A 57,671-nucleotide genomic window follows, 5' to 3' on the forward strand; every position below is an offset into this window, starting at 1 on the left:
AAGGCCAGCGGTGAGCGATACCCACCGCAAGTACAGGCCGGATATACGGCAGCAACCTGTCCCTGTCAGCCCTGACGTCTGAGCCTTGCAAACGGGGAGGAGACCATATACGAATAAATTCGACCCTACAGAGGGCAACATACCCGGCTAAATGGGGTCAGACCCCTTTTTCGCTTTTTTGCCCCCACTCGCCGTTCATGCGACCAAATCGGGCGAAAAAAGACGGCTAAATGGGGTCAGACCCCTTTTTCGTCTCCGCCACATGGGGCTATATGGGCTATATGGGCTATATGGGCTATATGGGGTCAGACCCCTTTTTCGCTTTTTTGCCCCCACTCGCCGCTCACGCGACCAAATCGGGTGAAAAAAGACCACCGCCGCCCAAATATCAGCCATTTATTTGCCGTTGTACGTCGCTTAGGCGAAAATAGCGCCCCATTTTTCAGCCCCCACTCCCTTACCCTGGAGACTCCAATGCCGTCCCGCACTGATCTCGCCAATGCCATTCGCGCCCTGAGCATGGACGCCGTCCAGCGTGCCAAAAGCGGCCACCCGGGCGCGCCCATGGGCATGGCGGATATCGCCGAAGTCCTGTGGAACGACTTCCTGCAGCACAACCCCGCCAACCCCGATTGGCCCAACCGCGACCGTTTCGTGCTGTCCAACGGCCACGGCTCCATGCTGATTTACTCGCTGCTGCACCTGAGCGGCTACGACCTGCCCATGGAGCAGCTGAAGAACTTCCGCCAGCTGCACAGCGCCACCCCGGGTCACCCGGAATACGGCTACGCCCCCGGGGTGGAGACCACCACCGGCCCCCTGGGCCAGGGTATCAGTAACGGCGTGGGCATGGCCCTGGCGGAGAAGGTGCTGGGGGCCCAGTTCAACCGCCCCGGCCACGAGGTTGTCGATCACTTTACCTACGTGTTCCTCGGTGATGGCTGCCTGATGGAGGGTATTTCCCATGAGGTCTGTTCCCTGGCGGGGACCCTGGGACTGGGCAAGCTGATTGCTTTCTACGACGACAACGGCATCTCCATCGACGGTGAAGTCGAGGGCTGGTTCACCGACGACACCCCGCGCCGTTTCGAGGCCTACAACTGGCAGGTGATACCCGCGGTGGACGGTCACGACCCCGAGGCGGTACAAGCCGCGATCGAGGCGGCCCGGGCCGAAACCGGCAAGCCCACGCTGATTTGCTGCCGTACGGTGATCGGCAAGGGCGCGCCCAACAAGGCCGGCACCGAGAGCTGCCACGGCGCGCCCCTGGGGGACGACGAGGTGGCGGCGACCCGCGAGGCCATCGGCTGGGCCCATGCGCCCTTTACCGTGCCCGAGGATATCTACGCCGGCTGGGACGCCACCAGCGCCGGCGCCGCGCGCGAGCAGGCCTGGGAGCAGGCCATGACGGCCTATGCCGGGGAACACCCGGAGCTGGCGGCGGAGTTGCGCCGCCGCCTGGCGGGCGAGCTGCCCGCGGATTTTGCCGCCGAGGCCGAGGCCTATATCGCCCGCTGCCAGGCCGAGGGGGAGAGCATCGCCTCCCGCAAGGCCTCGCAGAACTGCCTCAACGCCTACGGGCCGTTGCTGCCGGAACTGCTGGGCGGTTCCGCCGACCTGGCCGGCTCCAACCTCACCATCTGGAGCGACTCCAAGGGTGTCAGCGCCGACGACGCGGCCGGCAACTACATATACTACGGGGTGCGTGAGTTCGGCATGTCGGCGATCATGAACGGCGTCGCCCTGCACGGCGGCTTCGTGCCCTACGGCGCCACCTTCCTGATGTTCATGGAGTACGCCCGCAACGCGGTGCGCATGGCGGCGCTGATGAAGCAGCGCAGCCTGTTCGTCTATACCCACGACTCCATTGGCCTGGGCGAGGACGGCCCCACCCACCAGCCGGTGGAGCAGCTCACCGCCCTGCGCGCCACGCCCAACCTGCACACCTGGCGACCCTGCGACACCGTGGAATCCGCGGTGGCCTGGAAGGCCGCCATCGAGCGCAGCGACGGTCCCGCGGCGCTGGTGTTCTCGCGCCAGGGCCTGCCGCACCAGCAGCGCGACGAGGCGCAGGTCGCGGCCATCGCCCGCGGCGGCTACATCTTGCGCGACTGTGAGGGCCAGCCCGACGCGATCCTCATCGCCACCGGCTCCGAGGTGGGCCTGGCGATGGACGCGGCCGGCCAACTGGCGCAAAACGGCAGGGCGGTGCGCGTGGTGTCCATGCCCAGCGCCGAGGTTTTCTGCGCCCAGGACGCCGCCTACCGGGAGTCGGTGCTGCCCTCGGATGTCCTCGCCCGAGTGGCGGTGGAAGCCGGCCACGTGGACTACTGGCACAAATTCGTCGGTCTCGACGGCCGCGTGGTGGGCATGTCCACCTTCGGCGAATCGGCCCCCGCCGGGGACCTGATGAAGGAATTCGGCTTCACCGTGGACAACGTGGTGGCCGCGGTGGAAGACGTCCTCCTGGAGGACTGATTGCCGGGAGGGCGTGTGTTGAGGCTGGCAATCAATGGCTATGGCCGCATTGGCCGCGGCGTCCTCAGGGCGCTGTACGAAAGCCCCCTGAGGGAGCGTTTGCAGGTGGTGGCGATCAATGAGATCGCCGACGCCCGCACGGTGCTGCACCTGTCGCGCTACGACTCCACCCACGGGCGTTTTCCCCTGCCCCTGGAGGGGGGCGAGGACGGCCTGGTCGTCGATGGCGACCGCATCGCGCTGCTGCGGGAGGCGAGCATCGACCGCCTGCCCTGGGGCGAGCTGGGGGTGGATGTGGTGCTGGAGTGCACCGGCGCCTTCACCGACCGGGCCACCGCCGAGCGCCACCTGGCGCAGGGCGCACAGCGGGTGCTGTTCTCCCAGCCGGCGCAGCCGGACGTGGACGCCACCGTGGTCTACGGCATCAACCAGGACTGCCTGGCGGCGGGGCACCGCATCGTCTCGGCCGCCTCCTGCACCACCAACGGCATCGTGCCGGTGATCAAGGCCCTGGACGACGCCGTGGGTATCGACAGCGGCACCATCACCACCATCCATTCGGCGATGAACGACCAGCCGGTGCTGGACGCCTATCACCACACCGACCTGCGCAAGACGCGGGCGGCCTCGCAGTCGATCATACCGGTGGATACCGCCCTGGCCCTGGGGGTCGAGCGCATCCTGCCGGAGATGGCCGGGCGCTTTACCGCCCAGGCCTTGCGGGTGCCCACGCTCAACGTGTCGGCCATGGACCTGACCGTGCAAACCACCCGCGACACCGATGTCGAGGCCGTCAACGCCGCGCTGCGCGCGGCGGCCGCCGACCGCTTCGACGGGGTGCTGGGTTTTACCACCGAGCCCCTGGCGTCCTGCGATTTCAACCACGACCCCCGCTCCAGCATCGTCGACGCCAACCAGACCCGGGTCAGCGGCCGGCGACTGGTCAAGGTGCTGACCTGGTTCGACAACGAGTGGGGCTACGCCAACCGGATGCTGGATGTGGCGGCGCACTGGGCGGGCGCTCTTAATAGCAATTGAACAGGTCATCCTGACCTGTCCAATTGTCGCCAGAGAAATGCAGGCGCAGATGTGCGAATCTGCTGGCATTTCTCTGGCTCGCGCCGGCTTTGGCCGGCGGAGCGGCAGGGTCTGCCCCGTGAGCGCAGCGAGCGCTTTGGGCACTTCCATGTGCCGCGGTATTATTTTTCTTGCTTAAGGAGTGTTGAATGAGCCTGCAAGTAACACAGATGCGCGACCTGGACCTGGCGGGCAAGCGGGTGCTGATCCGCGAGGACCTGAACGTGCCCCTCAAGGACGGCCGGGTAAGCAGCGACGCCCGCATCCGCGCGGCCCTGCCCACGATACAGACGGCCCTGGAGGCCGGGGCAAAAGTGCTGCTGATGTCGCACCTGGGCCGGCCCACCGAGGGCGAGTTCGACGCGGCGTTTTCCCTGGCGCCGGTGGCCGAGCACCTGGCGGGCCTGCTCGGCCGGCCGGTAAGGCTGGTGGAGGACTGGCGCGGTGGTGTCGATCTCGCCGGGGGCGAGGTGGCGTTGCTGGAAAACGTGCGCTTCAACCCGGGCGAGAAAAAAGACGACGAGACCTTGGCCAAAGCCTACGCCGCGCTGTGCGACGTGTTTGTGATGGACGCCTTCGGCACCGCTCACCGGGCCCAGGCCTCCACCCACGGGGTGGCGAAATTCGCCCCCGTGGCCTGCGCCGGTCCCTTGCTGGCGGGGGAGCTGGACGCCCTGGAAAAAGCCCTGTCCAACCCGGCGCGGCCGATGGTTGCCATTGTCGGCGGCTCCAAGGTGTCCACCAAGCTCACGGTGCTGGAAACCCTGGCCACCAAGGTGGACCAGCTGGTGGTCGGTGGCGGCATCGCCAATACCTTCCTCGCCGCCAGCGGCAAGCCGGTGGGCAAGTCGCTGTGCGAGCACGACCTGATCCCCGCCGCCCGCGAGCTGATGGCCAAGACCGAGATTCCCCTGCCCGCCGATGTGGTTACCGGCAAGGAGTTCTCCGAATCCGCCACGGCTGAACACAAGGCCGCGGAAGACGTGGCCGACGACGACATGATTTTCGACATCGGCCCCCAGGCCTCGGCGGCCATCGCCGACATCCTCAAGGCCGCCGGCACTATTTTGTGGAACGGTCCGGTGGGGGTGTTCGAATTCGACCAGTTCGCCGGCGGGACCCGGGCCCTGTCCGAGGCCATCGCCGACAGCCCCGCTTTCTCCCTGGCGGGGGGCGGCGATACCCTGGCGGCGATTGACAAATTCGGCATCGCCGATAAGGTCTCCTATATTTCCACCGGCGGTGGCGCCTTCCTGGAATACGTGGAAGGCAAAACCCTGCCGGCCGTGGCCGTGCTTGAACAGCGTGCGCGCGAGCAGTCCAATTCACAGTAAGAGGTAATACCATGGCACTCATCAGCATGCGGCAATTGCTGGACCACGCCGCGGAACACGGTTACGGCGTACCGGCGTTCAACGTCAACAACCTGGAGCAGACCCGGGCCATCATGGAGGCCGCCGACGAGACCAACTCGCCGGTGATCATGCAAGCCAGCGCCGGCGCCCGCAAATACGCCGGGGCGCCCTTTTTGCGCCACCTGATCCTGGCCGCCATCGAGGAGTTCCCGCACATTCCGGTGGTCATGCACCAGGATCACGGGGTGTCGCCGGCGGTGTGCCAGCGCTCCATCCAGCTCGGTTTTTCCTCGGTGATGATGGACGGTTCCCTGGGTACCGACGGCAAGACGCCGATGGATTACGACTACAACGTCAATGTCACCCGCCAGGCGGTGGAGATAGCCCATGCCTGCGGCGTGTCGGTGGAGGGTGAGCTGGGTTGCCTGGGCTCGCTGGAGACCGGCCAGGCCGGCGAGGAAGACGGTATCGGCGCCGAGGGCATCCTCAGCCACGACCAGCTGCTGACCGACCCCGAGGAGGCCGCCGAGTTCGTCAAGGCCACCGGTGTGGACGCCCTGGCCATCGCCTGCGGCACCAGCCACGGCGCCTACAAGTTCACCCGTCCGCCCACCGGCGATATCCTGGCCATCGATCGCATCAAGGAAATCCACGCCCGCATTCCCAATACCCACCTGGTGATGCACGGCTCCTCCTCGGTGCCCCAGGAGTGGCTGGCGATCATCAATGAATTCGGCGGCGAGATGCCCGAGACCTACGGCGTGCCGGTGGAGCAGATCCAGGAGGGCATCCGCCACGGGGTGCGCAAGGTGAATATCGATACCGACCTGCGCCTGGCTTCCACCGGCGCGGTACGCCGCTTCCTGGCGGAAAACCCCAGTGAATTCGACCCGCGCAAGTTCCTCATCCCCACCATCAAGGCGATGAAGGATATCTGCGTGGCGCGCTACGAGGCCTTTGGCACCGCCGGCAACGCCGACAAGATCAAGGTGCGTTCGCTGGCGGCGATGCAGGAAGCCTACGACGCGGGCGAGCTGACACCGAAGGTCAACTGAGGCCGCGGCCCGGGCGCAATGGATTGCTTCCCGGTCGCTAGAATACCCCGGTTATAGAGGGGCAGGCCCTCGACCCTGCAGGGGTGGGAAAATCTCCCTGTAGGGCGCACAGCGGGCTCCTCTTTTCGGGTCATTTATTGCGCCATGGTCGAATGAATTCGACCCTACACCGTGCTGGAGCCGCAATTGAATGGGCTCGCCGAATGGGCTCGCCCAGAATGTACATCCACAATGGTGAAACGCGCCCTGACACCTGATTCACTACAGCAACTTCGCGAGAGCCTGCCGCCCTTCCAGCAATGCGCGCCACTGCCGGCGCAGTTGGATGACTACCTGCGCTTCTACCAGCTCGACTTCGGCGGAGACAGCGGCCTGGAGCATCGCATCGGCACGGTGTCTTCCGGCGATTTCACCCTGGCCGTGCAGCGCTGGCTGCGCCCCGGCGCCAGCCACAACCTGTTGCTGGTGCACGGCTATTTCGACCACGTCGGGCTGTTCGGCAAGCTGGTCGACTACGGTTTGTCGCGCGGCTGCAACGTGCTGGCCTTCGACCTGCCCGGTCACGGCCTGTCCAGCGGCGCCCCGGCGGCCATCGAGGACTTCGCCCACTACGGTGACAGTGTCGCCGCGGTACTGGCGGCGGCGGACCTGCCGGGCCTGCCCACCTGGGTGATGGCCCAGAGCACCGGCGCCTCGGCGGTGATCGATTTCGCCCGGCGCCACAGTTGGCCCTTCAGCGACACGGTGCTGCTGGCGCCCCTGCTGCGGCCGGTGCACTGGCGCCAGGTACGGGCGGCGCACTTGTTGCTGCGGCCTTTCCTGGAATCGGTCCCGCGACGCTTCGCGGTCAACTCCTCCGATGCCCGGTTCCTCGATTTTTTACAGCGCGATCCACTGCAGCCCAGGCGAATACCGGTGAGTTGGGTGGGAGCCCTGCGGCGCTGGCTTGCGGAGCTGGCGTTGGCGGATCTTGGCGTGGGGCCGGCCCTGGTTGTGCAGGGCAATGCCGATGGCACCGTCGACTGGCGCTATAACCTGCCGCAGATGGGCAAATTGTTCCCCGGCTGTCACATTGCGATGATTCCGGATGCGGGACACCACCTGGCCAATGAAGCGGAAGCCCTGCGGCAGCGTTACCTGGCAGAGGTGGATCGCTATATCGGGCTGGTTCCGCGGTAGTGTCTGGCGATCGCGCCCGCGCCTTGGTTGAATGAATGACCCGAAAAGAGGGGCCTGCTGTCGACGCTACAGCGGGGCTGTCCGCCCCTGTAGGGCGGAATTCATTCCGCCGCTTTGGATCATTCGTTGCGCGGGCGGCGCGGTCGAATGCATTCGACCTTAATGCATCCGACCGTACAGGTACCTGTCCTCTGGCCGTCAGGCGGGAATATGCAAAAACTCCCGCACCCCGTCGAAGAACATCTGCACCGCGATGATCACCAGGATCATCCCCATCAGCCGCTCCATCGCAATCAGGCCGCGGTTGCCCAGTGCCCGCAACAGCAGCGGCGATAGCATCAGCAGCGCCGCCGACACCGCCCAGGCGCCCACCAGGGCGAGGGTCCAGTCGAACATCCGGTCCGGATCGGTGTTCACCATCAGCATGGCGATCGCCAGGGAGGAGGGGCCGGCCACCATGGGAATGGCCAGGGGCACGATAAAGGGTTCGCCCTCGGGGGTGTCGCCCATCATGCCGTAGGGCGAGGGAAAGATCATGCGCACCGCGATCAGGAACAGGATGATGGCCCCGGCGATGCGGATCGACTCCTGCTGCAGCCCCAGCAGGTCGAGCAAACTGGAACCCGCGAACAGGAAGATCAGCAACACCACCAGGGCAATCAGCAGCTCGCGAAAGATCACCCACTGGCGTCGTTTGGCGTCGACATCCTTGAGCACCGACAGGAATACCGGCACGTTGCCCACCGGATCCATGACCAGTAGCAGCGTGACGAAAGCCGAAATTGTGTCCATGTTGCCCCTGGTGTTTGTGGTGAAAGCGTGCCTGCGCGCAGTATAAAGAGTTTGCCGGCGGGGGCCCAGCGGGGGCGCCCCGTGGGCACTGCACTGCCGGATCAATGGTGCTAAACTCAAACAAGGCCATACGATAATGAGTAGTAGAGAGGCCACCGATGATGACCGGCAATGTTTCGCGCGCACTGCTTGTGCTGCTGCTGACTCCGCTCCTGTTTGCCTGCGCAACGCACCCACCGGTGGAGCGCAGTATCGGCGTATCGGAAGCGCAACTCCTCGACGGCGCGCGGCTGGGTGTCGGTCCGGACCAGCACGTCGAGTCGGTGTCCCTGATCGCGGTCAACGACGATATGCGCGCCTTCCTGCGCGAACACGTCCCCGACGACGCCGGGGATTTGCGCAAGGTTGAACTGATTCTCGGGGCGATTTTGCAGGACGGCCTGCAATTGTCCTACAACAACTTCAAGACCTACACCGCGCAGGAGGCCTTCTACAGCCGCGAGGGCAACTGCATGTCCTTCACCAGCCTGTTCGTGGCCCTGGCCAGGGAGGCCGGTGTCGACGTGGTGTTCCAGGAGGTGGAGGTACCGCCGACCTGGAGCGAGCGGGGTGAATCCTGGCTTTACAACCTGCACATCAATGCGGTGGTCGATATTCCCGGCGGCCAGCAGGTGGTGGACTTCAGTCTCGAGAACTACAGCAGCGAATACCGGCGCCAGCCACTGGGCGATGCGGAGGCCCTGGCCCGCTACCACAGCAACATGGGCGTGCACTGGATGAGCGAGGGCGATCCCCGGCAGGCCTTTCTGCACCTCAAGCGCTCGCTGGAGCTGAGTGACCAGCGGGGCTTCGTCTGGTCCAACCTGGGCACCCTGTATCGGCGTGGCGGCGACCTGGAGGCCGCGGAGGCCGCCTATCTCAAGGCGGTGGCGCTGGACAACGAGCCTTCCGCCAACAGCAACCTGGCGCGCCTGTACCGGCAGCTCGGGCAAGCGGAGCTCGCGGCCTACTACAAAAACCGGGTACAGATGTTCCGCCGCAAGAATCCCTACTACCTGTTTCACCTTGCGGAAGAGGCCTACGCCCGGGCGGACTACGACGAGGCGGCGACGCTCCTGCGCACCGCGATCCGCCGGGATGGCAAGGAGCACCAATTCCATCGCCTGCTGGGCCTGGTATACACGCGCGAAGGCGACCTGGGTGCCGCCCGGCGCAGTTTCGAAAGGGCTGTCGCGCTGGCGGAGGGCCGGGAGAAGGAAAACTATAACCACAAGCTGGAACTACTGGCTGGCGCGCATTAGCAGTGCACGGCGCCGGCTGGCGTGCAGGCCCCGGTTTACAGGGGCCGCGCGATGACTTTGCCAAGGGGTGAAACACGGTGAGTACCGCGGTAACTCAGTTGCAACAGCAAGGGCTGCAGGCCCTGCGCACCGGTAATGCGGCGGATGCCGAACGCCTGTTTTTACAGGCCATTGACAGCGGGGGCAGTGACGCGGCCCTGTGGTTGGCGCTCGCCTTCGCGCGGGTGAACCAGGGGCACGCCGCGACGGCGCTGGAGGCGGTTGACCAGGCCCTGTCGGTGGAGCCGCGCAATCTGCGCGCCCTGCTGTTCAAGGCCGACCACCTGGATCGGATGGGCGAAAAACGCGCTGCCCTGGGGTACTACCAGGCGGCGCTGAAAGTCGCCGCCGGTGAGGCGCAGGTGCCGCGGGACGTGGCCCAGGCCCTGCGGCGTGCCGCGGAGGTCTGCGGACGTCAGGCGCGGGACTATGAAGACTTCCTGCGGCGGGCTCTCTCGGAACACGGCGCCGATCCCGCGACTTCGCCACGTTTCGCCGAGTCGCTGGAAATCGCCTTCGGCAAGCAGCCGCTGCAGCTTCAGCAGCCCACGCGCTACTGCTTCCCGGGCCTGCCGCAACAGGCTTTTTACCCGCGAGAACAGTTTTCCTGGGTCGCTGAACTCGAGGCCCAGACGGACGTGATCCGCGAGGAACTCGAGCGTGTTCTGGAGGATCCGCGGGCCTTCGAGCCCTACCTGCAAACACAGCACAACCAACCGAAACTGAACAACCAGCAAAACCTGGACAGCATGGACTGGAGCGCCTGCTACCTGTGGCGCGAAGGGGCGCTGAATACCGGCATGGCCCAGCGCTGTCCGCGTACCGTCGAGGCCCTGTCCCGCCTGCCCCTGTGCCAGATTCCGGGGCAGATGCCCTCGGTGCTGTTTTCGCGGCTCTCCCCCGGCGCCACCATCGTGCCTCACTATGGCGCCGTGAACACGCGGCTGATCTGCCACCTGCCGTTGATTGTACCCCCCGACTGCGGCGCGCTGCGCGTGGGCAACTACCAGCGGCCCTGGCGCGAGGGTGAGTTGCTGATCTTCGATGACAGCATGGAGCACGAGGCCTGGAACCCGAGCGCGCGGGAGCGGGTCGTGCTGTTGTTCGACATCTGGCGGCCCGAGCTGAACGAAGAGGAACGCCAGTGGGTATCGAGGATGCTGCAGGCGGTGAAAGCCTATGAGGCCGGATAAAAAAAGGCCGGCATGGGCCGGCCTTTGGAATTACTCGCGCTTTGTTGTTGAGGCGAGGCTCACGGTTTACGGCGAGCAACAAACACGTTAACGCTGTGCCACGCTGATGGATATCCTACAACAGCCGATTTGGCTTGGCCACGATTCAGGCTGTTTTTTGTGCGATTTAGGCGCCGGGTTCCGGCGCAGTTTGTTATTATCCGCTTGATTCACAGCCTGCCATTCGCGGCTGGTTGCCAATGCCCTTCGGGGCGATTTCGATAACAACCACCCTGGAGTTTACAACCATGGCAGAGGCAGAGTCCCGGGATGCATCCAGCGCTGCCGATTGGGATGTCTACTGGCGAGGCACCCACGAAAAAGCAGCGCACCAGGCTGGCGGAGCCCAGGACGCGGCCCTGGAAGCCTTCTGGCGGGAGCTGTTCGATCGCCGCCTCGCCACTTGCGAGCAACCCCGGCTCCTCGATCTCGCGAGCGGCAATGGTGCGGTCACTGGCTTCGCCGCGCAATCCTGCCCGGCGACGCTGCTGTATGCGGCGGATGCCTCCGAGTATGCCCTGCGGGCATTGCGCGAACGCTTTTCGGCTTGCCGGTGCACCGTGGCCGATGCGCTGCGACCGCCTTTTGCCGCGGGTAGCTTTGATATCGTGGCCAGTCAGTTCGGGCTCGAGTACGCCGGTATCGACGCGCTGGGCCGGGCCGCGGAACTGGTCGCGCCGGGCGGTTCGCTGGCGGCAGTGCTGCACTTGAAAGGCGGTGCGATCGACCGCGAATGCGCGGTGAACCACCGGGCGATTGTCGCTATCCAGGATAGCCGGCTGCTGCCGCTGGCGCGCGCGGCCTTTACCGCCGGCTTTGCCCTGAACGCGGGTAGCGGCAGTGTGGACGCTTTCAAGTCCGCGGAGCGGGCCTTTACCCCCGCCGTGAGGTCGCTGGAAAAGCTGCTGGCGCAGATGGGCAATGGTGTGGCCGGGGGGCTGGCGCGACAGTTGTACGATGATATCGCGCACATGTACCAAAGGATGTCAGCCTATGCCCCGGGGGATATTCTGGGTTGGGTCGATGGCATGACCGCTGAACTGGAGGCCTACCGCGCGCGCATGGCGTCGATGACCGCGGTGGCCCTGGACGAAGTGACCCTCCGGGCCGCGCTGGATCAGCTGGCCGCGGAGGGTTTCGTCGTGGATAGGTGTGACAAGCTGTTGATGGGCGCGGGAGCCGCGCAGGGCGCCTGGGCGGTGGTGCTACACCGAATTCAGAACTGACCGCCCAACTCAGGTACCGGAACCGGCGTGGGTTTGGGTTTGCGCGCCGCCGCGCTGGACGGCTTCCGCCGCCGCGCGGCTATCGCGCTGTTCCTGCTCCCACTGCTGATTGGTTTTGCAGACCCGGGTGCCGATACGCGTGCCGGTTCTGATGATGGATTTGCAGCTGATGGCGTTGGGGCCGGTTTCCGGCGCGTCGTTGCTGGCCACCTGCTGTTTGGCCACATCGCCGGAGGTGCCGGCGCAGGCGGATAACAGGGCCGTCAAGCCAAGGGACAGTACAGCTGTCGGAAAACGAAGTGCCATGATTATCTCCAATATTGTTGTGCGTGGCGTCCGAATCAGTGTCTGCCTGCAAGGCCGGCAAGTCAAGGCATATGCGGGTTTTTGGCCGCTTATTCGCTGATAATCCAGTGATTTGCGGCAATTTACCGGCCCCTGGATTCGCGAACTCACTGCCTTCCATCACCCGGCTTCTGCCATGCTCTCTGCTATGCTTTAGGAAGGACTTACCGGTTCCTTACGCGGGGGGGTTGCGCTATGCCCTGGAAGCATCTGGTCGTGTGTGGGTGCCTGTTTTGGCCGCCCCTGCCGGCAATCGCCCACCCGAACGATTCCATTGTCCCCGAGCGACCGAAACCGACGCCCTACGGATTCCAGATCAGCCGGGTGAAGGACCTGCAACAACGCAGCGTCGGACCCTGGGATCTTGACGACGGAACAGGCACCGGCCTGCCGGTGGCGGATTATCTGCGGGTGGTACAAGGCCGGGAGCGCGAGGGCGGCGCCTACGATACGCAGCTGGTGGAGCCGCTGCACGACCTGGGTCGCGCCTACCAGGCCGGGGGCCGGCACGACGAGGCGCTGGCAACTTTTCGGCGCGCCCTGCACCTGAACCGTATCAATGGCGGCCTCTACAATTCCGCCCAACTGCCACTCATGAACGACATGATCGACAGCTATCTCGTGCTGGGTGACCTCGACGCCGCCGACCAGCTGTACGATTGGCGCTTTCGGGTCCAGCAACAGGCACATTCGCCCGGACAGCCGGAAATGCAACAGGCGGTGAGCGAGTATGTCGACTGGCAGCGCCAGGCCTACCTACAGGGCATTACCGGTGTCACCGACGAAGGGTTTCGACGGCTGCTCACGATCTACGAGGCGCACAGCGCGCAAATTGAGCAACTGGAAGAGGCGGGCGACCGCGGCGCCGCCTATCGCGAGGCGTTGTACAACCGGCTCGAGGTGGAATACCTGATTTCCCAGTACGACGGTGAAAAGGTGCCTGCAGTGCAGCTCAATATTTCCGGATGGGGCGGGACCACCGACGAACTCGCCACCAGCACCAGTATCGAGGCCGAGCGTTTTCGCCAGCTGCGCGAGTACAACCTGCGCAACGGCATCAATACCGCCCGGCGCATTGTCGATCTTGAAGATAGCGCCGAACAGCCGGACCCGGTGGCGCGCGCCCGGGCTCGCCTGGCCGCGGGAGACTGGTACCAGTGGTGGGGGCTCACCGCCCGGGCCCGGCAGAACTACGAGGAGGCGTGGGCTATTTTTGACGGCGACGAGTCCGAGACAACCGACCCGGACGATTTGTTTTCGCGGCCGGTGGAGTTGCCCGATACCCGTGTCTTTCATCCCGACGGCATCGCGCCCTCCGAGGACGCGCGGGCGCGCGCGGTGGTCTCGTTGCGGGTGTCGCGCGACGGCCGGGCGCGGGAAATCGAAGTGGTGGAACAGGAGCCGCCCGAGGATATGGGCGCGCGGGTGGTGCTGTATCGCCTGCTGCGCGATGTGCGTTTCCGGCCGGTGGTGCGCAACGGCCAGACCCAGTCTGTGGCTGGAGTTGTGCGGGAGTACCGCTACCAGTACTGAAGATAAAGGGGGGCAAAAAAAATGGCCGACGGATGTCGGCCATTTTCGTTGTGCTGGTGGAAGCATCCCGGGGGATGCTTCCCGCGATGAAGTTTAGAACTCCACGCTGACACCCAGGAACATGTAGCGGCCCAGGGCGTCGTACATGCCCGGGAACACGTTGCCGTTACCGTTGAGGCTGGGGCCCGCGGCATCACCCGCGATCGGCGGCTCTTCGTCCAGGACGTTGTTGATACCGGCGCGCAGCGAGGTGTTGTCCAGAACGTCCCAAACCGCGGACACATCGAAATAATCGGTGTCGTCCAGGTCCAGGTTGCCGTTCAGGTCGGTCACGTCGCCGATGTGGCGCCATGCCAGGCTGCCGGTGATGCCCCAGGGAGTGAGCCAGGTGGCGCGGAAGTTGTTGCGGAAGTCCGGTGTCGGATAGCCGCAGTTACCGCCCCAGTTGCCTTTACAGTCGTCAACCGGCGCGCTGGAGGCCTGCTGGGTATCCCAGGTTTCGATGATCGACATGGTGTTGTTGAACATCAGGGTACCCAGGCCGCCAACTTCCAGGGAGTAGTCGAAGATCACGTCGTAACCTTCCACTTCCTCTTTGGCCAGGTTGTCCTGCAGGGCCACGATGTGGCCGCTGCTGTTGACGTCGGAACCGATCCACAGGTCGCCGCGCGGCCCGCGATTGACGCTGGCACACATGGCGTCGTCACCCGCGAGGCACTGGTTCAGGATGAACTCGGGCTCGAGGTCCTCAATGCCCTGCTCGATCTCGATCTGGTACCAGTCGACGCTCATGGTCAGGCCGTCAATGAACTCGGGTGACCAGATGAAGCCGATGGAGTAGGTGTCGGCCTCTTCCGGTGAGAGTTCGGTGTTGCCGCCCTGCAGGTAGTTATACTGCCCGGCGAAGGAATCCGGGTAGTTGTTGTAGGTCTCGGCGGTAATGCCAGAGCGCATGCACTGTTCCAGGGTCGCGGTCGGCGGGTTGCCGTCGGCGCTGGTGGTGCAGGGGTCCTGGGCCATGTCGAACAGGTTGAAGCCCTGGGGCAGGAACAGCTCCTGGATATTGGGTGCCCGTACCGCGCGCTGGTAGCTGGCCCGCAGCTTGAAGCTGTTGTTGAAGGCCCAGCTGCCGCTGATGCCGTAGGTGTCGGTGGTTGTGTCGGTGGAGTAATCGGAGTAGCGATACCCCAGGTCCAGTACCACTTCTTCCGCCAGGGTCTTGCCTTCCACCAGCGGTACGCTGGCTTCCAGGAAGAACTCGTTGACGTCGTATTCACCGTTCACCGGGTTGGTGGCGCCGCCCTGACCCGCGCCCAGGCCGAGGCGGAAGCCTTCGTCCGGGTTGAAGTTCAGGGTTTCCTTGCGGTATTCCGCGCCGAGGATGATCTCTACGCCGCTGTCCGCGGTGGGCAGCTGGATGCCGTAGTCGCCCAGGCTACCGGCCACGTAACCGGAGATCACCTTCTGGGTGGTGGTACCGCGGGCGAACAGGGGCAGGGCCAGGTATTCGGTGGCCGCGCCGCCCGGCTCTACGCCGCCGGTTTGCCAGGGGTTCCAGGGCACACAGTTCGGGTCGCGGCCGTCGAGTACCGAGCGGCAGGTGATGTCGCCGGTTTCGGGGTCGATCACCGCGTCCACGGCGTTGGCCAGCTTGGCGTTGGACAGGTCGTTGTTGTAGGTGTTCTCCATGCTGACTTCGGCATAGAGGCCGTACACGTCGTAACGCCAGGTGTCGTTGATGTCGCCGCGGGCGCCGAATACACCGCGGAAGGTGGTGTGGCGCAGGTCCTGGTTACGCGGGCCGCCCTCCACGTTGCGGCGGCCGATGGTGACTGGCGCGGTGCCGTTGTCATTCAGCAGGGAGGGATCGCCGAACAGGATGTCGCGCTGCTGGTCGGACAGGAAGGGGTTGTCCGGGGACACATTGTAGTCCAGGAAGAACGAACCGGAGGGCGCGATCTGCGCGTTGGTCTGGTTGTCCATGAAGCTCAGTTCGGTGTAGGCCTCGACGTGCTCGTTGATCGAGTAGCGGCCGAAGGCACCGGCGGTGTAGCGCTCGTCGGGGCGCTGGTAGTAGTTCAGCGGGCCGTAGTTGTAGGCCTGGCTACCCGGGATGAACTGGTCGCCATCCACGTAGTAGGTGCCATTGCCGGGAGTCAGGAAGGTACCCTCGGCGCTGGTGCCGGAACCGAAACAGCCGGTGGCGTCGTCGTTCAGGGCGCAGGCGCTGTAGTCGCGCTCGCTCTGCAGGACCCCGTCGATTTCGCGGTAGCTGGCGTAGGCGGTGATGTTACCGCGGCCGTTGTCAAAGTTGCCGCCGAGAACCAGCGAGATGTCCTGGATATCGCCGTCAGTGTTGCTGCCGTCGGGGAAGGGGAAGCCGGCGTCGCCGACGATGCGCTGGAGACGGCTGTTGTCGTTGTCATGCTGGTACTGGCTGTACTGGTAGTCGAGTTTGATGCCCTCGAAGTCGTCAACCATGATGAAGTTGACAACACCAGCCACCGCGTCGGAGCCGTAGGTGGCCGAGGCGCCGCCGGTCAGCACTTCCACGCGCTTGATCAGCGCGCCGGGGATCTGGTTGATGTCGGCGCCGACACCGCCCTGCAGCGGGGAGCCGGCGGGCATGCGGCGGCCGTTGATCAGTACCAGGGTACGTTCGTCGCCCAGGTTGCGCAGGTTCAGCGTCGCGGTGCCGGTGGCGCCGTTGGACTGGCTGGCGTTCTGGTTGGAGTAGACCTGGGGCAGGTTCTTCATCAGGTCTTCAACGCGGGTGGTGCCCTGGAACTTGAACTCGTCGGCGTCCACCTGGGTTACCGGGCTGGAGGTGACCAGGTTGGTCTTCTGGATCCGGGAACCGGTGACAACCACTTCCTCGACCAGGAGTTCTTCTTGGGCGTTTGCCACACTCGGCAGGACCGCCGCGGCGCTCATGCCCAGGGCAGCTGAAACTGCCATGGTAAGACGGTTTTTCTTTAACATATTAATACCCCTGTACTTTATGTTAAGCATGCTTGTCCGGTGGCTTTACGCCACTGGTTACAAACATAAAACGAATTTGGTACGGGTGCCCTCAAAGTTCCCGCGACATTTGTGACATATTCACGAAATGCTGCCGGAATCCGGCAAATTACCATTATTTTTTGCCTGAGGATGTCTACCTAAGCAATTGCCGTGGCAGTAATTATTGATTGACGCGGGACACGCCGACGGAGCGACCCGTGGCCACGTGGGTGAGTTTGAAGTAGCCGAAAAAGTTCTTTTCAATGACGACCCGGCGGTCGTCGCCGTGATAGGCGAAATTGCCGCTGAGGCGCTGGCGCCAAGTTTGACCGTTGTCCAGCGAGAATACCGTGTCGCCGTACCAGCCCTTGAAGGGCCCGTTGACGCTGGCCTCGATGCGAATGCCCTGGTCGGCCTCCTTGACTTCCTCGCTGGTGTGGATCAGCGTCTGGGCGTCGTCCACGGTATAGCCGATCAGCCACTGGTTGAGGGCCTCGCGCTCCGCGGGGCTGAGCTTCTCCAGGCCCGCCGCCTGGAATTCCTCCCGGGTCATCAGTTTTTCAATCCCGGGGAAGTCTTTCTCCTGCGCGTCGACCAGCGGAGTGAAGCTCAGTACCAATGCGAGGAAGGGGGGGCGGAAGCGCATGCGATTTGTCCTGTCGTGGAAATGTGGGCTCGAGTTGTGCCGAGTGTATTGGCTCAAGCTGTCTCAAAAACGCTGACTCAAGCGGGTGTACCAGTAGCGCCCCTTCAGTTCGTGGGTGCGGCCGTCGATGTTATCGTTAAACGCCGAGGCTGCCAAAGGCGCGTCTTCGTCCAGGGCGTTGTCGACCCCCAGGGACAGGCGCAGTCCCTCCAGGACGTCGAAGGTATAGCTGAGCTGCATGTCCATGACCGTCCAGCTGTCGATGGTGCGGGTGCCCCCGGTGCCCGGCAGCTGCTCTTTCATCGACGACACGTGATGCAGGTCGGCGCTGGCGCGCCAGCGGTTGTCGTGCCAGCGCAGGCCCAGCTGCCACTTCCACTGCGGGATGCCGCCGAGCCCCTCGGAGGCCTCGTCGCGGAAGGTGCCGGCAAAGTCGATCTCGGGGGCGGCCGCATCGGTGCGCGCCCGGTAGTCGCCGAGGTAGGTGGCGTTGCCGTTGAGCGAGAACTGGCCCCAGCGGTCCCTGGGGAAGTGGTAGGTCAGGCCCAGGTCCGCGCCGCGGACCAGGCGCTGCCCGACATTGATGTTGGTGGCCCGCACCAGCACCAGGTTGCCCATTTCGTCGCGGGTGACGTCCTCGGCGAAACTGCCGTACAGGGCATTCTGGCGCACGATGAACTGCGCGCTCGAAGACACCACATCCTCCTGTTCCATCTCAAACAGGTCCAGCGACAGGCGCAGGCTCCCGAGCGCGGCCGGGGTCCAGACAAAACCCGCGCTGTAGCCGTGCGAGGTCTCCGGTTCCAGGGCGGGATTGCCGCCCTGGACGGTCAGGAACTGGTTGCGGCTGGGGTCGGCCTGGCCGTTACAGCCCGGCAGCACGGCGGCACTTCCGGGGCGGGTGCAGGGGTCGTCGATGAAGGCCTGCTCCTCGGTTTCGCCCTCGTACAGTTCGTTCAGGCTGGGTGCCCGGAAGCCGCGTGAATAGCTGGCGCGCAGCAGCAGCTCGGAGCCCAGCTGCAGCAGCAGTCCCAGCTTGGGGTTGGTCGAATCGCCAAAGTCGCTGTAATTGGAGTGGCGGATGGCGCCCTCGAGGTGCAGGGTCACCGCTTCCGAGGGGCTGCGCCACACGGGCAGCACCGATTCGGCGTAGAACTCGGTGATTTTGCGCTTGCCGCGGGTGGCCTCGAAATTGGTGGCGCCGAGGGTGGCGGCGCTGGCCAGCAGATCGTCGGGCCGTTTGTCGGTCGATTCCTGGCGGTATTCCACGCCGAAGGCGACATCGCCGCGTCCGGCGGGCAGATGCAGCAGGGCATTGCTGACATTGAAGCTGATGGAAGAGAGTTCCGAGTAGCCACTGACCCTGCCGTCGGCGCGGATGTAGTCGACCTGCTCCGGTGTGATACTGCCGGCGGGGCCCAGCAGGTCGACCGGGGTGCAGCCGTCGATTTCGGCGCCGAGGCAGCCCGCCGCGGGTCCCAGGGCGCGCTGCAGGCGGTCGGCGTTCACCAGGTTGCGGGTGATCTGGCTGGCTTCGGAGCGGCTCCAGGTATAGCCCGCGTCCCAGTTCCAGTCGTCGTAGAGGCCCTCCACCGCCGCCACGAAGCGAATCACCTCCGATTCGTTGAGCTGGCGCCGCTCGGGGAACTCCACCAGCCGCCGCCGCGCGTCGGTGATGTCCTCGCCAAAGGGGTTGTGGATATTGTCCGCCGAGATCGTCAGGTCGGATTGTTCGAAGGCGGTGAACACCGGGGTGGGCGCCAGGGTCGAGGCGGCCTCGGTTTCCAGGTAGGTGAATTCCACCAGGCCGGTGATGCGCTCGGTAAAATCGTAGATGGCGTTACCGTACAGGCTGGTGCGCTCCAGTGGCACCACCGCGGTGGTGTAGGCCTGGTAGTCGAACAGGTCGTCGGGCCCCGCGGGGCGGTAGCCCGCGCCATCGGCGATCAGTGTGCGGCCGTCCGCCAATACCACCCGTGTGTCGGAGGTGGCGCTGGAGCGCAGGTCGGTGCCGCCGAGCGCCCGGGTGTCGGCGCTCGCGGAAACCGCGCGGTCGCGGCTGAAGATCGGTTCCTGCTCGTAGTGGGAGGCGCTGAGAAACAGGGAGCCGTTGGGCAGGCCGGTGCCGTATTGCAGGGTGTTGGTGCGTGTCTCGAGGTCGCCCCGTTCGGTTTCGCCGTAGTAGGTTTCCGCCAGCAGGCCGCGAAAATCCTGCTTCATGATCACGTTCACCACCCCGGCAATGGCGTCGGAGCCGTAGATCGCCGAGGCGCTGTCCTTGAGGATCTCGATGCGCTCCACCGCGGCCGGCGGGATGCTGTTGAGGTCCACCGATTCCCCGGCCAGGCCGTCGTTGGCCACGCGGCGGCCGTTGATCAGGATCAGGGTGTTGCTGGCGGGCAGCCCGCGCAGCGTCACGCTGGCGGTGCCGTCGCCGCCATTGGCGATGGCGGTGCTGGTGGAATTGCCCACCACCGCGGGCACGAACCTGAGCAGCTCGCCGAGGGATTGGGCGCCGGAGAGTTCGATGTCGGGCGAGCGAAACACGTCCACCGGGGCGCTGCCGCTGTAGTCGGTGCGCCGTATGCGAGACCCGGTCAGGCGGCTGCCGTAGACATAGGTTTCCTCGATGCCCGGTTCGTAGACCGGGTTGTTGCTGACAGTGTCCCGGGGGCTGTCGCAGTCCTGGCCGTCGCACTCCTGGCGATAGACCGCGATGATGCGACCGTCGATCAGCTCCCAGTCCAGGCCGGAATCCTCCAGCAGCATGTCGAGGGCGTCCCGGGAACCGTAACCGCCAATCAACGGCGTGGCGGGCAGGTGACGGGTCAGCCGGTCGGAGAACACGATGGGCTGTCCGCTTTGCTGGCTGTACTGGATAAGCGCACCGGACAGCGAGCTGGCGTCGATGGCGAAACGGGTGGACTCGCCGGTGCCGGGTCGTCGATCCGCAACCCGGTTGTCCCCGGCCATCGCCGGGGAGCCGTCCGCACAGGCGATCGCGAGCAGGCCCCACAGGGCGCTGCGCGTCGATCGATGCCATCGCCTGCAATCGGTCAGCATGTAGCCCCCGTGTCCGGAATTAATACGCAAGTTTATGAATTATAGGGGTATTTCCGCGGGCCTGGGGCGGCCCAATAGGGTGTTATAACCTACTGCGAGGCGGGGAGCAACCGTAGCGTGTGCTCATCCAGGCGCGCCACCTGGATGTCCAGGCTGCGCTCGAGGGCGCCGAGCACGGAGGGCAGGTGGTCCAGCTGGAACACCCCCGACACCGGCAGGGTGGCCAGTTGTGGGTCGGTGATCAGGAAGTGCTGGTCGTGGTAGCGCTCGAGTTCCGACGCCAGTTCGACCAGCGGCATTTCCCGGGCCAGCAGCTCGCCCCGGCGCCAGGCCAGGCTGGGCGCGATATCGACCTGGCCGCTGGTGGCGAAGCCCTGCTGGCTGGTTTCCAGGCGTTGGTTGGCGCGCAGGACTTCGGTGGAGGCCGCCCGGGTGGAGGGGGCGTCCCGCTCGCTGACCCTGACCACGCCCTCGGCCACGGTGATGACACTGCGGTGTTCGTCACTGCGACGGATATTGAAGGCGGTGCCGACCACGCTGACCCGCGCCGACCCGGTATCGACCACGAAGGGCCGCGTGGCGTCGGTCGCGACCTCGAAAAAGGCCTCGCCGCGCTCCAGGCTGACGTGGCGCAGGGCTTCGCTGTAGCGGATGGTGAGGGCGCTGTTGGTGTTGAGGTTGATGCGTGAGCCGTCGGCCAGGTCCACCTGGCTGCGCTCGCCGAGGGCCGTGAGGTAGCGCTCGGAGGTCTCCGGGGCATTCCATTGTGGCACCAGTACCAGCGCGGCAACCAGGCTGGCGGCGACCGCCAGTGAGGCGCCAAGCCAGCGGCGGCGGCCCGTGTCGTGGGGGAGGTCGTGTTCCGGCAGGTGCTTGAGAGAGCCCAGGTCGTCCCACAGATCCTGCATCTGGTCCATGGCGCGACCGTGATCCGGATCCGCCTCCAGCCACAGGGCGAAGGCCTGGCGGTCGGCGTCGGCCACGGCGTCGGAACGGAACCTGGCTATCCACGCCAGTGCCGCGTCACAGTCCCGCTCGAATTTTTCGTGGCGCCCTAGGCTCATTATGTTTCCTGGTTGCGGCCCGTCACCCCGGCCCTTGCGGCGGCTGGGTGCGACATTCCCGGCCGCATTGTTGTCGTTGTTGTTAGTGTGACGGATGACCCGACAGTTCCCTCATTGAAAAAAATCAGTTTCCCCGCCCTTCCCCGTCATCGGCGGGGTAGTGCGTCGCGAGCCGCTTGCGGCAGTGTTTCAGTGCCTGCAGGATGTACTTTTCCACGCTGGACACCGACACCGCCATTTCCCTGGCAATATCATTGTAGGACATGCCGTTGCGGCGGTGGAGCAGAAAGGCCTGCTTCACCTTGAATGGCAGTTCGTCCACCGCCGCGTAGATGGCGCGCAGTTTCTCCCGCGCGCCGAGGATCTGCTCCGGGGACACGCCGCTGGCGTTGGTGTCGTTCAGCTCACTATCTTCGGCCAATACCCGCTCGGCTTTAAGCAGGCGGAACTGCAGCCTGCGCCGTCGCAGCTGGTCCACCGCCAGGTTGGTGGCGACCTGGAACAGGAAGGCCCGGGCGTTGTCCAGGCGCTCCGGTTCCTCCAGGCGGTGCAGGCGCAGGAAGGCTTCCTGGGCGACCTCGGCGGCGTCCTCGGGGCTGTCGAGCTTGCGCGCGAGGTATTTTTCCAGTGCGCTTCCGTGCTCGCTTACCAGCTCGGCCAGAAATTGGTCTTTCGCGGTTTCAGGCAAGGCGGTCTCGGTCGGGTGGGTCGGCAACGCCCCGGGGGCCGGCGCGGCCGGCCCCCGGGGCGAAGGGCGAATCAGAATAGTACGCGAGTGCGAATTGTGCCGTCTACGGCGGCCAGTTTGGCCAGGGCGATGTCGGAGTACTCGGCGTCGATGTCGATCACCACGTAGCCCACGTGCTCATTGGTCTGCAGGAACTGGGCGGAGACGTTGATGTCGTTTTCGGAGAACACGGTGTTGATGGCGCTCATCACCCCGGGCACGTTGTGGTGGATGTGCAGCAGGCGGTGGCTGCCCTCGTGCTCGGGCAGGGCCACCTCCGGCAGGTTGACGGAGGAAGTGGAGGTGCCGTTGTCGCTGTAGCGGGCCAGTTTCTCCGCCACTTCCATGCCGATGTTTTCCTGGGCCTCCACCGTGCTGCCGCCGATATGCGGAGTGAGGATGGTGTTGTCGAAGGCCCGCAGCGGCGACTGGAACTCCTCCTCGTTGGAGCGGGGCTCCACCGGGAACACGTCGATGGCCGCGCCGGCCAGTTTGCCGTCCCGCAGGCGGTCCGCCAGGGCGTCGATGTCCACCACCGTGCCCCGGGAGGCGTTGATCAGGATGCCGCCGGGTTTCATCTGGGCCAGTTGTTCCTCGCCCATCATGTTCTGGGTGGCGCCGGTCTCCGGCACGTGCAGGCTGACCACGTCGGATTGGGCCAGCAGCTGGCTGAGGCTGGGCACCTGGCGCGCGTTGCCCAGGGGCAGCTTGTTGACCACGTCGTAAAACAGCACCTGCATGCCCAGGCTCTCGGCGATCACGCCCAGCTGCATGCCGATGTTGCCGTAGCCGATGATGCCCAGCTTCTTGCCGCGGATTTCAAAGGCGTTGGCGGCGGATTTGCGCCACTCGCCGCGGTGGGCGGCGGCGTTCTTGTCCGCCACTCCGCGCAGCAGCAGGATGGCCTCGGCGATGACCAGCTCGGCCACGCTGCGGGTGTTGCTGAAGGGGGCGTTGAATACGGCGATGCCCCGGCGGGTCGCCGCGCCCAGGTCGACCTGGTTGGTGCCGATGCAGAAGCAGCCCACCGCCACCAGTTTCTGCGCCGCCTCGAACACGTCCTCGGTCAGCTGGGTGCGGGAGCGGATGCCCACGAAATGGGCGCCGGCGATGGCCGCCTTGAGTTCCTCGGTGGGCAGGGCCTTCTGGTGCAGCTCGATATTCTCGTAGCCCGCCTGCCGCAGGGTCTCCACGGCGGAGGGGTGCACGCCCTCCAGCAGAAGGAACTTGATTTTGCTCTTTTCCAGCGACTTTTGCGCCATTGCGGGCAGGCTCCATTGTGATCTTGCAGAACCCCGGGGACCCGGGGGGCGCGTATGGTACCATACGCCGCCCTGAATTCAGCGCCGGCCCCGGCGCGCCGTGAAAATTACCCGAGGTCACCTTGTGAGCGAGCCGGCCACCAAGCCATTGAGTCCTGAAATCCTGTCCGCCCTGGGGGCAATCGTGGGGGAGGAGCGCGTGCTCACCGACGCCGAGTCCGCGGCCCGCTACGGCGCCGACTGGACCCGGGTGCACAGTCCCGCGCCCGCGGCGGTGGTGCTGCCCGGCTCTGTCGAGGAGGTGCAGGAGCTGGTGCGCCTGGCGGCCAGGCAGGGGCTGGCCGTGGTGCCCTCCGGCGGCCGCACCGGCCTCAGCGGCGGCGCGGTGGCCTGCCGCGGCGAGCTGGTCCTGGCCCTGGACCGGATGAATGCCATCGACGACTTCAACCCGGTGGAGCGCACCGTGCGCTGTGGCGCCGGCGTGGTCACCGAGCAGTTGCAGCAGTTCGCCGAAGAGCGGGAGTTGTTCTACCCGGTGGACTTTGCCTCCGCCGGCTCCAGCCAGATCGGCGGCAATATCTCCACCAATGCCGGCGGCATCAAGGTGATCCGCCACGGCATGACCCGGGACTGGGTGGCCGGTCTCAAGCTGGTCACCGGCACCGGAGAGCTGCTGGATCTCAACCGCGGCCTGGTGAAGAACAACGCCGGCTACGACCTGCGCCAGCTGGTGATCGGCGCCGAGGGCACCCTGGGCGTGGTGGTGGAGGCCACCATGCGCCTGGCGCGCCCGCCGAAAGACCCGGCGGTGCTGGTGCTGGGGGTGCCCGACATGGCCTCGATCATGGACGTGCTGGCGGCCTACCAGGGCAGGATGGATCTCCAGGCCTTCGAGTTCTTCTCCGAGCTCGCCCTGCAGAAAGTCGTAGAGCACCAGGGCCTGCAGCGGCCCTTCGACACCCCCGCGGCCTACTACGCCCTGCTGGAGTTCGAGCAGGTGAGCGACGCCGACATGGAGCAGGCCATGGCCCTGTTCGAGCACTGCGTGGAGCAGGGTTGGGTGCTGGACGGGGTAATCAGCCAGAGCGTGGCCCAGGCCCTGTCACTTTGGCGGCTGCGCGAGGACATCTCGGAGACGATCTCGCGCTGGACGCCCTACAAGAACGACATCTCGACCACGGTTTCGAAAGTGCCGGCCTTCCTGGCCGAGGTGGAGTCGGTGGTCAATGGCGCCTATCCGGATTTCGAGATCGTGTGGTTCGGCCACATCGGCGACGGCAACGTCCACCTGAACGTACTGAAGCCCGACGCGCTGCCAATGGCCGAATTCCAGCAGCGCTGCGGTGAGGTCAGCCGCTGGGTGTTCGAGATCGTGCAGCGCTACGGCGGCAGCGTCTCCGCCGAGCACGGCGTGGGCCTGCTGAAGAAGGACTACCTCCTCTACAGCCGCTCCGCGCTGGAAGTGGACCTGATGCGCCAGATCAAGCGCGCCTTCGACCCCGAGGGCATCATGAACCCGGGCAAGATCTTCGATTAGCCCGGATCGGATGTTCGCTGTCCCGCACCGCTGTGGTCGAATGAATTCGACCCTACACCGGATGCGACGCACTCGCCCGTAGGCCCGAATTCATTCGCCCCCCCAACACCGGGCACGGCGCCCCCCTGTAGGGTCGAATTCATTCGACCAACACCGGGCACGGCTCCCTGTAGGGCCGAATTCATTCGGCCCCCCAATACCGGGCACGGCGCCCCCCTGTAGGGTCGAATTCATTCGACCAACACCGGGCACGGCTCCCTGTAGGGCTGAATTCATTCGGCCCCCCCAACACCGGGTACGGCGCCCCCCTGTAGGGTCGAATTCATTCGACCAACACCCCAGAAGGCAAACACCGACAAGGAGGTCGGAATGTCCTACGACGCATTAAACCGCGGCCGCTGGTCGCAATCTCACCGGATCTACGCCATAACCACGGTCACCCACCAGCGGTGGCCGGTTTTCCGAACATTGCGACCGGCAAGGTTGCTGATTGGGCAGCTCCGAAACGTGCACGAATCCGGCGCGGTTCATTCACTCGCCTGGGTCGTCATGCCGGATCATCTGCACTGGCTGTTCGAACTGGGTGACCGCCTCAGCCTCCCCGGGGTCGTGAAAACGCTCAAGGCCCGCACGTCCCGTCATATCAATGGCCACCTTGGGCGAACAGGGTCGCTATGGCAACGCGCCTACTTCGACAGGGCGGTTAGGACGCACGAGGACGTAAGGGCCTTGGCACGGTATATCGTGGCCAATCCACTGCGCGCAAAACTGGTTGATCGAATCGGTGATTACCCGCATTGGGACTGCGTGTGGGTGGGGCGTGGGGGGAATGGCACGGCGTTGGATTGAGCTGGGCCGGTGTAGTCAACGCTGCGCGATATCCCCCTGTGGGGCGGAATTCATTCCGCCGCTGTTTGGTCGAATGAATTCGACCCTACACGTTGCGCGATATCCCCCCTGTGGGGCGGTATTCATTCCGCCGCTGTTTGGTCGAATGAATTCGACCCTGCACGTTGCGCGATATCCCCCCGGTGGGGCGGAGTTCATTCCGCCGCTGTTTGGTCGAATGAATTCGACCCTACACGCTGCGCGATATCCCCCTGTGGGGCGGAATTCATTCCGCCGCTTTTGGGGCGAATCAATTCGACCCTGCACGTTGCGCGATATCCCCCCTGTAGGGAGGAATTCATTCCGCCGCTGTTTGGTCGAATGAATTCGACCCTACACGTTGCGCGATATCCCCCCTGTGGGGCGGTATTCATTCCGCCGCTGTTTGGTCGAATGAATTCGACCCTACAGGCTGTGCGATATCCCCCTGTAGGGCGGAATTCATTCCGCCGCTTTTGGGGCGAATCAATTCGACTCTACGCCGCAACGGCGCGGGCTAGAGGGCCTTGAAAAACACCTTCGAATTGCGCTGCAGGTTGTACAGCTGCTGTTTCTGTCCGGGCAGCGCGTCGCGGGAGCGCTCCTCGAAACCCTGCTCGATAAACCAGTGCGCGGTCTGGGTGGTGAGCACGAAGACCCGGTCCAGTCCTTGCTTGCGGGCTTCCTGCTCCAGCTCGCGCAGCAGGCGCTGGCCGCGGTGGCCGCCGCGGTATTCGGGGTGGGAGACAATGCAGGCCAGTTCGCCGCAGCCCTCCTCGGGGAAGGGGTAGAGCGCGGCGCAGGCGAGGATGCGGCCGTCCCGCTCCAGCAGGCGGAAGTGACGGATTTCGGTCTCCAGCAATTCGCGGGAACGCTTCAGCAGCACGCCCTGATGCTCCAGCGGTTCGATCAGCTCCAGGATGCCGCCCACGTCGTCGATGGTCGCGGTGCGAGACTGTTCGTAGTCGTCCTTGGCCACCAGTGTGCCGCTGCCGTCGTGGGTGAACAGTTCCTCCAGCATCGCGCAGTCGTCGCGGTAGCTGATCACCTGGCAGCGCTCCACGCCCGCCAGGCAGGCGCGGCGGGCGGTTTCCGCCAGACGGGCCTGGTCTTCGTCGGCGAAGGCGCGCTGTGTCATGTTGCCCACCGCCAGCTGCCGCAGCAGCTGGCCGCTGTCGTCCTGCAGGCCCTGGGCGGCGCCGAACAGCAGCAGCTTGTCGGCGCCGATGGCGGACGCGCAGTGCACCGCGATGTCCTCCAGGGTGAGGTTGAAGATCTCGCCGGTGGGCGAGTAGCCCAGTGGCGACAGCAGCACGATGGAGCCCGCCGCGAGCTGTTCGCGGATGCCGGCCACGTCCACCCGGCGCACGCGGCCGGTGTGCTGGTAGTCGGTGCCGTTGACCACGCCGATGGGACGTGCGGTGACGAAGTTGCCCGAGCACACCCGGATACTGGCGCCCTGCATCGGCGAGTTGGGCAGTCCCATGGACAGCAGCGCCTCGATTTGCGCGCGCAGGGAGCCGGCGGCATCGGTGACGTGGCCCATGGCCGCGCTGTCGGTAATCCGCATGCCGTCCTGGAAGCGGCTCTCGATACCGGCGGCCCGCAGCCGCTCGCCGATCTGCGGCCGGTTGCCGTGTACCAGCACCAGGCGCACGCCCAGGCTATTCAGCAGCGCGATGTCGTGGATGATGGTGGGGAAGTTGGCGTGCTGCGCGGCCTCGCCCCCCAGCATCAACACGAAGGTCTTGCCCCGGTGCGCGTTGATGTAGGGGGCGGTATTCCTGAACCAGCGAATGTGTTCCCGACTCGGGGTCATGTCCTGTCGTTGTCCGATGCATCGATTAAAGGAGCAAGGTTACCGAATGGCCGGCCGTTGCACTAATGGCAATTTTGCACACCGCGGCATGCCGGCTTGGCGGGGCATTCCTGCAGCCGGGGTCGTGTGCATTCAGGTTTGCGGGTTGGGTGGTTCTGTCGTGGGCGGGTGAATTCGACCCTATGGGGTGGGGGTTGTGGTCGAAGGAGTTCGACACTATGGGGTGAAGGTTATGGTCGAATGAATTCGACCCTACAGGGGGGGGGGATGATTTTCCTGTAGGGCCGAATTCATTCGGCCAATGGGCGGGAGAATCCACCTGTGGGGCCGAATTCATTCGGCCAATGCCCGTGGCCGCGTCACCCGGGCCCGCTACAGGCAATAGTGGGCGATAAACTGCTCCAGCAATCGCACACAGGGTTTGAGCTGATCCAGCTCCAGGTACTCGTCCGGCTGGTGGGCCCGGTCGATGGAGCCCGGCCCCATGACAATGGTCTCCATGCCCAGTTGTTGCAGGAAGGGCGCCTCGGTGGCGAAGGCGACGCTCTCGGCGCGGTGGCCGGTGAGCTGCTCCGCTACCCGTACCAGCTCGCTGTCCGCGCCCTGCTCGAAGGGCGGTACGCTCTTGACCAGCGGGTCCAGTTCGATGGCTACGCCGCGGCGCTCGGCAATGGCCCGCAGGCGCTGGTCCAGTTCCTCGCGCACCGCGCGGTCGTCGCCGTCGGGGGTCATGCGCAGGTCGATGTGCAGCTCGCTGCGTCCGCAAATGCGGTTGGGACTGTCGCCGCCGTGAATGCAGCCGAGATTCAGGGTGGGCACCGCCACCGCGAAGGCGGGGTTGGCATAGCGTTGTCCGAGCAGCTCGCGGTAGCCGATCAGGTCGCCCAGGACCTCGTGCATCGCTTCCAGCGCACTGTTGCCCAGGGCGGGGTTGGAGGAGTGCCCGGACTGCCCGGTGATGCGCACCGCCTCCATCATGATGCCCTTGTGCATGCGCACCGGCACCAGGGAGGTGGGCTCGCCGATGATCGCCGCCCGCGCCCGGGGGCGCCCCGCCGTCGCCAGCGCCCGGGCGCCGTTCATCGAGCTCTCCTCGTCGGCGGTGGCGAGTACGATCAGCGGCTGGCGCAGGGGCTTGTCCAGGAAGCTCCGCGCCGCCGCCAGCACCAGGGGGAAAAAGCCCTTCATGTCGGTGCTGCCCAGGCCGTAGAGCCGCGCGTCGCGCTCGCACAGCGACAGCGGGTCGCTGCGCCAGCGGCCCTCGTCGAAGGGCACGGTGTCGGTGTGGCCCGCCAGCACCAGGCCGCCCGGCCCGCTGCCTAGGGTGGCGACCAGGTTGGCCTTGCGGCCGTCGTCGGTGATGTCGAGGATTTCCGTCGCGAAGCCCAGGTCCGCCAGCCAGCCCTCGAGCAGTTCCACCACTGCGCGGTTGCCCTGGTCCCAGGAGGGGTCGGTGGAGCTGACCGAAGCCGTGCCCACCAGCGCCTGCAGCTGGCGGATGATCTGTTGTTCGGGCAGGGGCATAGGGAGGGGCGCCAGTGGCGGGATTGTTCCCGGGGGTCAGGGCACGTTAGCCCCCGGGAGCGCGGCTCGTCAACTGCGGGGCGTCAGGCGAATATGCCCCGGAACATGAAGAAGAACACGATCGCCAGGCCGGCCCCGGCCGGCAGGGTGATGATCCAGGACATGAAGATCTGGCCGATGGTACGCAGGTTGAGCGCCGCGATGCCGCGGGCGAAGCCCACGCCCAGTACTGCGCCCACCAGGGTGTGGGTGGTGGAGATGGGCAGGCCGGTGGCGGAGGCGACCACCACCGTGGAGGCCGCCCCCAGTTCGGCGGCGAAGCCGCGGCTGGGGGTGAGCTCGGTGATCTTGCGGCCCACGGTGGCAATCACTTTCCAGCCATAGGTGGCCAGGCCGACCACGATGCCGGCGGCCCCCACCAGCAGGATCCACCAGGGCAGCGCGGCCTTGGCGGCGATTTCACCCCCGGACTGGATGGTGCTGGCGATGGCGGCCAGCGGGCCCACCGCGTTGGCCACGTCGTTGGAGCCGTGGGCGAAGGCCATGGAGCAGGCGGTGAACACCATCAGGATGGCGAACACCCGCTCCACGTTGGCGAAGCGGTGTTCCTGGTTGGGCTGTTCCTTGATCCGGGTCAGCAGCCAGGCGCCGAACGCCGCCACCACCAGGCCGGCCGCCGCCGACACCGGGATGGCGTTGGCGAACTTGCTGCCCAGGCCCAGGTCGAATTCGACGCCGAGATGCTTCAGGCCCTTCAGCAGGGTGACCATGGAGATCATGAAGCCGACCATCCACATGTACACGGGGATAAAGCGCTTGGCGCGCTGGAAGGGGTCGTCCGTATCGAGAATCAGGACCTTCACGCTCATGAACAGGCCAAAGGAGATGGTGCCCGCCAGCACCGGCGACACCACCCAGCTGGCGACGATGGTGCCCACCTTGTCCCAGTGGATGGCGTCCACCGAAATACCCACCGAGGCGAAGCCGACGATGGCGCCGACGATGGAGTGGGTGGTGGAGACCGGCCAGCCCTTCAGCGAGGCGATCAGCAGCCAGGTGCCCGCCGCCAGCAGCGCCGAGAGCATGCCAAAGACCATCAGTTCGGGTGAATCCTCCAGGGAGGCGGGGTCGATAATGCCCTTGCGGATGGTGGAGGTGACCTCCCCGCCGGCGAGGTAGGCGCCGAGGAATTCGAAGATCATGGCCACCAGGATGGCCTGCTTGATGGTCAGGGCGCGGGAGCCCACCGAGGTGCCCATGGCGTTGGCGACGTCGTTGGCGCCGATACCCCAGGCCATGAAAAAGCCGAAACAACAGGCGATGATCAGCAGTGTGCTGCCGTGGGCTGCGATGATGTCCATGGGTGCGCCTTCTTACTTTGCCATCAGGATCTGCAGGCGGTGACCGACCCGCTCTGCGGCGTCGGCCAGGGCGGCCAGCAGTTCGATAATCTTGTAGTAGAACATCACGTCCACCGGGGGCAGCTCGCTCTCCATCTTGAACAGCTTGCCGCGCAGCGCCTCCGACTGTTTGTCGGTGCGGCCCTCCAGTTTTTCCAGTTCCTTGATCATGCCCTCGACGCGCTTGACCTCGCGGCCGGTGAAGCCGACTTCGAGCAGCTCGTCCAGCTCGCGGATCGCCAGCAGCGCCTGCCCGGTGGTGTCGGCGCAGGTGCCCACCAGTTCGGTGAGCGGCTGTTGCAGCGCCTCGGGGAACTGCATCTGCCGGCCGAGAATCAGCCCGGAGATGTCCTTGGCGATATTGGCCACGTGATCCTGGATGGTTACCAGCTCCAGCAGGTCGGACCGGGGTACCGGCAGGAACAGGCTCTTGGGAAGGTGACGGCGCACCGAGCGCTTGAGCTTGTCGGCGCTGCGCTCGGCCCTGCCGATATCCTTGAACAGGGACTCGGCCTCGGCCCAGTCGGCTTTGGCGCTGGCCGCAAAGAACAGGGGCAGTAGCTGGGACGCCTCGTGCGCCACCTGCATGTGTTCCTGGATGGGTCCGATGGGCGACCTGCCGAACAGGCTGCCGAGGGGGTTCGATCCCGCCATAGTCATACTCCCGGTCGATTGGCGCGCAGTATAGGGCCTCGCACCGTCGATGCAACAACCGGCGCGTCACTGCCCCGACCCTGTGATAGCATGCAGGCCAGACTTCGGCAACGGCGATGGAACCCCGGGCAATGTCCGCACAGATCGACGCGCAGATGGTGGAAGCGCCACTCACCCTGGCATTTCTGGTCAAGGCCCTGCACTCCGACGGGCGCCTGTCTGCCGCCGAGGCCTCGCGCCTGGGCTCGGCCAGCATCAAGGCGGTGCATCCGCTGGTCTTTCTCGCCGAGCAGAAGCTCGCCGACGGCGCGCGCCCGGGCAAGGTGCTGGAGATGGACAACCTGCTGCACTGGCTGGCGGCGCGCACCGACCAGAGTGTGTACCGCATCGACCCGCTCAAGATCAATGTCACCGCGGTGGCGGAAGTGATGTCGCGGGCCTTCGCCCAGCGCCACCGCATCCTGGCGGTGGAAGTGCATCCGGACGAGGTGGTGATCGCCAGCGCCGAGCCCTACGTGCGGGCCTGGGAAAACAACCTGGAGCATGTGCTGCGCAAGCGGATTCGCCGGGTGCTGGCGGACCCGCGGGACATCGCCCGCCACACCGCCGAGTTCTACACCATGGCCGGCTCGGTGCGCGGCGCCCACGGCGCCAGCCGCCCGGAGGCCGCCCCCGGCATCACCAACCTGGAGCAGATGCTGGACCTGGGGTCCATGAAGGAGGTGGACGCCAACGACCAGCACGTGGTCAGCATCGTGGACTGGCTGCTGCAGTACGCCTTCGAGCAGCGCGCCTCGGATATCCACATCGAGCCGCGGCGCAATGTGGGCAACGTGCGCTTTCGCATCGACGGGGTCCTGCACAGCGTGTATGAGCTGCCGCAGCAGGTGGCGGCGGCGGTCACCAGCCGGATCAAGATCCTGGGGCGCATGGACGTGGCGGAAAAGCGCCGCCCCCAGGACGGTCGCCTGAAGACCCGGACCCCCGCGGGCAACGAGGTGGAGCTGCGCCTGGCGACCCTGCCCACCGCCTTCGGCGAGAAGCTGGTGATGCGCATCTTCGACCCGGACGTGCTGCAGAAATCCTTCGAGCAACTGGGCCTGGCGGACGAGGACCTGCGCCGCTGGAACGCCATGACCGGGGCCGGCAACGGTATCGTGCTGGTCACCGGCCCCACCGGTTCCGGCAAGACCACCACCCTCTATTCCACCCTGCGCAAGCTGGCCACCCCCGAGGTCAATGTGTGCACCATCGAGGACCCGATCGAGATGGTCGAGGGGGCCTTCAACCAGATGCAGGTGAACCACGGCATCGGCCTGGATTTTTCCACCGGCGTGCGCGCCCTGATGCGCCAGGACCCGGATATCATCATGGTGGGCGAGATCCGCGACCTGGAGACCGCCAGCATGGCGGTACAGGCGGCGCTCACCGGCCACCTGGTGCTGTCTACCCTGCACACCAACGACTCCCCCAGTTCCATCTCCCGCCTGCTGGAGCTCGGCGTGCCCGCCTACCTGATCAAGGCCACCGTGCGGGGGGTGATGTCGCAGCGCCTGGTGCGCATCCTGTGCCCGGAGTGCAAGCAGTTCGCGGCCACCGATGTCGAGGCCTGGCAACAGCTGGTGGAGCCTTACACCGTCAGCCCGCCGGAGCGGATCGCCCACCCCGTGGGCTGCCGCGCCTGCCGCGACACCGGTTACATCGGCCGCCAGGGCATCTACGAGGTGCTGGTGAACTCCCCCGCGGTGCAGGAGGAGATCACCCCGCACATGGAGACCGCCCGCATCCGCCGCCTGGCCATGTCCGAGGGCATGCAGACCCTGCGCCTGAGCGGCGCCGGCCGGGTCGCGCGCGGCCAGACCACGATCGAGGAGGTCATGCGCGTGGCCCCGGTACTCGACGCCTGAGGGAGGTGCTAGCGCGATGAACGAGATGCTGTCACAGCCCCTGCCCGGGCCGCTGGCGGAACAGGCCGCCGCGGCCCGGGCCCGCCTGGGCGAGCGCTGCGCGGAGGATGTGCGCGGGGACTGGGAGCGGGCCTGGGCCGACTATCCCCACCCGTGGCACCTGGACCACATGCTGGCCTGCAGCCCTTTTGTGGCCGAGCAGCTGCGCCGCGACCTGGCGCCGATGGTGGCGCTGCTGAACTCCGGCGAACTGTTGCGCGGCCTGGACGAGGGCGAACTGCGCGACCAGCTCGAGACCGCGCTGGCGGCGGCGGGCGCTGAGTTGTTGCCGGTGTTGCGCCGTTTCCGCGCCCGCCACATGCTGCGCATCCTGTGGCGGGACTTTTGCCGCCTGGCGCCGACCCTGGAAACCACCCGGGACACCTCGCTGCTTGCCGAGGCCTGTATCCAGGGCGCCCTCGAGCACTGCCGCCGGGACCTGGAGCGCCGCTTCGGCACCCCCCGGGGGCGGCGCAGCGGCGAACCCCAGGAGCTGCTGGTGCTGGCCATGGGCAAGCTCGGCGCCCGCGAGCTCAACGTGTCCTCCGACATCGACCTGATGTTCGCCTACCCCGAGGCCGGCGATACCGATGGCGAGAGCCGGCAGATCTCCAACGAGCAATTTTTCACCAAGCTGGGCCAGGGGGTGATCAACGCCCTGGACCAGGTCACCGCCGAGGGTTTCGTGTTCCGGGTGGACATGCGCCTGCGCCCCTACGGCGACAGCGGCGCCCTGGTGCACAATTTCAGTGCCCTGGAGGACTACTACCAGGAACAGGGTCGCGACTGGGAGCGCTACGCGCTGATCAAGGCCCGGGCGGTGACCGGCGGCGCGGCGCGGGCGGCGGAGCTGGCGCAGATGCTGCGCCCCTTTATCTACCGCAAGTACGTGGACTTCGGCGTCATCGACAGCCTGCGCGGCATGAAGCAGATGATCACCGCCGAGGTGCGGCGCCGGGGCCTGGACAACGACGTCAAGCTGGGCCACGGCGGCATCCGCGAGGTGGAGTTCATCGCCCAGTGTTTCCAGTTGATTCGCGGCGGCCGCGACCTCGGCCTGCAGCAGCGGGAACTGCTGCCGGTGCTGGCCGAGTGTGCCGCTCTCGGCTGCCTGCCGGAACAGGCGGCGCGGGAGTTGCGCGAGGCCTATCTCTTCCTGCGCGACAGCGAACACGCGATCCAGGGTTACCGCGACCAGCAGTCCCAGGCGCTGCCCGGGGAGTCTTTGCAGCAGGCGGCCATGGCCCGGGTCATGGGCTGCGCCGACTGGCCGGCCTACCTGGAGCGGTTGCGGGAGCACCGGGAGCGGGTGGCCGGGCACTTCCGCAACCTGATCGCCGAGCCGGGCGAGGTCCAGGAACCCGCGGACAGCGACCTGGTGCTGTGGGGCGAGGACCTCGGCGCCGACAGCCTGGCGGCCCTTGGCTACCGCGACCCGGAGGGCAGTCTGGCACCGCTGGTGGAATTGCGCGACAGCCGCCGGGTACTGGCCCTGCAGACCCAGGGTCGCGAGCGGCTGGAGGAGTTCATGCCGCAACTGATCCTGGCCTGCGCCGAGGCCGCGGACCCGGATACCGCGCTGGCGCGGGTCTTGCCCCTGGTGGTGGCGGTCACCCGCCGCAGCGCCTACCTGGCGCTGCTGCTGGAGAATCCGGCGGCCCTCGACGAGCTGGTGACGCTGTGCGCCGCCAGCCCCTGGATCGCGCAGCAGATGGCCGATCACCCGGTGCTGCTGGACGAGTTGCTGGACCGCGCGAGCCTGTACACCGCCCCCGACAAGGGCCTGCTGCAGGACGAGCTGCGCCAGCAGGTGGCGCGGCTGGCGGTGGACGATCTGGAAGCCCAGATGGATGTCCTGCGCTACTTCAAGGCATCCCATACCCTGCGGGTGGCCGCCAGCGAGATGGTCGGGCGCCTGCCCTTGATGAAGGTCAGCGACAAACTGACCTGGCTGGCGGAGGTCATCCTCGAGCAGGTGCTGGCGGTGGCCTGGCACGACCTCACGGTGAAATACGGCGAGCCCGCCAGGCCCGGCGGCGGCTACGGTTTCGCCGTGTTCGGCTACGGCAAGCTGGGGGGCATCGAGCTCAGCTACAGCTCGGACCTGGACCTGGTTTTCGTTTACGACGCCGAGGCCAGGGGCAGTACCGACGGCAAGCGCAGTATCGAAAACTCGGTTTTTTATACGCGCCTGGGCCAGCGCATGATCCACATCCTGGAAACCCGCATGGCCCTGGGAAACCTCTACGAAGTGGACATGCGCCTGCGGCCCTCGGGCAACTCCGGCATGCTGGTCGCCTCCACCAGCGGCTTCGCCAGTTACCAGCGGGAGTCGGCCTGGACCTGGGAGCACCAGGCCCTGGTGCGGGCGCGCCTGGTGGCCGGTGATCCGGCGGTCGGCGAGCAGGTGTACGCGGTGCGCCAGGAGATGCTGTGCCGGGAGCGGGACACGGCGGAACTGGCCCGGGAGGTGGTCGCCATGCGCCGGCGCATGCGCGAGCACCTGCTGGGCGCGGAGGTCGCCGCAAACGGTGAATTTCACCTGAAACACGGCGAGGGTGGTATCGTCGATATTGAATTTATGGTGCAATACGCGGTCTTGGCGTGGTCCCACCGGGTGCCGGACCTGGTCCAGTGGTCCGATAACATCCGCATCCTCGAGACACTGGGCAGTAACGGCCTTTTCGAGCAGCGGGAGTCCGAGGCGCTTATCCAGGCCTACCTGGCCTATCGGTCCGCCGCCCACCAGCTTGCCCTGCAACAGCAGCCGGACGTGGTGCCGGCCGAAGAATACCGTGAGCACAGGGCAGCGGTCTCCGCCAAGTGGGAGCAATTGTTCGCGTCGTACGGCAGCGACGCTTGATAATCCCGGCAGGTTGTTGGCAAACAGCCCGCCAGGGCGTGTATTGACAGGAGTAGGGTGATGAATCTGGCTGATCGCGATGGGCTGATCTGGTTTGACGGCGAAATGGTGCCGTGGCGGGAGGCGAAGGTGCATGTGCTCACCCATACCCTGCACTACGGCCTGGGCGTATTCGAGGGCGTTCGCGCCTACAAGACCCCGGACCGGGGCACCTGTATTTTCCGCCTGAAGGAGCACACCGACCGCCTGTTCGGCTCGGCCCACATCCTGGGCATGGGCATGCCCTACGACAAGGACACCCTGAACGAAGCCCAGCGCCAGGTGGTGCGCGAGAACGGTTTGGAAGAGGCCTACCTGCGGCCGATGTGCTTCTACGGCTCCGAGGGCATGGGCCTGCGCGCCGACAACCTGCAGACCCACGTCATCGTCGCCGCCTGGGAGTGGCCCTCCTACATGGACCCCGAGGCGAGGGACCGCGGCATCAAGGTGCGCACCTCGTCCTACACCCGGCACCACGTGAACATCACCATGTGCAAGGCCAAGGCCAACGGCAACTACATCAACTCGATGCTGGCGCTCAAGGAGGCCCTCGACTGCGGCGCCGAGGAGGCCCTGCTGCTCGACAACGAAGGCTATGTGCAGGAAGGCAGCGGCGAGAATATCTTCATCGTGCGCAACGACCAGATCCTGACCCCGGATTTGACCTCCTGCCTGGACGGCATCACCCGCCGCAGCATCTTCACCCTGGCGGAGGAGCTCGGCTACACCATCCGCGAAAAACGCATCACCCGTGACGAGGTCTACGTCGCCGACGAGGCCTTCTTCACCGGCACCGCCGCCGAGGTGGTGCCGATTCGCGAGCTGGACGGCCGCACCATCGGCAGCGGCTCCCGCGGCCCGCTGACCGAGAAACTGCAGACCATGTATTTCGATACCGTGCGCGGCAACCGCAGCCAGTACCGGGAGTGGCTCACCCCGGTGGCCTGACGGGCTGCTGAAAAGCGGGCTGCCTATTGCCAAGGCGCCGCCGCGGCCTTTGACAGTGACAAAGGACAAGGGAGGGATTGGTTCCCATGGCGGAAGTGCGTGAAGACGAGGTTGTGGATCGCGCCGGAAACGGCGCGAGGGAAAACGCAACGCTCACCCCCGAGGAGGGCCGCCTGGCCGGCGATGTGTACTACCGCCACTGGCCCCCCCTGGGGCAGGCGCGGGGCGTGATCCTGCTGGTGCATGGCCTGGGGGAGCACAGCGGCCGTTACCAGGGCTTCGCCGACTACCTCTGCCCGCGCGGTTTCGCGGTGGTGGCGCCGGATCATCCCGGTCACGGCGAGTCGCCCGGAACACGGTCCCATATCGATCGTTTCGAGGACTTCTTCCCGCCCCTGGACAAGCTGGGCGCGGCTATCGCCCGCTGGTACCCGGACCTGCCCCGTTTCCTGGTGGGGCATTCCATGGGCGGCCTGATTGCCGCCCGCTACCTGCTCGACCACCAGCGGCAATTCGCCGGCGCGGCGTTCTCGGGCGCGGCGCTGGCGGTGCCCGACTCGCCGCCGAAAATCCTGCTGTGGATCAACCGCCTGCTGTCGCGCCTGTTCCCCAGGCTGGGGCTGATGCAACTGGACGCCAGCGAGGTCAGTCGCGACCCCGAGGTGGTGCGGGCCTACCGCGACGATCCCCTGGTGCACGACGGCAAGGTCAGCGCCCGCCTGGTGAACGAGCTGTTTCGCACCATGGGCGAAGTCGAGGCCCGGCGCGCGGAGCTTGTGCTACCGGTACTGGTGATGCACGGCGAGGCCGACGTGATGACCGCGGCCAGTGGCTCCGCCGCCTTTCACGCCGGTATCGGCTCCACCGACAAGACCCTGTGCCTTTACCCGGGCTTGTACCACGAGATTTTCAACGAGCCGGAACGGCTGGAAGTGCTGGAAGAGTTGGCGGACTGGTTGGAGCGGCGCTGCGGCGAAGCCGTGGCCGGGACCTAGCGGGGCCGGGGCGGCTCGTGCGATCCCCGGTTTTTTTCCCCGGTAATCATCAATCCTTGGCGCGTCGTCGATAGGCTTCCACGGCCAGCAGCCGGGCTTCCTCGTGACCCAGCTCCGGGTGTTGGCGACGCCAGGCCAGAAAGCAGCGCCAGCGGTCCGCGCGGGTGGCGGCCGAGGCGGGCAATCGGCTGAGCGCCGCGAGGTCGGCCAGCAGCCCGGTGCCGGGCGGGGGCCTGCGCAGGCTGCCGTGTTCGTTGTTGATCAGGGCGAAGCGAAACTGCCCGCCCTTGTAGGTGGCCAGGACATTGTCCGAGCGCAGGTCGCCGTGTAGAAAACCGGCGGCGTGCAGGCGGCCGATGAAGGTGCCGAGTTCCCGCAGCAGGGCGCGGCGCAGGGCCAGGGTGGCGGGGTCGCGGTCGCCGAGCGCGAGCCGCAGCCAGTGACTCACCGATTCGCCGGCCAGCGCGTCCACGAATACATACTCGCGCCCGTTCTCCAACACGCCGAGGCCCCGGTATTGCGGCGCGGTGAAGCCCGCCAGCGCCAGCCTGGCGCTGTTGCGCCGCGCACGGCGCGCCACGCCGAGGCCCAGGCGGGCGCCCAGCCGTCCCGGAAGGGAGCGCGCGGTGTATTCCTTGTAGTACAGGCCCGCCGCCGGGTTCCGGGCGACCAGGTCGTGCGCGGAGCTGGCGACACTCTCCCATCCCGCGGGCAATTCCCGGCCGGCGAGCTGCCGGGCAATATGCTCCAGGTCGGTGCCGTCGGCGCTTTCGCGGGTGATGGTTTGGGCGCTGGTGTCCATGGACGTGTTATTCTACGCGGCTGTGGCCGCCAAATCTCCGGGTTTTTTCGCTGGCCGGCCCCCATGCCACGCTGCCAATCAGGACCCATTCAGATCATCGCCATGCAAAAAGTACTCGTCACCGGCGCCAACGGCCAGCTCGGCCGCGAACTGGCGGAGCACGCACCCGAGGTGGAGCTGCTGGCCCTGGGCCGCGACGCACTGGACATTGCCGACCCCAATGCCACTTTGGAGCGCATCGCCGCGCTGGCCCCGGATGTGGTGATCAACGCCGCCGCCTACACCGCGGTGGACCGCGCCGAGTCGGAACCCGAGCGCGCCCGGCAGGTGAACGCCGCCGGCGCCGGCCATCTCGCCCGCGCCTGCGCGAGCCTGGGGGTGCGAATGCTTCATGTGTCCACGGATTTCGTGTTCGATGGCCAGGCCGGCACCCCCTACGACCCCAGTGCCGCCACCAATCCGCTGGGCGTTTACGGCGCCAGCAAGCTTGACGGCGAGAAGGCGGTGCGCGAGTGTCTGCCGCGGGCGCTGATCGTGCGCACCGGCTGGGTGTACTCCCGCTTCGGCGGCAATTTCGTCAAGACCATGCTGCGTCTGATGGGCGAGCGCGACACCTTGCGGGTGGTGGGCGACCAGGTGGGCACCCCCACCTGGGCCGCCGGGCTGGCGCGGGCGCTGTGGGATTTTGCCGCCCGCCCGGAACTGCACGGCACCTACCACTGGAGCGACGCCGGCGTGTGCAGCTGGTACGACTTCGCGGTGGCCATCGCCGAGGAGGGCCTGGCCCGGGGCCTGCTGACCCGCCCGGTGACGGTGGCGCCGATCCCCGCCAGCGACTATCCCACCCCCGCCCGCCGCCCGGCCTACAGCGTGCTGGACAAGGGCGCGACCTGGGCGGACCTGGGGCGCCCCGGGGTGCACTGGCGCGAGCAACTGCGCCGCATGCTGGATGAATACAAGGAGCACCACATTGAGTAAGTCACTACTGGTCACCGGCGCCGCCGGTTTTATCGGCGCCAATTTCGTTCACCACTGGGCCGCCGCCCACCCGCGGGACACCCTGGTGGCCCTCGACGCGCTGACCTACGCCGGCAATCGCGCCAGCCTGGCGGATCTGGAGGGCCGCGCCAATTTCCACTTCGTGCACGGCGATATCTGTGACCAGGCCCTGGTGGAACGCGCCCTGCGCGACCACGATGTCGACACCATCGTGCACTTCGCGGCGGAGAGCCACGTGGATCGCTCGATCACCGGTCCCGGCGCCTTTATCCAGACCAATGTGATCGGCACCCACAGCCTGCTGGAGGCGGCGCGCGCCACCTGGCTGGCCGGCAGCGGCCGCGAGCACCGTTTCCACCACGTGTCCACGGACGAGGTCTACGGCTCCCTGGCCCCGGCGGCGCCGGCTTTCCACGAGGAGCTGAAGTACGAGCCGAATTCCCCCTATTCGGCGAGCAAGGCGGCCTCGGACCACCTGGTCCGCGCCTGGCACCACACCTACGGCCTGCAGGTGACCACGAGCAACTGCTCGAACAATTACGGGCCCTACCATTTCCCGGAGAAACTGATCCCGCTGTGCCTGACCAATATCCTCCGCGGCCGCCCGCTGCCGGTCTACGGCGACGGCAGCAATATCCGCGACTGGCTCTATGTGCAGGATCACTGCCGGGGCATCGAGCGGGTGCTGGAGGGCGGTACGGTGGGCGACACCTACAATATCGGCGGCAACAATGAGTGGAACAACCTGGACATCGTCCACCTGCTCTGCGACCGCCTGGATACCCGCTTCGCGGAGAACGCGGAATTGCGCACCCGCTACCCGGACGCACCGGCGGCCGGCGGCGGCAGCGCCCGCGACCTGATCACCTTCGTGGAGGACCGCGCGGGCCACGACTGGCGCTATGCGATCGACGCGTCGAAGATTTCCGGTGAGCTGGGCTATGAGCCGGTGGAGTCGTTTGAGACGGGGATCGAGAAGACCCTCGACTGGTACCTGGCCAACGAATCCTGGTGGCGGCCGCTGCTGCCCAACTAGCGCCCACCACCCTGTAGGGTCGAATTCATTCGACCAAAAAGCGGCGGAATGAATTCCGCCCTACAAGGCGGCTCGGCTGGGAACCTGTAGGGTCGAATTCATTCGACCAAAAAGCGGCGGAATGAATTCCGCCCTACAAGGTGGCTTGGCCGGGAACCTGTAGGGTCGAATTCATTCGACCAAAAGCGGCGGAATGAATTCCGCCCTACAAGGTGGCTTGGCTGGGAATCTGTAGGGTCGAATTCATTCGACCAAAAAGCGGCGGAATGAATTCCGCCCTACAAGGTGGCTTGGCCGGGAATCTGTAGGGTCGAATGCATTCGACCAAAAAGCGGCGGAATGAATTCCGCCCTACAAGGTGGCTTGGTCGGGAATCTGCAGGGTCGAATGCATTCGACCAAAAAGCGGCGGAATGAATTCCGCCCTACAAGGCGGCTCGGCTGGGAACCTGTAGGGTCGAATGCATTCGACCAAAAAGAGGCGGAATGAATTCCGCCCTACAAGGTGGCTCGGCTGGGAACCTGTAGGGTCGAATTCATTCGACCAAATTGCGGATTGCGAAGTGCCAAATCCCGATTGGACAATTAACCCGTGGTCTGGGAAGCCACAAACGCCTAGTCAAAAAACGGAATAGCCCCCCAAGCCAACCCCTCGGCATCCTTCCCCGACAACCGGGGCGACTCCCCCGCCGGTACCGGCCACTCAACCCCCACCGTGGGGTCGTCCCAGGCCAGGCTCACCTCGCTCGAGGGGTCGTAGTAATCCGTACACTTGTACTGGAAATCCGCATACTGGGACGTCACATAGAAACCGTGGGCAAAGCCCGGCGGTACCCACATCATCGCATGGTTGGCCGCCGACAACTCCGCGCCGAACCACTGGCCGAAAGTGGGGGACGAGCGGCGCAGGTCCACCGCCACGTCGAACACCGAGCCCTCCACCACGCGCACCAGCTTGCCCTGGGTGTGGCGGGTCTGGTAGTGCAGGCCGCGCAGGATACCCCGGGCCGAGCGGCTGTGGTTGTCCTGCACGAAGTCCAGGTCCAGACCCAGTTCGCGGAACGTATTCGCGTTCCAGCTCTCCATGAAAAAGCCGCGCTCGTCGCCGAACACCTTGGGGTGTAGCAGCAAAACATCCCGCAGCGTGGTCTGCTCAACGTTCATCGAACACCACCCCTTCCTCCTTCAGCAAGTGCTTCAGGTACAGGCCGTAGCCGCTCTTTTCCAGGGGGGCCGCCAGGGCCAGCAGGTCCTCGGCGCTGATATAACCCATGCGGTAGGCCACCTCTTCCGGGCAGGCGATCTTCAGGCCCTGGCGCTCCTCCACCACGCGGATATAGTTTGCCGCGTCCAGCAGCGAGTTGTGGGTGCCGGTGTCGAGCCAGGCGGTGCCGCGGCTCATCACCTCCACCTGCAGGTCGCCCCGCTGCAGGTAGGCGCGGTTGACGTCGGTGATCTCCAGCTCGCCGCGGTGGGAGGGCTGGATGTCGCGGGCGATGTCCACCACGTCGTTGTCGTAGAAATACAGGCCGGTGACCGCGTAGTGGGAACGCGGCTTGGCGGGCTTTTCCTCGATATCCAGGGCGGTGCCGTCCTTGTCGAAGCTGACCACGCCGTAGCGCTCGGGATCCTGCACGTAATAGGCGAACACCGAGGCGCCGTTGTCGCGGGCGGCGGCCGCGCGCAGGCTGCGGGTGAAGCCGCCGCCGTAGAAGATATTGTCCCCCAGCACCAGCGCGCTGGGGGAATTGCCGATGAAGTCCGCTCCCAGGATGAAGGCCTGGGCGAGGCCGTCGGGGCTGGGTTGCACGGTGTAGGAAAGATTGATGCCCCACTGGCTGCCATCCCCCAGCAGGTTGGTGAAGGCCCGCTGGTCGTGGGGAGTGGTGATTACCAGGATGTCGCGTATCCCCGCCAGCATCAGGGTGGCCAGCGGGTAGTAGATCATCGGTTTGTCGTACACCGGCATCAGCTGTTTGCTGACCGTGCTGGTGAGTGGGTGCAGGCGGGTGCCGGAGCCGCCGGCGAGGATGATGCCTTTGTGTTGGGTTGGGGGCATGAACCTGTCTTGTTGTCGGGAAAAGACCACAATTATAGGCAGATCTGGTGGTAACTGCGACCAACGCACGGCCCTGCGTCTCACTGTACGCTCGTACAGGGGCTGGCTTTTTGGTCACCCCTTGATAGAATCCCTAGCCTCCACAGGGTCTCCGGCCAACTGTGCCGGGGCCTCCCGCGAGTGCCTGAATCCGGTGCTTCGCCGCTGGGCCAGAATCGACGAGGAAGCCGCCATCAGGCAACTAGACACAGTTCCAGCGGAGGCTGGCAGTGCCGCCCGGGAACCGGCGGGGGGCAGTGCGGCTCCGGTGGTGCAGCACGAGCGCCCCCTGCGCATTGCCCTGCTGGGCTACCGTTCGCAGCCCTACGGCGGCGGGCAGGGTGTCTACCTCAAGTACCTGAGCAAGGCGCTGGTCGAGGCGGGCCACAGCGTGGATGTGATCTCGGGGCCGCCCTACCCCCACCTGGACCCGCGGGTGCGGCTGATCTGCCTGCCCAGCCTGGACCTGTTCGAAAACGGCCTGGGCTCCCTGCGACCGCGGCACCTGCGCTCGCTGAGCAACATCATCGAGTGGTGCAGCAAGCTCAGTGGCGGTTTCGCCGAGCCCTATACCTTTGGCCGGCGGGCGGTGAAATACCTGCGCGCCCACCGGCACGAGTACGATCTGGTGCACGACAACCAGAGCCTCAGCTACGGCATGCTGCAGCTCCAGGCCATGGGGATTCCCCTGGTCACCACGGTGCACCACCCCATTACCAGCGATTTGCGTATCGCCCTCGGCGCCGCCAGGCGCTGGTGGGAGCGCCTGCTGATCCGGCGCTGGCATTCCTTCCTGCACATGCAAAAGAAGGTGGTCCGCCGCCTGCACCACGTGGTGACGGTGTCGGACTGCTCGCGCCAGGATATCGCCCGGGATTTCGGCCTGCAGCCGGCGGGCATCGACCTGGTCTACAACGGCATCGACACCGCGGAGTTCCGGCCCCTGCCCGACATCCCGCGGCGCGCCCGGCGGCTGATGGCCACCGCCTCCGCGGATGCGCCGCTGAAGGGCCTGCGCTACCTGTTGCGCGCCTACGCCAGCCTGCTGCCGCGCTATCCCGATCTGGAGTTGTTGCTGGTGGGCAAGCCACAGCCGGGCGGGCGCACCGAGCGCCTGCTGGGCCACCTCGGCATCGCCGACCGGGTGCAGTTTGTCAGCGGCATCAGCACCGCGCGGATGGTGGCCTACTACGCCGAGGCGACGGTCGCCGTGGTGCCCTCGGTGTACGAGGGCTTCGGCCTGCCTGCCGGGGAGGCCATGGCCTGCGGGGTGCCGGTGGTGTCCACCGACGGCGGCGCGCTGCCGGAAGTGGTGGGCGACGCCGGTGTGATCGTGCCGGCGAGGGACGTGTCGGCGCTGGCGGAGGCCATCGCCGGCCTACTGGAGGATCCCGCCAGGCGCGAGGCCCTGGGCGCGGCCGGCCGCGAGCGGATTGTCGAGCAGTTCAGCTGGGAGGTCTGCGCCCGGCAGATGAGCCGGTACTATCGGGAAGTGTTGCGTGCAGACGGTTGATTTCGCGCATTTTGCCCTGCAACCCGGGGACGCGGTGCTGGACCTCGGCTGCGGCGAGGGCCGCCACGTCATCGCCGCCTACCTCGAGGGCGAGGTGCAGTCGGTGGGGGTGGACCTGGCTCTCGATGACCTGCGCACCACGCGGGAGAAATTCCAGCCCTTCGCCCGCGAGGACGACAGCCGGCGCAGTTTTTCCCTGGCCTCCGCCACCGCGCTGTCGCTGCCCTTCGCCGACAACAGCTTCGACAAGGTGATCTGTTCCGAGGTGCTGGAGCACATCCCCGACTACCGCGGCGCCCTGGCCGAGATCCAGCGCGTGCTGAAGCCGGGTGGCCTGCTGTGCGCCAGCGTGCCGCGCCGCTGGCCCGAGAAGATCTGCTGGGCCCTGAGCGAGGCCTACCACCGGGTACCCGGCGGCCACCTGCGCATCTTCCGCGCCGACAAGTTGTGCCGGGAGATCGAGGCCCTGGGCTTTCGCGGTTATCACCGCCACGGCGCCCACGCCCTGCACGCTCCCTTTTGGTGGTTGCGCTGCCTGTTCTGGAACAGCCAGGACAGCAACTGGCTGGTGCGCCAATACCATCGCCTGCTGGTGTGGGACCTGATGCAGCGCCCGGCGCTGACCCGCTACCTCGAGCGCGCCCTCAACCCCCTGCTCGGCAAGAGCGTGGTCATGTATTTTCGCAAGGAGGCGACGTCGTGAGCGGTCCCTACCTCAGCCGGGGCCTGTTTCCCCACGATTTCCTGCGGCCCACGGCGGAGTTCCTGCTGCGCTCGCAACTGCCCAGTGGCGAGATCCCCTGGTTCGAGGGCGGCTACACCGACCCCTGGGACCACGTGGAGGCCGCCATGGGCCTGTCGATTGCCGGCGAGTTGGCGGCGGCGGAGCGGGCCTACGGCTGGCTGCGGGACACCCAGCTAGAGGACGGCAGCTGGTGGGCCAGCTACCGGCTGGGCGAACCCGACAACACCGAGCGCCGCGAAAGCAACTTCGTCGCCTATGCCGCCACCGGCGTCTGGCACCACTACCTGATCAGCCGCAATCACGCCTTCCTGGAGGCCATGTGGCCGATGGTGGAAGGGGCCGTCGGTTTTGTGCTCGGCCTGCAGTCGCCGGAGGGCGAAATCGACTGGGCGGTGGACGGCGACGGCAGGCCCAAGGGCGACGCGCTGGTCACCGGTTGCAGCTCGATCTACAAGAGCCTGGAATGCGCGCACAACATCGCCGAGACCCTGGGCGAATCGCGGCCGCGATGGCTGCGGGCCCGGGAGGCCCTGGGGCGCGCCCTGCGCCATAAGCCCGAGCGCTTCGACCGCACCTGGGAGAGCAAGTCCCGCTATTCGATGGACTGGTTTTACCCGGTGCTCGCCGGGGTGTTCACCGGCGCTGAGGCGCGCGCGCGACTGGCCGAGCGCTGGCAGGAGTTCGTGGAGCCGGAGCTGGGTTGCCGCTGCGTGCTCGAGGAGCCCTGGGTCACCGTGGCCGAATCCTGTGAGCTGGTGATGGCCCTGCTGGCGGCGGGGGATCACGCCCGGGCGGTGGAGTTGTACAGCTGGCTGCATCAGTGGCGGGAGGCCGATGGCGCCTACTGGACCGGCTACCAGATGGTCGAGGATTTGCTGTGGCCGGAGGAGCAGCCCACCTGGACCGCCGGGGCGATCATGCTGGCGGCGGATGCCCTGACCCGGCACACCGCGGCCGCCGGCCTGTTTACCGAGGTCAGGTTGCTGCCAGCGGCACCGGCGCGGGGCGGACTGAAATCAAACACCTGAGAGCCCGAGCCCTGATTGCGCCGCGCCGGACCGCGCCGCGGATGCGGCTCGCAAAGCCCCGGCGGCGGTGATTGAGCCCGGTTACAATCGCCGCAGGACCCCCAGCGTATTCACCCGCTCCACCTCCTCGAACAGGCCCGAGGCCAGCGCCATGCGGTACACGGCCCACGGCGCCTGGCCGCCCTCGAAGGGATCCGGAAACAGATCGTGCACCGCCAGTATGCCGCCCCGGAGCAGGTGCGCGCTCCAACAGCGGTAGTCGGTGAGCGCCGCGTCCAGGCTGTGGCCGCCGTCGATAAACACCATCGCCAGGGGGGTGCGCCAGTGGCGGGCCGCCACCGCCGAGCTGCTCACCACCGGCACCACGGTGTCCTCCAGCCGCGCCGCGCGGATGTTGCGCCGGAACTCCCGCAGGGTGTCCACCAGGCCCTCGCTGTTGTCGTACAGCTCCGGGTCGTGGAACATCTCCCCGGCCTGGTGCTCCTCCGAGCCCCGGTGGTGATCCAGGGCGTACACGGTACCGCCCTGGTCGCGGCAGGCCAGGCCCAGGTAGATGGTGGATTTGCCGCAGTAGCTGCCAACTTCCAGCAGCGGGCCCAGGGGACAGCTGGCGCGGGCGTGGCGGTACAGCGCCCCGGCCTCGTCCTCGGCCAAAAAGCCCTTGATGCGGTCGATGTGCGCGGGCAGGTCGGGAATCATGTGGCGGCGTCCATTGTCGGCAAAGCCAGCGAACTTAGCGCCTTTGCCCCGGCCTGACAAGAGCGGCTCCGGCACCTGGCGTCCCGGCAAGAACCGTCCCCTGGGCGTCGGCGGGCAAGGGCGGGTGGCCTGCCGGGCGGGCGGCGGGTATTCTCCGCATTTCACCGCCATACCACCGGAGCCCGGATGCGCCTGCTTTACAGCCTGGTTTTCTACCTGCTCATGCCCTTCGTACTGGGGCGCATGCTGTGGCGCTCGCGACTGGCGCCGGCCTACCGGCGCCGGCTGGGGGAGCGGCTGGGCTTCATTCCCGCCCCCGCCGCCGGCGAGCCCGTGATCTGGGTGCACGCGGTGTCGGTGGGGGAAACCCTGGCCGCCGCGCCGCTGATCGAGGACCTGCTGGCGCGCTATCCCGGCCACCGCCTGGCGGTGACCACCACCACCCCGACCGGTTCGGAACGGGTGCGGGCCCTGTTTGGCGAGCGTGTGTTTCACGTCTACGCCCCCTGGGACCTCCCCGGCGCGGTGAGGCGTTTTCTCAAGCGCCTGCAACCGGAGCTGCTGCTGGTGATGGAAACCGAGCTGTGGCCAAACATGCTCCACCACAGCAAGCGCCGGGGCTGCCGCATCCTGCTGGCCAATGCCCGTCTGTCGGAGCGCTCGGCGCGGGGTTACGCCCGGCTGGCGCCGCTCATCCGGCAGATGCTGGGCCAGCTGGACTGCGTCGCCTGCCAGGCCCGCGAGGACGGCGAACGCTTTGTACGGCTGGGACTGGAGCAGCGCCGCCTGCATATCACCGGCAGTATCAAATTCGACCTGGAACTCGACGCCGCGCTGCGCGACCGCGCCGCCGAATTGCGCCGTGACTTGGGTGGTGACCGGCGCCCGGTGCTGCTGGCGGCGAGCACCCACGCCGGCGAGGACGAACAAATACTGGCGGCCTTCGGCGAGCTGCGCCGCCACGGGGACTGCCTGTTGGTGCTGGTGCCGCGACACCCGGAGCGTTTCGACGCGGTGCACGAGCTGTGCCGGCGGGCGGGCTGGCGGGTGGCGCGCCGCTCGCGCGAGGGGGTTCCGGGGGCCGGGGACGATATCCTGCTCGGGGATACCATGGGTGAGCTGTTACTGTTGCTGGGTACCGCCAGCGTGGCCGTTATCGGCGGCAGCCTGGTGGAACACGGCGGGCACAACGCGCTGGAGGCCGCGGCCTGGGGCGTGCCGGTGGTGACCGGTCCGCACATGTTCAATTTCGAGGAAATCAGCGCACTGCTGGTGACGGCGGGGGCCATGATCCGCCTGCAGCAACCCGCCGCGCTGGCGGATACCCTGCGGGAACTGTTGGCGGATGCGCCGCGGCGGCGCGGGATGGGCGAGGCGGGACTGCGCGTGGTGGCGGACAACCGCGGCGCGCGGGAGCGCCTGCTGGCCTTGGTGGCGGAGCAGTTGCGGCCGGGCTAGTGGTTCTTCCCGGCCGCGCGGTTCAGGCTCAGGGCGAGGCGCTGGCGGTCGGCGCCGGCGGTTCCTCCAGGGCCTCGTTCAGTGTGTATACGTCCTCGGGGCTCAGCAGGCCCGCCTGCTCCTTGAGCTGCAGCATGTCGATGATGTAATCGTAGCGGCTGTTGGCGTAGTCGCGCTGGGCGGCGAACAGGGTGTTCTGGGCATTCAGTACGTCCACCACGTTGCGGGTGCCGACTTCGTAGCCCGCCTGGGTGGCGTCCAGGGCGCTCTTGGAGGAAACGATGCTCTGTTTGCGCGCCGCGACCCGGGACACGTCGCTGACAACCGTCATGTGCAGCGAGCGGGTGTTGGTCACCGTGTTGCGCGCCAGGTTGATGCGGTTCTCGCGGGTGGCGTTGAACTCCTCCGCGGCCTGGCGGCGGTTGGCGCTGATGGCGCCGCCGCTGAACAGGGGAACCTCCAGGCTGATCTGCCACTGGTTGGTTTCGGTGATGTTGTCGGGCGCGGTGTCGAACTGCGTCGCCGGGCGCCGGGTCAGGTCGCCGTCGGTTTCGTAGTCCTGGTAGGAGTAGCTGCCGACGATACGCGGGGCGTGTTCGTACTTGTTGGCCTTGGCGCTGTTGCGCGCGGCTTCTTCCGCGTAGCGCGCGGCCTGCAGGTCGAAGTTGTTCTCCAGCGCGAAATCGACCCAGGCGGCGCGGTCCATCGGCTCCGGCATTTTGGCCTCGAACTCTTCCTGCAGCACGTCGAGGTTGTCGTGGTGTTTGCCGGTGAGCACCGACAGGCGCTCCAGGGCGACCCTGACATTGTTTTCGTCGACGATGCGGTTTACCCGCGACAGGTCGTAGGCGGCCTGCGCCTCGTACACGTCGGTGATGGCGATCAGACCCACCTCAAAACGCTGCTGGGTCTGTTCCAGCTGGCGTTCGAAGGCGCGTTCGGCCGCCTTGGAGGCGGACAGGTTGTCCTGGGCGCGCAGCACGCCCAGGTAGGATTCCACCACGCGCACGATCAGGTTCTGCTGGTTGGCCGCGAAGGTGGCCTCGGCCTGCCGGGTAAATTCCCTGCCTGACTGGAAGGTGAACCAGGCTGGCAGGTCGAAGATGGCCTGGTTCAGGGTGACCTGGTAGCCCTCGGTGTCGGTGTCGGTGTTGGAAAACGTATCGATGTTCGTAATACTGCCGTCGTCACCGAACTGGAAGCTCTCGGCTTCCCGGTCCTGGTCGGTATTGCTGTAGTCGTAGCTGCCGTTGACCTGGGGCAGCAGCGCGGCGCGGCCCAGGTTCTCGGTTTCCAGGTTCGCGCGGTACTGTGCCTGCTCGGCCTTGAGCTGGGCGTCGTTCTCCAGCGCCAGCTCGTAGATATCGCGCAGGGATTCCGCCTGCGCCTGGCCAACACCGAGAGAGAGTGTCAGCGCCAGCAGCGCCACTCCGGTTGTTTTCATCAAAAATCCCCTGTTGCGAGCGGGTGAGCGATGCGCAGTTTAGCAGCCCGTGGCGCCCCGCGCATGTTAATAACCCGCAATAAAAGCTGCCACTGCGGCGTCGTTTGTGCCATGGTAAGTGCTACACTTTGTAATCGTCCACGGGGCGGAGGTGCTTTCGTCGAGCGATAGCGTGCGCTCGTCGCAATTGCCCGCGCTGGTCGCTGGCGCGCTTCCTTCCGTGTAACGAGTAACCCAGGCATCCCGACAGGCGGAGACAGCAATGAGCGTGCAGCGGGCCCGCAAGCGGTCCTTCAAGATGGATATCGCCAGGCTTCACGCGGTTTGTGAAGCCAACTATGCGCGACTGCTGCGCCTGTTCCCGGATTATGAGCGCAGCAATCGCCGGGAGTTCCATGTCGGCGGCGCCCGCATTGTACTTGAGGTGCTGGAGCGCAGCCGCTACACCACGATATTCCGCCTGCAGCAACATCACGCCGAGGCGCGCTGGCTGGGGCGCCTGCAAATCGAGGTGCGCGCCTACCACGATGCCGGCATGCTGGAGGTCGGGGCGTTCCAGTCCCACCGCCGCGTCGCCGCGCGCTACCAGTACCCCAACTCGCACATGATGCAGGAAGACGAGAAAGTGCAGCAAAACCACTTTCTGTCGGAATGGCTGGAGCACTGCCTGGGTCACGGCCGCGCTGACTACAGCGGCGCCGTGACCGGCTCCTGACCCGCGCGGAGAGCAACACCCCGTGCCCGAACTATCGCGCCAGCGACTGGAGATTGCCCACACAGGCCCGGTCGTTCGTATTCTGCAGTTGACCGATTGCCACCTCGACGGGCAGCCCGGCGGCCGCCTGCTGGGCATGGACACCGACCACTCCCTGCGCGCGGTGATTGACCAGGCCCGCCGGGATATCGGCGAGGCGGACCTGGTGCTGGCCACCGGCGATCTGGCGGACGGCGGCGCACCCGCGGCCTACAGCCGGCTGCGGGGCTATCTCGACGCTCTCTGTCCGCGCCAGTTCTGGTTGCCGGGCAATCACGACGATCGCGGCGCCATGGCGGCGCAGGCGGGCGGGGCGGAGCTATTGCCTTTCGAGTTGCGCATCGGCGGCTGGCAGATTCTCCTGCTGGATTCGCAGATACCCGGGGAGATCGGCGGCGAGCTCGGCGCCGAACAGCTGGCGATGCTCGATCGCGCCCTCGGCGAGGCCGCGAGCGAGGGCCTGCACAGCCTGGTATGCCTGCACCACCAGCCGGTACCGATCGGTTGCGCGTGGCTGGACGAACAGCGGGTCCGCGATGCCGACCAGCTGTTCCGGGTGCTGGAAGGCCGCCCCGGGGTGCGCGCCCTGCTGTGGGGCCATATCCACCAGGAGGTCGATCGCATGCGCGGTGATTTGCGCCTGCTGGCGACCCCCTCGACCTGCGTGCAGTTCGCGCCGGGCAGCGAGGATTTCCAGGCCGACGACCGGCCCCCGGGCTATCGCTGGCTGAATTTGCACGCCGACGGCCGCCTGGAGACCGGGGTGTCGCGGGTGCGGGGGGTGACGTTCGAGCTCAACCTCCACCAGCGCGGCTACCTGTCCAAGTGATCGGCTGAATTTCCCGCGCCACCGGGATGCATCCCGGGCAAGGAATTGCTGGCGTCAATCGCCGGGCCCTTGTGTACAATGGGCGCGTAAGTTCCCTGACGTATCCCGTGAGCATGAGCCAGTACACTTCCGAAGACATCGAAGTCCTTACCGGACTTGAGCCGGTGCGCAAGCGCCCCGGCATGTACACCGACACCAGCCGCCCCAACCACCTCGCCCAGGAGGTTATCGACAACAGTGTCGACGAGGCCCTGGCCGGTCACGCCGACCGCATCGACGTGGTGCTGTTCAAGGACGGCAGCATCTCGGTCACCGACAACGGCCGCGGCATGCCGGTGGACATGCACCCCGGGCAGGGCCGCCCGGGGGTGGAGGTGATCCTGTCGACCCTGCACGCCGGCGGCAAGTTCTCCAACAAGAACTACCAGTTCAGCGGCGGCCTTCACGGCGTGGGCGTATCGGTGGTCAACGCCCTGTCCAGCGAGCTGGAGGTGATGATCCGCCGCGACGGCAGCGTGCACCGCATGACCTTCTCCGGCGGTGACAAGACCTCCGAGCTAGAGGTCGTCGACAGCTGCGGCAAGCGCAACACCGGCACCGCCATCCGCTTTACCCCGGATGCGCGCTACTTCGACTCGGTGAATTTCTCGGTATCGCGCATGCGTCACGTGCTGCGGGCCAAGGCCGTGCTGTGCCCGGGCCTGCGGGTGACCTTTCGCGACGAGAGAAAGGGCAGCGCCGGCGGCCAGGTAGAAAGCGACGAGTGGTACTACGAGGACGGCCTCACCGACTACCTGGCCGACGCCACCCGCGAGTATCCCTGCCTGCCCGAGCAGCCCTTTACCGGCAGTTTCAGCAGCTCCAGCGAGGGCGTGGAGTGGGCCGTGCAGTGGCTGCCCGAGGGCGGCGAGGTGGTCGCCGAGTCCTACGTCAACCTGATTCCCACCGCCCAGGGCGGCACTCACGTCAACGGCCTGCGCACCGGATTGCTGGACGCCATGCGCGACTTCTGCGAGCTGCGCAACCTGCTGCCGCGGGGCGTGCGCCTGACCCCGGACGATATCTGGGAGCGCTGCTGCTACATCCTCTCGTCCAAGCTGGAGGACCCGCAGTTCTCCGGCCAAACCAAGGAGCGCCTGTCTTCCCGGGAGGCCGCGGCCTTTGTCTCCGGGGTGGCCAAGGATGCCTTCAGCCTGTGGCTCAACCAGCACACCGAGGAGGCGGAGCGGCTGGCGGAACTGTGCATCAGCAACGCCCAGAGCCGCCTGCGCTCGGCCAAGAAGGTCACCCGCAAGAAAGTCACCTCGGGGCCGGCCCTGCCCGGCAAGCTGGCGGACTGTTCCGGCGAGGACCCGAGCCGCGGCGAACTGTTCCTGGTGGAGGGCGATTCGGCGGGGGGCTCCGCCAAGCAGGCCCGGGACCGGGAGTTCCAGGCTATCCTGCCCCTGCGCGGCAAGATCCTCAACACCTGGGAGGTGGACTCCCAGGAGATCCTCGCCTCCCAGGAGGTGCATAACATCTCCGTCGCCCTGGGTATCGACCCGGCCAGCGACGACCTGACCGGCCTGCGCTACCACAAGGTGTGTATCCTGGCGGACGCCGACTCCGACGGCCTACACATCGCCACCCTGATCTGCGCCCTCTTTGTGCGCCACTTCCGCGCGCTGGTGGCGGCGGGGCATGTCTACGTGGCCATGCCGCCGCTGTACCGCATCGACGTGGGCAAGGAGGTCTACTACGCCCTCGACGAGGCGGAAAAGCAGGGCGTGCTGGACCGCATCGAGGCGGAGAAGAAAAAGGGCAAGGTCAACGTCCAGCGCTTCAAGGGCCTGGGCGAGATGAACCCCATCCAGCTGCGCGAGACCACCATGGACCCGGACACCCGGCGCCTGGTGCGCCTGGTGGTGGATCCCGGCGACGAGACCAACAACATGCTGGACATGCTGCTGGCCAAGAAGCGCGCCTCCGACCGCAAGGCCTGGCTGGAGAGCAAGGGCGACCTGGCCGACCTGGCGATCTAGGCGTCGCGGGGAGAGCGCGGGCCGTCAGGGTTTCGGGTCGAGATACTCGGGCAGGAAAGTGCGGGCGTAGGCGACCCTGGCGCGGCGCGCCTGCTCTTCCAGTTCCTCGGTGATGATCCCGTGGCGGTGTACCGACAGTGCCCAGATCGAATCGTTGATTGCCAGGAGTTCGGTCAGGCGGTTCACCAGATTGGGAAACTCCGGCAGTTGGAAAACGTTCCGCAACTCCTCTGCTCCCCGGGTCGCGAAGCGCCTGTCGAACTCCATGTCCCGCGCCCGCAAAGCGGCCGATAGGCCGGACCCCAGTAGCAGTTTGCGGGCCGCGGGGGTTTCGTTGTACAGGTCCCGCGCGGCTTTGAAGCGATAGTCAAGGAGCGTCTGCCATGACCGCTTCGCCTCTTCCGGCGGCGCTTCCTGGGAGCCGATAAAGACAGCGTTGAGCCGCTCCGCCAGGGCCAGGAATACGCAGTCCGTGTCCGGGAAAAAATGATAAACCGACTGCGCGGATACGCCCGCTTCCTTGGCGATCGAATAGATACTCAACTCGCTTGGTTCCTGCCCGGCAAGTAGCCGGTCCGTCGCGTCCAGGATTGCTTCGAAACGTTCCTTGCCGCGCTTTTGCGTGGGGCGGCGGATCGTGGGTGCGCGGTCTTCCCGGGTGTTCACGTTGGTCAGTGGCTGCATGCGGCGTCTACTACGTTTGCGAGATGTATCGTTCCTTGGGCTCGGGGCGGCATGGCCGCGCCGTGCGAGGGCGCATCAAATACCGATAAATATCGGTTTAAGTATGGGCTCAGGCGCGGCGGTGTCAACTTTGCATGCGACTTGTGCCCGTGCAAGCCATGCAAAAGCGTGGCGGATAGGGGCTGTCCGTGCGTTCATCGGCCCTGTCTCGCTCCCAAGAGCCACTTTACGGATATATATCAATTAATGGGCGGTCAGTATTGACATGGATGCCGGTTTTCGTGCATTTTGCCTATATATATCCGAATAAATCACAATCTTGGGAGAAACGTATGGCAGGGGAAGGCGGTATGCAGCGTAGAAAAATGGTGGGCGTGACGACGGGCTTGTGCGCCTTGTCGGCTGCTTTTTCCGCGTGCGCGCAGGCACAGGGCGGCGGGCTGCGGCTCCTGGAAGAGGTCGTCGTTACCGCGCAGAAGCGCGCTGAAAACTCCCAGGATGTGCCCATCACCATGACCGCGTTCAGCGGCGACGATATGATCGGCCTGGGTTTGTCCGAAACCAGCGAGCTGGGCCAGTTCATTCCGGGGTTGGAGCTTTCCACGACGAGCGGGGAAGGCTCTCAGTTGATCATATTTCTCCGCGGCGCGGGGCTGAACGATTTCAACACCAATAATGCCGGCCCGATCGGTATTTATACCGACGAGGTCTATATCAGCTCGCCGATCCTGACGTCGTTCCAGTTTTTCGACTCCGAGCGTCTGGAAATTCTCAAGGGGCCACAGGGCACGCTCTACGGCCGCAATACCACTGGCGGCGCGGTGAAGTTTATTTCCAATAAACCCGGTGACGAGTTCGAGTTCAAGGCGCGAGCCAGCTATGGCCGGTTTGATAGCCGGGACCTGGAAGTCGCGGTGTCCGGCCCGGTAAGCGACAAGGTGAGCGCGCGTGTCGCGTTCAAGAAAGCCGATTCGGCGGGGTACATCAAAAACCGCGTGACCGGCGGCAGGGATAATGGCACCGATACGCTTGCGTGGCGCGGGACCGTCGATATTGATGTCACCGACAACTTCTTCCTGCGCGCCAACATTCACGGCGCCACGTCGGACAGCGAGGGCTTCAGCTTTAACCATCTGGGGGTGCTGCCCGGCGGTGTGGACGCGCTTGGCTATTCCGGCCCGGACGACGAGTTTACCGGTGAGTACAACGAAGACAACCAGAATGATCTGGATTCGATCGGCGGCTATATAGAAGCCCGACTGGAGCTCGATACCGTCTCTATCACCTCGATATCGGCTTTTGACGGCGTCGATAGCCTCGTGGATGAAGAAACCGACGCATCGCCCCTGTCGTTGATATCCATTGACTACGGTGTTGAATCAGAGACCTTCAGCCAGGAACTGCGAGTGAGCGGTGAATCCGGCTCCGTTGAATGGCTCGTGGGTGGCTTCTACCTGAAGGAGGACCTCGATCAGGACCAGACCGTGGATCTGTTCGGAGAACTGCGCGGGCTTACCGGCGGAGTGTCCGACCCGTTCGGTTGGGCAACGGGTGGCGCGCCTGTCCTGTTCGCGCGCACGCTGAATGCCCAGGAGTCGGAAAGTTTCGCCGTTTTTTCACAGGCCGATATCGCGCTCACCGACCGCCTTACACTGACCCTTGGCGGCCGTTACACCGACGAAAGCCGGACGTTTGATGCCTCCACCAGGCTCGAGGATGAGGTGCTGTTTGGCGCGGGGGGGCTGGTGATTTATGACTTTGACGGACTGAAGCTCGATGACGACGCTTTCTCCTGGCGCGCGGGGCTGGACTTCGCGGCGACGGACAATGTGCTTGTCTATGCCAGTGTCGCGAGCGGCTTCAAAAGCGGCGGATTCAATGGCGGTTTTCTGTCGCTCGATGCCGCGGAAGCGGCCGTTCAGCTGGAGCCGTACGAACCGGAGTACCTGACCGCGTATGAGATCGGCGTCAAGTCGGATCTCTTCGATAACAGCCTCAGGTTGAACGCGGCGCTGTTCCTGAACGACTTTTCCGATCTCCAGGTATTCACGCTGGTGAACACCGAAACGCTGCCGATACAGGTGCTGGACAACGCCAGTAGCGCCCAGGTGGTCGGGCTGGAATTCGATATCACCTACTATCCGACTGACAATCTTCTCGTGAGCGTGTCGGGGGCGTTGCTCGACAGCGAACTGAAAGACTTTGTCAGCGATGAAGGCCTCGACTTCTCCGGCAACGAACTGGCGCGGACGCCGGACACGTCGGTCACCGGCCTGATTCGTTATGACCATGAACTGTCCGACTACGGCAACCTGTACGCACAGGCTTCGGCGGCCTATAAAAGCTCGGTTTTCTTCTCCACTGAAAACAACCCGCTTATTGCGCAGGATGGCTACACGCTGGTGAATGCCAGGGTCGGTTATCAGCACAGCTCGCACAACTGGGAGCTTGCGCTCTTCGTCAATAATCTTGGAAACGAAACCTACTTCACGAATGCAACGGATTTGTCCGATTTTGGCCTGATTCCCCGATTTGTCGGAATGCCCCGTATGTGGGGCGTGGAATTGGCGGTGAACTTCTGAACAGGGACGAGCCGTGCCGCGTTTGACCGAAGGGAAAACGCGGCGCATCAAGTTCCGCAACCCGCCGTCGATGTCCGGTAACCCAGGTTCCGGCTTGCGCAGTTCGGGTTGAAACAGGCGTTGATGAATACCTTGCGGAGATACCGTGCATAAACAACGAGCCGTCGAAGACAAACCGGGCGCAAAATGGCCGCGGCTGCTGACAAGCGCCTTCGTGGCGTTTTTCCTGGCCGCGTGTGACGAGCAGGAGGTGCTCGAGGAGGGCGCGTACTCGGTGCCGGATCCAACACGGGCAGTGATCGACTACGCTGAATCCGCCCTGCCCGCGGACGCGAATCTTGCGTCGATCTACGAGCGCTCGTGTTTCACCTGCCATTCGAGGGCGGGTTCGGGCGCGCCGTTGACGGGGCACGCGCGGGACTGGGAGGCGAGGGCCGGAAAGGGCGGCCTGGATAAACTGCTTCGCTCCACCAAGCAGGGCTTGAACGCCATGCCCGCCATGGGGCTCTGTTTTGATTGCAGCGATAGCGAGTTGATCGCCATCATCGAATTCATGGCGAGGGATGCGGCCGAATGAGCGTAACACGAAGAAAGGCAATCATCGCCGGCGCAATTGGCGCGGCGTTTGTTGGAGTTCCGGCCGCACGGCATGCCGCCTGGAGCCTGCGCGATTTTGAACGGGACAACTGGAGCGAGGAAAACACCGCGCGGCAATCGGACCAGCGAACCTGGCAGAACTGGTCGGGCCTGCAGAGATCGCATCCGCGGGAGTTCTTCAGCCCCGGGAGCGAAGACGAACTGGCAGACTTCATGGCTCGCGCCCGGGGCCTGATCAGGCCGGTTGGCAGCGGGCATTCCTTTACGCCCCTGGTAAACTCCGACGGCGCGATCGTCGATATAAGCCGCCTGCAGGGTTTGCTGTCGCACAACCCCGAAGCGGGCACGGCGACCTTTGCCGCGGGCACCCGTTTGCGCCGGGCCGCGCAACTCAGCGACCCGCTGAACCTGGCG

Annotated in this window: 45 protein-coding genes (1 of these 45 running past the window's edge); 27 read left to right on the plus strand and 18 right to left on the minus strand. The window is 65.8% G+C overall.

What is annotated here, in order from left to right:
• Nucleotides 1–474 precede the first annotated feature (474 nt).
• The 5 genes from tkt (at nucleotide 475) to JYP50_RS20615 (ending at nucleotide 7,144) form a co-directional block, all read left to right on the plus strand.
• Nucleotides 475–2,478, plus strand: a complete 2,004-nt coding sequence (tkt, locus tag JYP50_RS20595; RefSeq protein ID WP_206562458.1) for a transketolase — start codon at nucleotides 475–477, stop codon at nucleotides 2,476–2,478.
• A 15-nt stretch (nucleotides 2,479–2,493) separates the two neighbouring features.
• Nucleotides 2,494–3,516 (plus strand): type I glyceraldehyde-3-phosphate dehydrogenase, encoded by a 1,023-nt coding sequence (gene gap, locus JYP50_RS20600; RefSeq protein WP_206562459.1) that lies wholly within the window; start codon nucleotides 2,494–2,496, stop codon nucleotides 3,514–3,516.
• Nucleotides 3,517–3,704: 188 nt separating this feature from the next.
• Entirely contained in the window at nucleotides 3,705–4,889 is a 1,185-nt protein-coding gene (locus JYP50_RS20605; RefSeq protein ID WP_277602580.1) for a phosphoglycerate kinase, read from the plus strand.
• Between the two features lie 11 nt (nucleotides 4,890–4,900).
• Nucleotides 4,901–5,965 (plus strand): class II fructose-bisphosphate aldolase, encoded by a 1,065-nt coding sequence (gene fba / locus JYP50_RS20610; protein WP_206562460.1) that lies wholly within the window; start codon nucleotides 4,901–4,903, stop codon nucleotides 5,963–5,965.
• A 231-nt stretch (nucleotides 5,966–6,196) separates the two neighbouring features.
• Complete coding sequence (locus JYP50_RS20615; protein WP_206562461.1) at nucleotides 6,197–7,144, plus strand: alpha/beta hydrolase; 948 nt, start codon at nucleotides 6,197–6,199, stop codon at nucleotides 7,142–7,144.
• 198 nt (nucleotides 7,145–7,342) lie between these two features.
• Here the strand turns inward: JYP50_RS20615 and JYP50_RS20620 are convergent, their stop codons facing one another.
• Nucleotides 7,343–7,936 (minus strand): YhgN family NAAT transporter, encoded by a 594-nt coding sequence (locus JYP50_RS20620; protein ID WP_206562462.1) that lies wholly within the window; start codon nucleotides 7,934–7,936, stop codon nucleotides 7,343–7,345.
• A gap of 158 nt (nucleotides 7,937–8,094) precedes the next feature.
• Here JYP50_RS20620 and JYP50_RS20625 point away from each other — a divergent pair, with 158 nt between their 5' ends.
• The 3 genes from JYP50_RS20625 to JYP50_RS20635 all read left to right on the plus strand — a co-directional run bounded on the left by JYP50_RS20625 (nucleotide 8,095) and on the right by JYP50_RS20635 (nucleotide 11,734).
• Entirely contained in the window at nucleotides 8,095–9,237 is a 1,143-nt protein-coding gene (locus tag JYP50_RS20625; RefSeq protein ID WP_206562463.1) for a tetratricopeptide repeat protein, read from the plus strand.
• Nucleotides 9,238–9,569: 332 nt separating this feature from the next.
• A complete protein-coding gene (locus JYP50_RS20630) occupies nucleotides 9,570–10,469 on the plus strand; it encodes an aspartyl/asparaginyl beta-hydroxylase domain-containing protein (RefSeq protein WP_241263396.1) in 900 nt (299 codons plus the stop codon).
• Nucleotides 10,470–10,756: 287 nt separating this feature from the next.
• The gene (locus tag JYP50_RS20635) at nucleotides 10,757–11,734 is read left to right on the plus strand and encodes a class I SAM-dependent methyltransferase (protein ID WP_206562465.1); all 978 of its coding nucleotides are present in this window, start codon (nucleotides 10,757–10,759) and stop codon (nucleotides 11,732–11,734) included.
• A gap of 9 nt (nucleotides 11,735–11,743) precedes the next feature.
• Here the strand turns inward: JYP50_RS20635 and JYP50_RS20640 are convergent, their stop codons facing one another.
• On the minus strand, nucleotides 11,744–12,040 hold the full coding sequence (locus tag JYP50_RS20640; protein ID WP_206562466.1) for a hypothetical protein: 297 nt from the start codon (nucleotides 12,038–12,040) through the stop codon (nucleotides 11,744–11,746).
• A gap of 234 nt (nucleotides 12,041–12,274) precedes the next feature.
• On the opposite strand from JYP50_RS20640, the gene JYP50_RS20645 reads away from it, so the two are divergent.
• Nucleotides 12,275–13,612, plus strand: a complete 1,338-nt coding sequence (locus tag JYP50_RS20645) for a tetratricopeptide repeat protein (RefSeq protein WP_206562467.1) — start codon at nucleotides 12,275–12,277, stop codon at nucleotides 13,610–13,612.
• Nucleotides 13,613–13,705: 93 nt separating this feature from the next.
• Here JYP50_RS20645 and JYP50_RS20650 read toward each other — a convergent pair whose 3' ends face one another.
• From JYP50_RS20650 to serA, 6 genes are all read right to left on the minus strand, one after another.
• Nucleotides 13,706–16,570 (minus strand): TonB-dependent receptor domain-containing protein, encoded by a 2,865-nt coding sequence (locus JYP50_RS20650; protein WP_206562468.1) that lies wholly within the window; start codon nucleotides 16,568–16,570, stop codon nucleotides 13,706–13,708.
• A gap of 226 nt (nucleotides 16,571–16,796) precedes the next feature.
• Nucleotides 16,797–17,261, minus strand: coding sequence for a hypothetical protein (locus JYP50_RS20655; protein WP_206562469.1), 465 nt, complete (start codon nucleotides 17,259–17,261; stop codon nucleotides 16,797–16,799).
• Nucleotides 17,262–17,324: 63 nt separating this feature from the next.
• The gene (locus JYP50_RS20660; RefSeq protein ID WP_206562470.1) at nucleotides 17,325–20,324 is read right to left on the minus strand and encodes a TonB-dependent receptor; all 3,000 of its coding nucleotides are present in this window, start codon (nucleotides 20,322–20,324) and stop codon (nucleotides 17,325–17,327) included.
• A gap of 89 nt (nucleotides 20,325–20,413) precedes the next feature.
• Complete coding sequence (locus JYP50_RS20665; protein WP_206562471.1) at nucleotides 20,414–21,388, minus strand: FecR family protein; 975 nt, start codon at nucleotides 21,386–21,388, stop codon at nucleotides 20,414–20,416.
• 124 nt (nucleotides 21,389–21,512) lie between these two features.
• Nucleotides 21,513–22,076 (minus strand): RNA polymerase sigma factor, encoded by a 564-nt coding sequence (locus tag JYP50_RS20670; RefSeq protein WP_241263393.1) that lies wholly within the window; start codon nucleotides 22,074–22,076, stop codon nucleotides 21,513–21,515.
• 71 nt (nucleotides 22,077–22,147) lie between these two features.
• Entirely contained in the window at nucleotides 22,148–23,377 is a 1,230-nt protein-coding gene (serA, locus tag JYP50_RS20675) for a phosphoglycerate dehydrogenase (protein ID WP_206562472.1), read from the minus strand.
• A gap of 124 nt (nucleotides 23,378–23,501) precedes the next feature.
• On the opposite strand from serA, the gene JYP50_RS20680 reads away from it, so the two are divergent.
• Together JYP50_RS20680 and JYP50_RS20685 are read left to right on the plus strand one after the other, a co-directional pair.
• Complete coding sequence (locus JYP50_RS20680) at nucleotides 23,502–24,914, plus strand: FAD-binding oxidoreductase (protein WP_347136886.1); 1,413 nt, start codon at nucleotides 23,502–23,504, stop codon at nucleotides 24,912–24,914.
• A 369-nt stretch (nucleotides 24,915–25,283) separates the two neighbouring features.
• Entirely contained in the window at nucleotides 25,284–25,763 is a 480-nt protein-coding gene (locus JYP50_RS20685; RefSeq protein ID WP_206562473.1) for an REP-associated tyrosine transposase, read from the plus strand.
• A gap of 535 nt (nucleotides 25,764–26,298) precedes the next feature.
• On the opposite strand, the gene argA is transcribed toward JYP50_RS20685, so the two are convergent.
• From argA to JYP50_RS20705, 4 genes are all read right to left on the minus strand, one after another.
• Nucleotides 26,299–27,600 (minus strand): amino-acid N-acetyltransferase, encoded by a 1,302-nt coding sequence (gene argA, locus JYP50_RS20690; RefSeq protein WP_206562474.1) that lies wholly within the window; start codon nucleotides 27,598–27,600, stop codon nucleotides 26,299–26,301.
• Between the two features lie 372 nt (nucleotides 27,601–27,972).
• Nucleotides 27,973–29,124, minus strand: a complete 1,152-nt coding sequence (gene argE, locus JYP50_RS20695) for an acetylornithine deacetylase (RefSeq protein WP_206562475.1) — start codon at nucleotides 29,122–29,124, stop codon at nucleotides 27,973–27,975.
• 83 nt (nucleotides 29,125–29,207) lie between these two features.
• Nucleotides 29,208–30,485, minus strand: a complete 1,278-nt coding sequence (locus JYP50_RS20700; RefSeq protein WP_206562476.1) for an inorganic phosphate transporter — start codon at nucleotides 30,483–30,485, stop codon at nucleotides 29,208–29,210.
• A 12-nt stretch (nucleotides 30,486–30,497) separates the two neighbouring features.
• Nucleotides 30,498–31,178 carry a TIGR00153 family protein gene (locus JYP50_RS20705; RefSeq protein ID WP_206562477.1) on the minus strand — a complete coding sequence of 227 codons (681 nt, stop codon included), beginning with the start codon at nucleotides 31,176–31,178 and terminating at the stop codon, nucleotides 30,498–30,500.
• Nucleotides 31,179–31,309: 131 nt separating this feature from the next.
• Here JYP50_RS20705 and JYP50_RS20710 point away from each other — a divergent pair, with 131 nt between their 5' ends.
• The 4 genes from JYP50_RS20710 (at nucleotide 31,310) to JYP50_RS20725 (ending at nucleotide 37,969) form a co-directional block, all read left to right on the plus strand.
• Nucleotides 31,310–33,085 (plus strand): GspE/PulE family protein, encoded by a 1,776-nt coding sequence (locus tag JYP50_RS20710; protein WP_206562478.1) that lies wholly within the window; start codon nucleotides 31,310–31,312, stop codon nucleotides 33,083–33,085.
• Between the two features lie 16 nt (nucleotides 33,086–33,101).
• Complete coding sequence (gene glnE / locus JYP50_RS20715) at nucleotides 33,102–35,987, plus strand: bifunctional [glutamate--ammonia ligase]-adenylyl-L-tyrosine phosphorylase/[glutamate--ammonia-ligase] adenylyltransferase (RefSeq protein ID WP_241263394.1); 2,886 nt, start codon at nucleotides 33,102–33,104, stop codon at nucleotides 35,985–35,987.
• 60 nt (nucleotides 35,988–36,047) lie between these two features.
• On the plus strand, nucleotides 36,048–36,974 hold the full coding sequence (locus JYP50_RS20720; RefSeq protein ID WP_206562479.1) for a branched-chain amino acid transaminase: 927 nt from the start codon (nucleotides 36,048–36,050) through the stop codon (nucleotides 36,972–36,974).
• Nucleotides 36,975–37,060: 86 nt separating this feature from the next.
• On the plus strand, nucleotides 37,061–37,969 hold the full coding sequence (locus tag JYP50_RS20725) for an alpha/beta hydrolase (RefSeq protein ID WP_206562480.1): 909 nt from the start codon (nucleotides 37,061–37,063) through the stop codon (nucleotides 37,967–37,969).
• A gap of 49 nt (nucleotides 37,970–38,018) precedes the next feature.
• On the opposite strand, the gene JYP50_RS20730 is transcribed toward JYP50_RS20725, so the two are convergent.
• Nucleotides 38,019–38,771, minus strand: a complete 753-nt coding sequence (locus tag JYP50_RS20730) for a lipopolysaccharide kinase InaA family protein (protein ID WP_206562481.1) — start codon at nucleotides 38,769–38,771, stop codon at nucleotides 38,019–38,021.
• A 102-nt stretch (nucleotides 38,772–38,873) separates the two neighbouring features.
• Between JYP50_RS20730 and rfbD the strand changes: the two genes are divergently transcribed.
• Together rfbD and rfbB are read left to right on the plus strand one after the other, a co-directional pair.
• The gene (gene rfbD / locus JYP50_RS20735; protein ID WP_206562482.1) at nucleotides 38,874–39,749 is read left to right on the plus strand and encodes a dTDP-4-dehydrorhamnose reductase; all 876 of its coding nucleotides are present in this window, start codon (nucleotides 38,874–38,876) and stop codon (nucleotides 39,747–39,749) included.
• On the plus strand, nucleotides 39,742–40,806 hold the full coding sequence (rfbB, locus tag JYP50_RS20740) for a dTDP-glucose 4,6-dehydratase (protein WP_206562483.1): 1,065 nt from the start codon (nucleotides 39,742–39,744) through the stop codon (nucleotides 40,804–40,806). The genes rfbD and rfbB overlap by 8 nt, the downstream gene beginning before the upstream one ends.
• Nucleotides 40,807–41,420: 614 nt before the next feature.
• On the opposite strand, the gene rfbC is transcribed toward rfbB, so the two are convergent.
• Together rfbC and rfbA are read right to left on the minus strand one after the other, a co-directional pair.
• Nucleotides 41,421–41,969 carry a dTDP-4-dehydrorhamnose 3,5-epimerase gene (gene rfbC / locus JYP50_RS20745; protein ID WP_206562484.1) on the minus strand — a complete coding sequence of 183 codons (549 nt, stop codon included), beginning with the start codon at nucleotides 41,967–41,969 and terminating at the stop codon, nucleotides 41,421–41,423.
• Complete coding sequence (rfbA, locus tag JYP50_RS20750; RefSeq protein WP_206562485.1) at nucleotides 41,959–42,864, minus strand: glucose-1-phosphate thymidylyltransferase RfbA; 906 nt, start codon at nucleotides 42,862–42,864, stop codon at nucleotides 41,959–41,961. The genes rfbC and rfbA overlap by 11 nt, the downstream gene beginning before the upstream one ends.
• Before the next feature lie 307 nt (nucleotides 42,865–43,171).
• Here rfbA and JYP50_RS20755 point away from each other — a divergent pair, with 307 nt between their 5' ends.
• From JYP50_RS20755 to JYP50_RS20765, 3 genes are read left to right on the plus strand one after another with little or no spacing between them, the layout of a single operon-like run.
• Nucleotides 43,172–44,416, plus strand: coding sequence for a glycosyltransferase (locus tag JYP50_RS20755; RefSeq protein ID WP_206562505.1), 1,245 nt, complete (start codon nucleotides 43,172–43,174; stop codon nucleotides 44,414–44,416).
• Complete coding sequence (locus JYP50_RS20760; protein WP_206562486.1) at nucleotides 44,403–45,119, plus strand: methyltransferase domain-containing protein; 717 nt, start codon at nucleotides 44,403–44,405, stop codon at nucleotides 45,117–45,119. Before JYP50_RS20755 ends, JYP50_RS20760 begins: the two co-directional genes overlap by 14 nt.
• Complete coding sequence (locus JYP50_RS20765; RefSeq protein WP_206562487.1) at nucleotides 45,116–46,189, plus strand: prenyltransferase; 1,074 nt, start codon at nucleotides 45,116–45,118, stop codon at nucleotides 46,187–46,189. Before JYP50_RS20760 ends, JYP50_RS20765 begins: the two co-directional genes overlap by 4 nt.
• Before the next feature lie 81 nt (nucleotides 46,190–46,270).
• On the opposite strand, the gene JYP50_RS20770 is transcribed toward JYP50_RS20765, so the two are convergent.
• Nucleotides 46,271–46,888, minus strand: a complete 618-nt coding sequence (locus JYP50_RS20770) for a class I SAM-dependent methyltransferase (RefSeq protein WP_206562488.1) — start codon at nucleotides 46,886–46,888, stop codon at nucleotides 46,271–46,273.
• Nucleotides 46,889–47,074: 186 nt separating this feature from the next.
• Here JYP50_RS20770 and waaA point away from each other — a divergent pair, with 186 nt between their 5' ends.
• Nucleotides 47,075–48,346, plus strand: coding sequence for a lipid IV(A) 3-deoxy-D-manno-octulosonic acid transferase (gene waaA, locus JYP50_RS20775; RefSeq protein ID WP_206562489.1), 1,272 nt, complete (start codon nucleotides 47,075–47,077; stop codon nucleotides 48,344–48,346).
• Between the two features lie 28 nt (nucleotides 48,347–48,374).
• Here the strand turns inward: waaA and JYP50_RS20780 are convergent, their stop codons facing one another.
• On the minus strand, nucleotides 48,375–49,790 hold the full coding sequence (locus JYP50_RS20780; protein ID WP_206562490.1) for a TolC family outer membrane protein: 1,416 nt from the start codon (nucleotides 49,788–49,790) through the stop codon (nucleotides 48,375–48,377).
• A 262-nt stretch (nucleotides 49,791–50,052) separates the two neighbouring features.
• Here JYP50_RS20780 and JYP50_RS20785 point away from each other — a divergent pair, with 262 nt between their 5' ends.
• The 3 genes from JYP50_RS20785 (at nucleotide 50,053) to parE (ending at nucleotide 53,394) form a co-directional block, all read left to right on the plus strand.
• A complete protein-coding gene (locus tag JYP50_RS20785; protein ID WP_206562491.1) occupies nucleotides 50,053–50,505 on the plus strand; it encodes a DUF1249 domain-containing protein in 453 nt (150 codons plus the stop codon).
• A gap of 22 nt (nucleotides 50,506–50,527) precedes the next feature.
• Nucleotides 50,528–51,373, plus strand: coding sequence for a 3',5'-cyclic-AMP phosphodiesterase (gene cpdA, locus JYP50_RS20790; protein ID WP_206562492.1), 846 nt, complete (start codon nucleotides 50,528–50,530; stop codon nucleotides 51,371–51,373).
• A 113-nt stretch (nucleotides 51,374–51,486) separates the two neighbouring features.
• Nucleotides 51,487–53,394 carry a DNA topoisomerase IV subunit B gene (gene parE / locus JYP50_RS20795; RefSeq protein WP_206562493.1) on the plus strand — a complete coding sequence of 636 codons (1,908 nt, stop codon included), beginning with the start codon at nucleotides 51,487–51,489 and terminating at the stop codon, nucleotides 53,392–53,394.
• 24 nt (nucleotides 53,395–53,418) lie between these two features.
• On the opposite strand, the gene JYP50_RS20800 is transcribed toward parE, so the two are convergent.
• Entirely contained in the window at nucleotides 53,419–54,078 is a 660-nt protein-coding gene (locus tag JYP50_RS20800) for a TetR/AcrR family transcriptional regulator (protein WP_206562494.1), read from the minus strand.
• A 332-nt stretch (nucleotides 54,079–54,410) separates the two neighbouring features.
• Here JYP50_RS20800 and JYP50_RS20805 point away from each other — a divergent pair, with 332 nt between their 5' ends.
• The 3 genes from JYP50_RS20805 to JYP50_RS20815 all read left to right on the plus strand — a co-directional run.
• On the plus strand, nucleotides 54,411–56,660 hold the full coding sequence (locus tag JYP50_RS20805) for a TonB-dependent receptor (RefSeq protein WP_206562495.1): 2,250 nt from the start codon (nucleotides 54,411–54,413) through the stop codon (nucleotides 56,658–56,660).
• Between the two features lie 145 nt (nucleotides 56,661–56,805).
• On the plus strand, nucleotides 56,806–57,237 hold the full coding sequence (locus JYP50_RS22220) for a c-type cytochrome (RefSeq protein ID WP_347136887.1): 432 nt from the start codon (nucleotides 56,806–56,808) through the stop codon (nucleotides 57,235–57,237).
• Nucleotides 57,234–57,671, plus strand: partial view of a D-arabinono-1,4-lactone oxidase gene (locus tag JYP50_RS20815; RefSeq protein WP_206562496.1) — the 5' portion only. 981 nt of this gene lie beyond the right edge of the window; only the first 438 of its 1,419 coding nucleotides appear in the window; the start codon lies at nucleotides 57,234–57,236; its stop codon lies beyond the right edge, outside the window. Before JYP50_RS22220 ends, JYP50_RS20815 begins: the two co-directional genes overlap by 4 nt.

This window comes from Parahaliea mediterranea (assembly GCF_017255185.1).
Classification (GTDB): Bacteria; Pseudomonadota; Gammaproteobacteria; order Pseudomonadales; family Halieaceae; genus JAFKCZ01.

Coding starts and splice junctions, on each gene's coding strand:
- tkt (WP_206562458.1), top strand. CDS start 475: ATGCCGTCCCGCACTGATCTCGCCAATGCCATTCGCGCCCTGAGCATG.
- JYP50_RS20605 (WP_277602580.1), top strand. CDS start 3,705: ATGAGCCTGCAAGTAACACAGATGCGCGACCTGGACCTGGCGGGCAAG.
- fba (WP_206562460.1), top strand. CDS start 4,901: ATGGCACTCATCAGCATGCGGCAATTGCTGGACCACGCCGCGGAACAC.
- JYP50_RS20615 (WP_206562461.1), top strand. CDS start 6,197: ATGGTGAAACGCGCCCTGACACCTGATTCACTACAGCAACTTCGCGAG.
- JYP50_RS20620 (WP_206562462.1), bottom strand. CDS start 7,936: ATGGACACAATTTCGGCTTTCGTCACGCTGCTACTGGTCATGGATCCG.
- JYP50_RS20625 (WP_206562463.1), top strand. CDS start 8,095: ATGATGACCGGCAATGTTTCGCGCGCACTGCTTGTGCTGCTGCTGACT.
- JYP50_RS20630 (WP_241263396.1), top strand. CDS start 9,570: ATGGGCGAAAAACGCGCTGCCCTGGGGTACTACCAGGCGGCGCTGAAA.
- JYP50_RS20635 (WP_206562465.1), top strand. CDS start 10,757: ATGGCAGAGGCAGAGTCCCGGGATGCATCCAGCGCTGCCGATTGGGAT.
- JYP50_RS20640 (WP_206562466.1), bottom strand. CDS start 12,040: ATGGCACTTCGTTTTCCGACAGCTGTACTGTCCCTTGGCTTGACGGCC.
- JYP50_RS20645 (WP_206562467.1), top strand. CDS start 12,275: ATGCCCTGGAAGCATCTGGTCGTGTGTGGGTGCCTGTTTTGGCCGCCC.
- JYP50_RS20650 (WP_206562468.1), bottom strand. CDS start 16,570: ATGGCAGTTTCAGCTGCCCTGGGCATGAGCGCCGCGGCGGTCCTGCCG.
- JYP50_RS20655 (WP_206562469.1), bottom strand. CDS start 17,261: ATGCGCTTCCGCCCCCCCTTCCTCGCATTGGTACTGAGCTTCACTCCG.
- JYP50_RS20660 (WP_206562470.1), bottom strand. CDS start 20,324: ATGCTGACCGATTGCAGGCGATGGCATCGATCGACGCGCAGCGCCCTG.
- JYP50_RS20665 (WP_206562471.1), bottom strand. CDS start 21,388: ATGAGCCTAGGGCGCCACGAAAAATTCGAGCGGGACTGTGACGCGGCA.
- serA (WP_206562472.1), bottom strand. CDS start 23,377: ATGGCGCAAAAGTCGCTGGAAAAGAGCAAAATCAAGTTCCTTCTGCTG.
- JYP50_RS20685 (WP_206562473.1), top strand. CDS start 25,284: ATGTCCTACGACGCATTAAACCGCGGCCGCTGGTCGCAATCTCACCGG.
- argA (WP_206562474.1), bottom strand. CDS start 27,600: ATGACCCCGAGTCGGGAACACATTCGCTGGTTCAGGAATACCGCCCCC.
- argE (WP_206562475.1), bottom strand. CDS start 29,124: ATGCCCCTGCCCGAACAACAGATCATCCGCCAGCTGCAGGCGCTGGTG.
- JYP50_RS20700 (WP_206562476.1), bottom strand. CDS start 30,485: ATGGACATCATCGCAGCCCACGGCAGCACACTGCTGATCATCGCCTGT.
- JYP50_RS20705 (WP_206562477.1), bottom strand. CDS start 31,178: ATGGCGGGATCGAACCCCCTCGGCAGCCTGTTCGGCAGGTCGCCCATC.
- JYP50_RS20710 (WP_206562478.1), top strand. CDS start 31,310: ATGTCCGCACAGATCGACGCGCAGATGGTGGAAGCGCCACTCACCCTG.
- glnE (WP_241263394.1), top strand. CDS start 33,102: ATGAACGAGATGCTGTCACAGCCCCTGCCCGGGCCGCTGGCGGAACAG.
- JYP50_RS20720 (WP_206562479.1), top strand. CDS start 36,048: ATGAATCTGGCTGATCGCGATGGGCTGATCTGGTTTGACGGCGAAATG.
- JYP50_RS20725 (WP_206562480.1), top strand. CDS start 37,061: ATGGCGGAAGTGCGTGAAGACGAGGTTGTGGATCGCGCCGGAAACGGC.
- JYP50_RS20730 (WP_206562481.1), bottom strand. CDS start 38,771: ATGGACACCAGCGCCCAAACCATCACCCGCGAAAGCGCCGACGGCACC.
- rfbD (WP_206562482.1), top strand. CDS start 38,874: ATGCAAAAAGTACTCGTCACCGGCGCCAACGGCCAGCTCGGCCGCGAA.
- rfbC (WP_206562484.1), bottom strand. CDS start 41,969: ATGAACGTTGAGCAGACCACGCTGCGGGATGTTTTGCTGCTACACCCC.
- rfbA (WP_206562485.1), bottom strand. CDS start 42,864: ATGCCCCCAACCCAACACAAAGGCATCATCCTCGCCGGCGGCTCCGGC.
- JYP50_RS20770 (WP_206562488.1), bottom strand. CDS start 46,888: ATGATTCCCGACCTGCCCGCGCACATCGACCGCATCAAGGGCTTTTTG.
- waaA (WP_206562489.1), top strand. CDS start 47,075: ATGCGCCTGCTTTACAGCCTGGTTTTCTACCTGCTCATGCCCTTCGTA.
- JYP50_RS20780 (WP_206562490.1), bottom strand. CDS start 49,790: ATGAAAACAACCGGAGTGGCGCTGCTGGCGCTGACACTCTCTCTCGGT.
- JYP50_RS20785 (WP_206562491.1), top strand. CDS start 50,053: ATGAGCGTGCAGCGGGCCCGCAAGCGGTCCTTCAAGATGGATATCGCC.
- parE (WP_206562493.1), top strand. CDS start 51,487: ATGAGCCAGTACACTTCCGAAGACATCGAAGTCCTTACCGGACTTGAG.
- JYP50_RS20800 (WP_206562494.1), bottom strand. CDS start 54,078: ATGCAGCCACTGACCAACGTGAACACCCGGGAAGACCGCGCACCCACG.
- JYP50_RS20805 (WP_206562495.1), top strand. CDS start 54,411: ATGGCAGGGGAAGGCGGTATGCAGCGTAGAAAAATGGTGGGCGTGACG.